At 72.7% G+C, this 56,618-nt stretch carries 56 protein-coding genes, 2 tRNA genes and 1 pseudogene (2 of these 59 running past the window's edge); 20 read left to right on the top strand and 39 right to left on the bottom strand.

What is annotated here, in order from left to right:
* From rnc to rsmD, 7 genes are all read right to left on the bottom strand, one after another.
* A protein-coding gene (gene rnc / locus O7626_RS06290; protein WP_278060156.1) for a ribonuclease III crosses the window boundary here: on the bottom strand, window positions 1-262 show its beginning. 605 nt of this gene lie to the left of the window's left edge; 262 of the gene's 867 nt are visible here — the first part of the coding sequence; the start codon lies at window positions 260-262; its stop codon lies beyond the left edge, outside the window.
* 208 nt (window positions 263-470) lie between these two features.
* Entirely contained in the window at window positions 471-1,451 is a 981-nt protein-coding gene (locus O7626_RS06285; RefSeq protein ID WP_278066073.1) for a phosphate acyltransferase PlsX, read from the bottom strand.
* A gap of 117 nt (window positions 1,452-1,568) precedes the next feature.
* Window positions 1,569-1,742, bottom strand: a complete 174-nt coding sequence (gene rpmF / locus O7626_RS06280; protein WP_089254967.1) for a 50S ribosomal protein L32 — start codon at window positions 1,740-1,742, stop codon at window positions 1,569-1,571.
* A gap of 8 nt (window positions 1,743-1,750) precedes the next feature.
* On the bottom strand, window positions 1,751-2,314 hold the full coding sequence (locus tag O7626_RS06275) for a YceD family protein (protein WP_278060151.1): 564 nt from the start codon (window positions 2,312-2,314) through the stop codon (window positions 1,751-1,753).
* Window positions 2,315-2,526: 212 nt separating this feature from the next.
* A complete protein-coding gene (locus O7626_RS06270; protein ID WP_278060149.1) occupies window positions 2,527-3,024 on the bottom strand; it encodes a hypothetical protein in 498 nt (165 codons plus the stop codon).
* A gap of 263 nt (window positions 3,025-3,287) precedes the next feature.
* On the bottom strand, window positions 3,288-3,773 hold the full coding sequence (coaD, locus tag O7626_RS06265) for a pantetheine-phosphate adenylyltransferase (RefSeq protein WP_278060147.1): 486 nt from the start codon (window positions 3,771-3,773) through the stop codon (window positions 3,288-3,290).
* Entirely contained in the window at window positions 3,770-4,351 is a 582-nt protein-coding gene (gene rsmD, locus O7626_RS06260; protein WP_278060145.1) for a 16S rRNA (guanine(966)-N(2))-methyltransferase RsmD, read from the bottom strand. The genes coaD and rsmD overlap by 4 nt, the downstream gene beginning before the upstream one ends.
* 514 nt (window positions 4,352-4,865) lie before the next feature.
* On the opposite strand from rsmD, the gene O7626_RS06255 reads away from it, so the two are divergent.
* On the top strand, window positions 4,866-6,422 hold the full coding sequence (locus tag O7626_RS06255; RefSeq protein WP_278060143.1) for a cell wall anchor protein: 1,557 nt from the start codon (window positions 4,866-4,868) through the stop codon (window positions 6,420-6,422).
* A 118-nt stretch (window positions 6,423-6,540) separates the two neighbouring features.
* Here the strand turns inward: O7626_RS06255 and recG are convergent, their stop codons facing one another.
* Both recG and O7626_RS06245 read right to left on the bottom strand, forming a co-directional pair.
* A complete protein-coding gene (gene recG, locus O7626_RS06250; RefSeq protein ID WP_278060141.1) occupies window positions 6,541-8,817 on the bottom strand; it encodes an ATP-dependent DNA helicase RecG in 2,277 nt (758 codons plus the stop codon).
* A gap of 50 nt (window positions 8,818-8,867) precedes the next feature.
* Window positions 8,868-10,502 carry a DAK2 domain-containing protein gene (locus tag O7626_RS06245; protein WP_278060139.1) on the bottom strand — a complete coding sequence of 545 codons (1,635 nt, stop codon included), beginning with the start codon at window positions 10,500-10,502 and terminating at the stop codon, window positions 8,868-8,870.
* Window positions 10,503-10,691: 189 nt separating this feature from the next.
* Here O7626_RS06245 and rpmB point away from each other — a divergent pair, with 189 nt between their 5' ends.
* On the top strand, window positions 10,692-10,883 hold the full coding sequence (rpmB, locus tag O7626_RS06240; protein ID WP_278060137.1) for a 50S ribosomal protein L28: 192 nt from the start codon (window positions 10,692-10,694) through the stop codon (window positions 10,881-10,883).
* Window positions 10,884-10,990: 107 nt separating this feature from the next.
* Here rpmB and O7626_RS06235 read toward each other — a convergent pair whose 3' ends face one another.
* The 3 genes from O7626_RS06235 to O7626_RS06225 form a co-directional block, all read right to left on the bottom strand.
* The gene (locus O7626_RS06235; protein WP_278060135.1) at window positions 10,991-11,461 is read right to left on the bottom strand and encodes a GNAT family N-acetyltransferase; all 471 of its coding nucleotides are present in this window, start codon (window positions 11,459-11,461) and stop codon (window positions 10,991-10,993) included.
* 89 nt (window positions 11,462-11,550) lie between these two features.
* On the bottom strand, window positions 11,551-12,489 hold the full coding sequence (locus O7626_RS06230) for a thiamine-phosphate kinase (RefSeq protein ID WP_278060132.1): 939 nt from the start codon (window positions 12,487-12,489) through the stop codon (window positions 11,551-11,553).
* Entirely contained in the window at window positions 12,486-12,614 is a 129-nt protein-coding gene (locus O7626_RS06225; RefSeq protein ID WP_278060130.1) for a hypothetical protein, read from the bottom strand. The genes O7626_RS06230 and O7626_RS06225 overlap by 4 nt, the downstream gene beginning before the upstream one ends.
* A 90-nt stretch (window positions 12,615-12,704) precedes the next feature.
* Here O7626_RS06225 and O7626_RS06220 point away from each other — a divergent pair, with 90 nt between their 5' ends.
* Window positions 12,705-12,938 carry an Lrp/AsnC ligand binding domain-containing protein gene (locus O7626_RS06220; protein ID WP_101370271.1) on the top strand — a complete coding sequence of 78 codons (234 nt, stop codon included), beginning with the start codon at window positions 12,705-12,707 and terminating at the stop codon, window positions 12,936-12,938.
* A complete protein-coding gene (locus tag O7626_RS06215; protein ID WP_278060124.1) occupies window positions 12,939-13,538 on the top strand; it encodes a DUF3515 family protein in 600 nt (199 codons plus the stop codon). It begins immediately after the preceding gene.
* A 76-nt stretch (window positions 13,539-13,614) separates the two neighbouring features.
* On the opposite strand, the gene O7626_RS06210 is transcribed toward O7626_RS06215, so the two are convergent.
* A complete protein-coding gene (locus O7626_RS06210; RefSeq protein ID WP_278060122.1) occupies window positions 13,615-14,709 on the bottom strand; it encodes a D-alanine--D-alanine ligase family protein in 1,095 nt (364 codons plus the stop codon).
* 337 nt (window positions 14,710-15,046) lie between these two features.
* On the opposite strand from O7626_RS06210, the gene O7626_RS06205 reads away from it, so the two are divergent.
* Window positions 15,047-16,342: an ATP-binding protein gene (locus O7626_RS06205; RefSeq protein WP_278060119.1), complete on the top strand. Its 1,296-nt coding sequence runs from the start codon at window positions 15,047-15,049 to the stop codon at window positions 16,340-16,342.
* A 62-nt stretch (window positions 16,343-16,404) separates the two neighbouring features.
* Here the strand turns inward: O7626_RS06205 and O7626_RS06200 are convergent, their stop codons facing one another.
* A complete protein-coding gene (locus tag O7626_RS06200; protein ID WP_278066072.1) occupies window positions 16,405-16,626 on the bottom strand; it encodes a hypothetical protein in 222 nt (73 codons plus the stop codon).
* 256 nt (window positions 16,627-16,882) lie between these two features.
* Here O7626_RS06200 and O7626_RS06195 point away from each other — a divergent pair, with 256 nt between their 5' ends.
* A complete protein-coding gene (locus O7626_RS06195) occupies window positions 16,883-17,728 on the top strand; it encodes a helix-turn-helix transcriptional regulator (RefSeq protein ID WP_278060118.1) in 846 nt (281 codons plus the stop codon).
* Between the two features lies 1 nt (window position 17,729).
* The gene (locus tag O7626_RS06190) at window positions 17,730-17,954 is read left to right on the top strand and encodes a DUF397 domain-containing protein (protein WP_278060116.1); all 225 of its coding nucleotides are present in this window, start codon (window positions 17,730-17,732) and stop codon (window positions 17,952-17,954) included.
* 126 nt (window positions 17,955-18,080) lie between these two features.
* On the opposite strand, the gene O7626_RS06185 is transcribed toward O7626_RS06190, so the two are convergent.
* The 6 genes from O7626_RS06185 to O7626_RS06160 form a co-directional block, all read right to left on the bottom strand.
* Window positions 18,081-18,734 (bottom strand): DUF998 domain-containing protein, encoded by a 654-nt coding sequence (locus O7626_RS06185; RefSeq protein ID WP_278060113.1) that lies wholly within the window; start codon window positions 18,732-18,734, stop codon window positions 18,081-18,083.
* Between the two features lie 118 nt (window positions 18,735-18,852).
* The gene (locus tag O7626_RS06180; protein WP_278060111.1) at window positions 18,853-19,896 is read right to left on the bottom strand and encodes an ROK family protein; all 1,044 of its coding nucleotides are present in this window, start codon (window positions 19,894-19,896) and stop codon (window positions 18,853-18,855) included.
* 45 nt (window positions 19,897-19,941) lie between these two features.
* Window positions 19,942-20,097 (bottom strand): hypothetical protein, encoded by a 156-nt coding sequence (locus tag O7626_RS06175; protein WP_278060110.1) that lies wholly within the window; start codon window positions 20,095-20,097, stop codon window positions 19,942-19,944.
* A gap of 220 nt (window positions 20,098-20,317) precedes the next feature.
* Entirely contained in the window at window positions 20,318-21,463 is a 1,146-nt protein-coding gene (locus tag O7626_RS06170; protein WP_278066071.1) for a cystathionine gamma-lyase, read from the bottom strand.
* A 47-nt stretch (window positions 21,464-21,510) separates the two neighbouring features.
* Complete coding sequence (locus O7626_RS06165; protein ID WP_278060108.1) at window positions 21,511-22,506, bottom strand: NAD(P)H-dependent glycerol-3-phosphate dehydrogenase; 996 nt, start codon at window positions 22,504-22,506, stop codon at window positions 21,511-21,513.
* Window positions 22,503-23,225: a lysophospholipid acyltransferase family protein gene (locus tag O7626_RS06160; protein ID WP_278060106.1), complete on the bottom strand. Its 723-nt coding sequence runs from the start codon at window positions 23,223-23,225 to the stop codon at window positions 22,503-22,505. The genes O7626_RS06165 and O7626_RS06160 overlap by 4 nt, the downstream gene beginning before the upstream one ends.
* Before the next feature lie 160 nt (window positions 23,226-23,385).
* Between O7626_RS06160 and cofC the strand changes: the two genes are divergently transcribed.
* The 5 genes and pseudogenes from cofC to O7626_RS06135 all read left to right on the top strand — a co-directional run bounded on the left by cofC (window position 23,386) and on the right by O7626_RS06135 (window position 29,446).
* Window positions 23,386-24,030 carry a 2-phospho-L-lactate guanylyltransferase gene (gene cofC / locus O7626_RS06155; protein WP_278060105.1) on the top strand — a complete coding sequence of 215 codons (645 nt, stop codon included), beginning with the start codon at window positions 23,386-23,388 and terminating at the stop codon, window positions 24,028-24,030.
* A gap of 70 nt (window positions 24,031-24,100) precedes the next feature.
* Window positions 24,101-24,298 (top strand): cold-shock protein, encoded by a 198-nt coding sequence (locus tag O7626_RS06150; protein WP_278060103.1) that lies wholly within the window; start codon window positions 24,101-24,103, stop codon window positions 24,296-24,298.
* A 455-nt stretch (window positions 24,299-24,753) separates the two neighbouring features.
* Window positions 24,754-26,874, top strand: a pseudogene (locus tag O7626_RS06145) (RNA degradosome polyphosphate kinase); the annotation flags it as partial.
* A 68-nt stretch (window positions 26,875-26,942) separates the two neighbouring features.
* The gene (locus tag O7626_RS06140; protein WP_278060101.1) at window positions 26,943-28,472 is read left to right on the top strand and encodes a CYTH and CHAD domain-containing protein; all 1,530 of its coding nucleotides are present in this window, start codon (window positions 26,943-26,945) and stop codon (window positions 28,470-28,472) included.
* A complete protein-coding gene (locus tag O7626_RS06135; RefSeq protein WP_278060099.1) occupies window positions 28,460-29,446 on the top strand; it encodes a bifunctional NUDIX hydrolase/histidine phosphatase family protein in 987 nt (328 codons plus the stop codon). The genes O7626_RS06140 and O7626_RS06135 overlap by 13 nt, the downstream gene beginning before the upstream one ends.
* A gap of 205 nt (window positions 29,447-29,651) precedes the next feature.
* On the opposite strand, the gene O7626_RS06130 is transcribed toward O7626_RS06135, so the two are convergent.
* The 3 genes from O7626_RS06130 to leuC form a co-directional block, all read right to left on the bottom strand.
* Window positions 29,652-30,257, bottom strand: a complete 606-nt coding sequence (locus O7626_RS06130; protein ID WP_278060097.1) for an HU family DNA-binding protein — start codon at window positions 30,255-30,257, stop codon at window positions 29,652-29,654.
* 174 nt (window positions 30,258-30,431) lie between these two features.
* The gene (gene leuD / locus O7626_RS06125; protein WP_278060095.1) at window positions 30,432-31,019 is read right to left on the bottom strand and encodes a 3-isopropylmalate dehydratase small subunit; all 588 of its coding nucleotides are present in this window, start codon (window positions 31,017-31,019) and stop codon (window positions 30,432-30,434) included.
* A gap of 15 nt (window positions 31,020-31,034) precedes the next feature.
* Window positions 31,035-32,489 carry a 3-isopropylmalate dehydratase large subunit gene (gene leuC / locus O7626_RS06120; RefSeq protein ID WP_278060093.1) on the bottom strand — a complete coding sequence of 485 codons (1,455 nt, stop codon included), beginning with the start codon at window positions 32,487-32,489 and terminating at the stop codon, window positions 31,035-31,037.
* A gap of 49 nt (window positions 32,490-32,538) precedes the next feature.
* On the opposite strand from leuC, the gene O7626_RS06115 reads away from it, so the two are divergent.
* On the top strand, window positions 32,539-33,225 hold the full coding sequence (locus O7626_RS06115) for an IclR family transcriptional regulator (protein ID WP_101370253.1): 687 nt from the start codon (window positions 32,539-32,541) through the stop codon (window positions 33,223-33,225).
* A 17-nt stretch (window positions 33,226-33,242) separates the two neighbouring features.
* Here O7626_RS06115 and O7626_RS06110 read toward each other — a convergent pair whose 3' ends face one another.
* The 4 genes from O7626_RS06110 to O7626_RS06095 all read right to left on the bottom strand — a co-directional run bounded on the left by O7626_RS06110 (window position 33,243) and on the right by O7626_RS06095 (window position 35,082).
* Window positions 33,243-33,473, bottom strand: a complete 231-nt coding sequence (locus tag O7626_RS06110; RefSeq protein WP_278060090.1) for a hypothetical protein — start codon at window positions 33,471-33,473, stop codon at window positions 33,243-33,245.
* A 473-nt stretch (window positions 33,474-33,946) separates the two neighbouring features.
* Window positions 33,947-34,019: transfer RNA gene (locus O7626_RS06105), tRNA-Glu, on the bottom strand.
* 81 nt (window positions 34,020-34,100) lie between these two features.
* A tRNA-Gln gene (locus O7626_RS06100) sits at window positions 34,101-34,175 on the bottom strand.
* Between the two features lie 103 nt (window positions 34,176-34,278).
* A complete protein-coding gene (locus tag O7626_RS06095) occupies window positions 34,279-35,082 on the bottom strand; it encodes a fumarylacetoacetate hydrolase family protein (RefSeq protein ID WP_278060088.1) in 804 nt (267 codons plus the stop codon).
* A gap of 154 nt (window positions 35,083-35,236) precedes the next feature.
* Between O7626_RS06095 and O7626_RS06090 the strand changes: the two genes are divergently transcribed.
* A complete protein-coding gene (locus tag O7626_RS06090; protein WP_278060086.1) occupies window positions 35,237-37,153 on the top strand; it encodes a hypothetical protein in 1,917 nt (638 codons plus the stop codon).
* 16 nt (window positions 37,154-37,169) lie between these two features.
* Here O7626_RS06090 and O7626_RS06085 read toward each other — a convergent pair whose 3' ends face one another.
* Together O7626_RS06085 and O7626_RS06080 are read right to left on the bottom strand one after the other, a co-directional pair.
* Window positions 37,170-38,555: an IS4 family transposase gene (locus O7626_RS06085; RefSeq protein WP_278060084.1), complete on the bottom strand. Its 1,386-nt coding sequence runs from the start codon at window positions 38,553-38,555 to the stop codon at window positions 37,170-37,172.
* A gap of 874 nt (window positions 38,556-39,429) precedes the next feature.
* A protein-coding gene (locus O7626_RS06080; protein ID WP_278066070.1) for an IS5 family transposase occupies window positions 39,430-40,229 on the bottom strand; the annotation gives its coding sequence in 2 pieces (ribosomal slippage) (window positions 39,430-39,893 and window positions 39,893-40,229; 801 coding nt in all).
* Window positions 40,230-40,362: 133 nt separating this feature from the next.
* Between O7626_RS06080 and O7626_RS06075 the strand changes: the two genes are divergently transcribed.
* The gene (locus O7626_RS06075) at window positions 40,363-41,244 is read left to right on the top strand and encodes a 3-methyladenine DNA glycosylase (RefSeq protein ID WP_278060082.1); all 882 of its coding nucleotides are present in this window, start codon (window positions 40,363-40,365) and stop codon (window positions 41,242-41,244) included.
* Window positions 41,245-41,317: 73 nt separating this feature from the next.
* Here O7626_RS06075 and O7626_RS06070 read toward each other — a convergent pair whose 3' ends face one another.
* Entirely contained in the window at window positions 41,318-42,085 is a 768-nt protein-coding gene (locus O7626_RS06070; protein ID WP_278060080.1) for an SDR family oxidoreductase, read from the bottom strand.
* Between the two features lie 78 nt (window positions 42,086-42,163).
* Window positions 42,164-42,880, bottom strand: a complete 717-nt coding sequence (locus O7626_RS06065) for a TetR/AcrR family transcriptional regulator (protein WP_278060078.1) — start codon at window positions 42,878-42,880, stop codon at window positions 42,164-42,166.
* 93 nt (window positions 42,881-42,973) lie between these two features.
* Between O7626_RS06065 and O7626_RS06060 the strand changes: the two genes are divergently transcribed.
* A complete protein-coding gene (locus O7626_RS06060; protein WP_278060076.1) occupies window positions 42,974-44,011 on the top strand; it encodes an aminotransferase class V-fold PLP-dependent enzyme in 1,038 nt (345 codons plus the stop codon).
* A 63-nt stretch (window positions 44,012-44,074) separates the two neighbouring features.
* Here O7626_RS06060 and arfB read toward each other — a convergent pair whose 3' ends face one another.
* From arfB to O7626_RS06035, 5 genes are all read right to left on the bottom strand, one after another.
* The gene (gene arfB / locus O7626_RS06055) at window positions 44,075-44,500 is read right to left on the bottom strand and encodes an alternative ribosome rescue aminoacyl-tRNA hydrolase ArfB (protein ID WP_278060074.1); all 426 of its coding nucleotides are present in this window, start codon (window positions 44,498-44,500) and stop codon (window positions 44,075-44,077) included.
* 19 nt (window positions 44,501-44,519) lie between these two features.
* Entirely contained in the window at window positions 44,520-45,392 is an 873-nt protein-coding gene (locus O7626_RS06050; RefSeq protein ID WP_278060072.1) for a trypsin-like peptidase domain-containing protein, read from the bottom strand.
* A 66-nt stretch (window positions 45,393-45,458) separates the two neighbouring features.
* The gene (locus tag O7626_RS06045; protein WP_278060070.1) at window positions 45,459-46,418 is read right to left on the bottom strand and encodes a VWA domain-containing protein; all 960 of its coding nucleotides are present in this window, start codon (window positions 46,416-46,418) and stop codon (window positions 45,459-45,461) included.
* Window positions 46,415-47,422, bottom strand: a complete 1,008-nt coding sequence (locus O7626_RS06040; protein WP_278060068.1) for a DUF58 domain-containing protein — start codon at window positions 47,420-47,422, stop codon at window positions 46,415-46,417. Before O7626_RS06040 ends, O7626_RS06045 begins: the two co-directional genes overlap by 4 nt.
* Entirely contained in the window at window positions 47,419-48,465 is a 1,047-nt protein-coding gene (locus tag O7626_RS06035) for an AAA family ATPase (RefSeq protein ID WP_278060066.1), read from the bottom strand. The genes O7626_RS06040 and O7626_RS06035 overlap by 4 nt, the downstream gene beginning before the upstream one ends.
* A gap of 168 nt (window positions 48,466-48,633) precedes the next feature.
* Here O7626_RS06035 and O7626_RS06030 point away from each other — a divergent pair, with 168 nt between their 5' ends.
* Together O7626_RS06030 and O7626_RS06025 are read left to right on the top strand one after the other, a co-directional pair.
* Entirely contained in the window at window positions 48,634-49,770 is a 1,137-nt protein-coding gene (locus O7626_RS06030; protein ID WP_278060064.1) for a hypothetical protein, read from the top strand.
* Window positions 49,771-49,935: 165 nt separating this feature from the next.
* Window positions 49,936-50,874 (top strand): endonuclease/exonuclease/phosphatase family protein, encoded by a 939-nt coding sequence (locus O7626_RS06025; protein ID WP_278066069.1) that lies wholly within the window; start codon window positions 49,936-49,938, stop codon window positions 50,872-50,874.
* Between the two features lie 103 nt (window positions 50,875-50,977).
* Here O7626_RS06025 and O7626_RS06020 read toward each other — a convergent pair whose 3' ends face one another.
* Together O7626_RS06020 and cimA are read right to left on the bottom strand one after the other, a co-directional pair.
* Window positions 50,978-51,493, bottom strand: coding sequence for a hypothetical protein (locus O7626_RS06020; RefSeq protein WP_278060062.1), 516 nt, complete (start codon window positions 51,491-51,493; stop codon window positions 50,978-50,980).
* Window positions 51,494-52,050: 557 nt separating this feature from the next.
* Window positions 52,051-53,640: a citramalate synthase gene (gene cimA / locus O7626_RS06015; protein WP_278060060.1), complete on the bottom strand. Its 1,590-nt coding sequence runs from the start codon at window positions 53,638-53,640 to the stop codon at window positions 52,051-52,053.
* Window positions 53,641-54,045: 405 nt separating this feature from the next.
* On the opposite strand from cimA, the gene O7626_RS06010 reads away from it, so the two are divergent.
* Window positions 54,046-54,519, top strand: coding sequence for a PRC-barrel domain-containing protein (locus tag O7626_RS06010; RefSeq protein WP_278060058.1), 474 nt, complete (start codon window positions 54,046-54,048; stop codon window positions 54,517-54,519).
* 186 nt (window positions 54,520-54,705) lie between these two features.
* Window positions 54,706-55,446 carry a tyrosine-protein phosphatase gene (locus tag O7626_RS06005; RefSeq protein WP_278060056.1) on the top strand — a complete coding sequence of 247 codons (741 nt, stop codon included), beginning with the start codon at window positions 54,706-54,708 and terminating at the stop codon, window positions 55,444-55,446.
* Window positions 55,447-55,529: 83 nt separating this feature from the next.
* Here the strand turns inward: O7626_RS06005 and O7626_RS06000 are convergent, their stop codons facing one another.
* Window positions 55,530-56,618 carry the 3' portion of a branched-chain amino acid aminotransferase gene (locus O7626_RS06000; protein WP_278060054.1) on the bottom strand. 9 nt of this gene lie beyond the right edge of the window, so the window shows 1,089 of its 1,098 coding nt (coding positions 10-1,098); its start codon lies off the right edge, out of view; its stop codon occupies window positions 55,530-55,532.

The raw sequence follows: 56,618 nt of genomic DNA, 5'->3' as shown, positions 1-56,618 counted from the left end.
GCATGTTCACCACGCTGGCCCGCAACTTGGCCAGCTGCCCCTCCGGCAGGTCCGGGTGGTTGTGGAACAGGGCGGTGGTGATCACCACGCCCAGCACCGAGTCGCCGAGGAACTCCAGCCGCTCGTTGGTCGGCAGGCCGCCGTTCTCGTATGCGAACGACCGGTGGGTGAGGGCCCGCTCCAGCAGGTCGGGGTCCATGGCGACGCCGAACGCCGCCTCAAGGTGCGTGATCGGCGGCCGCCGCCGCTTGTCCTTGGTCATGCCGTCTCCTCGCTTCGCCCGCCGCCACGACCCGGGCGGCTGGGCTGGCTGATTCGCTCGGCGCGCTCGCGCACGCCGTCTGGCCCGCCGTACCGGTCTCCCCCGCCCCACCGGTGCACGTGCCGCATCCGGCCCCGGGGCCGGCTGGTCCGGCCCCCCGGCCGGCTGGTCAGTTCGCTGTCGGCGGCGGATCGCCCTGCCGGCCCGTTCACGCGGTCACCTCCGTGTCGGTGGCCCGGCCGGCGGTCGCGGTGAACTCGGCGAGCAGCGCGGACACCGCCGGGATGGTCCGGCGGCGGTACAGGTGGGCGGCGAGTGCGATACCGGAGGCGACGTCGTCGTCCCGGGCCGCACCGTGGCAGACCACCACGGCACCGGCCACCCCGAGCAGGGCGGCGGCCCGGGGCGCTCCGCCGCGCTCGGGCGGGCCGCCGGCCATCGCGTACGCGCCCTCGATCCCCTTCAGCAGGACGTTCCCGGTGAACCCGTCGGTGACGACGACGTCGGCGCGGCGGCCGTTCGACACGTCGTACCCCTCGACCAGGCCGACGTAGCCGGCACCGGCCGGCATGGCCTGCCCGGCGAGCACCGGGTCGGCGGCCCGGCGGATCCGGTCCCCCTTGCCCGGCTCGGTACCGATCGAGAGCAGCCCGACCCGGGGCTCCGACACCCCGTGGGTGACCGCGGCATAGGCCGCACCGAGTACGGCGTGCCGGGCCAGGGTGGCCGGTCGGGCCTCCAGGGAGCCGCCGACGTCGAGCAGTACGACCGGGCCGTCCAGGGCGGGCACGGTGGCGACCAGCGCCGGACGGCGTACGCCGGGCCAGCGGCCGAAGCCGAGTACCGCGGCGGTGACGGTCGCACCGGTGGCGCCGGCCGAGAGCACCGCGTCGGCGGCGCCGGAGACGACCGCCGCCACCGCGGCCTGGATGGTGTTGTCGGTGCGGACGACGGCAGCGGGGTCATCGTTCGTGGCGGCCACGTCGCGGACCGGCCGCACGGCTACCCGGTCCCGATCGGCCGGGCTGAGCACGGCGATCAGCCCGTCGGCCACCTCGGCGGGGCCGACGAGCAGAAGGCGCAGGTCGGGATCGGCGCGGAGCGCCCGCAGAGCGCCGTCAACCACGACGGCGGGAGCATCGTCCCCGCCGAGGAGGTCGACGGCGATCCGCACGGTGCCCGGCTCCACGGGAACGCCGGCCGTAGTTGGTCGGTCGGCGTCGGCGGGAGCCGGTGCACCGGGCAGTCGCCAGGGCGGGTGCGCCGCCGGACCGGAGGTCGGTGGCGTCACTCGAGTTCCAGCGGGTCAGACCTCGATGACCTGGCGGCCGTTGTAGGTGCCGCAGACGCTGCAGGCCGCGTGCGGCAGCTTCGGCGACTTGCACTGCGGGCAGGCCACGGTCGCGACCGCCGTGGTCTTCCACTGCGCCCGGCGGGACCGGGTGTTGCTGCGCGACATCTTGCGCTTGGGGACGGCCACGGTTCTTCCTACTCCTCTTGACGGGTCAGTTGCGACAGGCCCGCCCAGCGCGGGTCGACCTGCTGGTGGCTGTGCTCAGCCGGCAGCTCGTCCCAGTGCACCCCACACTCGGGGCACAGTCCTGGGCAGTCCTCCCGGCACACCGGGTTGGTCGGCAGTGCGAGCACCACCGCGTCCCGCAGTGCCGGCTCCAGGTCGATCAGATCGCCCTGCATCCGGCCCACCTCGTCCTCGTCGGTCGTCTCGTCCGTGGTGCTGTGCTCGTAGGCGTACAGCTCCTGGATCGGGACGGTCAACGAGTCCGTGATCGGGCGCAGGCAACGGCCGCACTCGCCCTCGATCGGACCGGTCACGGTCCCCGAGACGAGTACGCCCTCGGACACCGACTCGAGTCTCAGGTCGAGACTCAGGTCCGCGCCCTCCGGCACGCCGATCAGCTCCACACCGAGGTCCGCCGGTGCCGCCACCGTCCGACTGACCGCACGCAGCACTCCAGATCGGCGCGGCAGGTCCCTCGTGTCGAGGACCAGCGGCGACCTGGGGTTGAGGTGGGTCGGCAGATGCTTGGGCATAGTCAGACTCCGGCCTGTGCGTGGCCGACGAAACAGGTTACCTGAGCAGCGGGCTTAGCGTCGAACCGGGGCGAGCCCGGCGGGCCCGCCGAGGCCGGTACCGACCTACCCCGACCCACCCCTGGGCGTCCCGCCCGTCGCTGAGCCGTGCCGGGTTGCGGCGCCGGCGTGCGGGGTTGCGGCGGCCGGGCCGCCGTTTGCGGACACCGCGCTCAGAACGGCAGCGGGCGCTCGTTCTCCTCCCCCACGAAGGTGCCGATCTCGCGCAGCGCGTGCATCTTGTCCCGCCCCCGCTCGATGGAGGCGAGCGCCCGGGTCAGGAACTGCTCGAAGTTGGCCAGCGCGGTGTCGACGTAGTCGTCGACCTCCTCGCGCAGCCGCTGTGCCTCGGCCCGGGCCTCCGCGATGATCCGGGCACCCTCGTGCTCGGCGGAGACGGTGATCTCGTTCACCGAGACCAGCCGGGCGTGTTCCGCCTCGCCCTCGCTGATGATCCGGTCCGCCTCGCGCTTGCCGGCGTCCATGATCTTGTCGCGCTCTTCGAGCAGCGCCGCCGCCCGGCGCAGTTCGACAGGCAGCTCGACGCGCAGTTCCTCGAGGGCGCCGATCATCTCGGCGCGGTCGACCATGGCGTTGTTGCGGGACATCGGGACGGATCGCGCCGTCTCCACAATGCCGATGATCTCGTCTATGCGATCGAGCGGGTCCACCGGTACCTCACTCCCGTCGTTGCTTCGGTCGACATACATGATGGGGTGTCGGACCGGATTACTGCTCAACCAATGATGCGGTGCGGTCCGTACCCGGCCGCTGATCGACCCGGGACCGGCGCGTCGCCGGGGGTCCGGAGCTGGACCGCGGCGCCGGCCGCCCCCGGCTCCGGCGGCCGCGTCCTGCGGCGCGGTGGCCGGGCGATGTCCCGCGGCGCGGTGGCCGCGGGTCGCCACTCGACGGGGCGGCCGGGTGGGTGCGGTCAGGAGCCGGGACGGACGAGTCGCTCGCGCAGCCGCTCGCGGACCACGTCCGGCACGTGCGGCGAGACGTCGCCGCCCCACTTCGCCACGTCCTTGACCAGGCTCGACGAGAGGAACGAGTGCAGCGGGCTGGTGGGCATGAAGAGGGTCTCGACGCCGGCCAGCCCGATGTTCATCTGGGCCATCTGCAACTCGTAGTCGAAGTCGCTGACCGCACGCAGCCCGCGCACCACGACGCCGGCCTGCTGGGCCCGGCAGAAGTCGACGAGCAGGCCCTGGAACGCCTCCACCCGGACGTTGCCGTAGGAGCCGGTCACCTCGCGGAGCATGTCGATCCGCTCGTCGACGGTGAACAGCCCGCGCTTGGACTCGTTGATCAGCACGCCGACGATCACCTCGTCGAAGAGCCGGCTCGCCCGGCCGATGATGTCGAGGTGACCGTTGGTGACCGGATCGAAGGAGCCGGGACAGACCGCACGTCTCACGATCGGCGACCGTACCAAAGAGTGGTCTCGCCGTACCGGCGGCTGCGCTGCGCAGTGATCCCCTGCACCCAGTCCACCGCCGGAGTCCGACTGGACCGCTCGATCACCAGCAGGGCGTCCGGGGCCAGCCAGCCCTGGTCGCGCAGCGCGGCCTGGACCACCGCCAGCTCCGCATCGGGTACGGCGTACGGCGGGTCGGCGAAGACCACGTCGTACGGCCCACCCTCGGGCGGGGTGCCGAGCACCTGGGCCACCCTGCCGGTGACCAGCCGGGCGGTGCCGTCGGTCGGGCCGTCCCGGCTCGGGCGCAGCGCGGCGAGGTTCTCCCGGATGGTCCGGGCGGCCCTGGCGTCGGACTCGACAAGCAGCACGTGGGCGGCTCCCCGGGACAGCGCCTCCAGCCCGACCGCCCCGGATCCGGCGTAGAGGTCGAGGAAGCGGGCACCGGCCAGTTCGGTGCTCGCCTCGATCGCGCTGAACAGCGCCTCCCGGACCCGGTCACTGGTCGGCCGGGTACGCCCACCGGGCGGCGCGGCGATCCGGCGACCACCGAGCACTCCCGCCACGATCCGGGTCATCCCGGCACCCCCGGCATGGACGTCTCCCGCATGACAGCGACGCTACGCGACCCGCCGCCCGCGCCGGTTCACCAGACGGCAACCGTGCCGGTCCACCACGTGGCAACCGCGCTGGTCCACCACCCGGCAACCGTGCCGGGTCACCACGTGGCGGCCACGAAAACCTTCGGGCGCGCGGCGACACCCTTCAGCCGGGCGGCGACAGCTGACCGATCATCGACAGCGGCTTTCCGATCATCGGCACCGGACGAACGGGCACGCCGTGCGCACCGAGGGAGATAGCTTCACTACCCCTCGTACATCAATCATCTCAAATTCACAACATCATCGTTAGAGGACCCTGAAGGGTGTTCCTGTACCACCGCAATCGCTAAGGTCGTGCGCTGTGCCGGCTGCGTCCTGCCGGCCTACGACGTCGGGGAGGCAGTTCTCGCAGGTCGAGCGCCACCCCCAACGGCGCCCCTGTTCGTCACCCCACGTCGTACCCTGACGCCCTCATCTCCCAGGAGCACGCGTGATCCGTCCTAAGCTGCCGCTCCGGCGGCCGCTCGCCATCATCGGGGCCGTGGTCATCGGCCTCGGCGCGGCACTGTCCGTGGCCGCCCCAGCGAGCGCCCATCATCCTGAGATCAAGGGCACGGTGGTGTGCCCGCCGGGGTCCAACGAAAAGGTCATCACCTGGACCATCTCGCACAGCGAGCGGGACAAGACCGCCACCATCCTCGGCATCACGAGCACCCCCGACACGGACGTGACGACCGCCGAGGGCAAGGTGCTCGCCAGGATCGGCCAGGACGGCAACGCCGACACCGCGCAGCCGGTGCTGCGGAAGAAGGGCAAGGACGGCGACTCGATCACCGTCGAGCAGAAGGTTCCCGGCACCACGACCGGCTTCGCCAAGATGCGGATGTCGATGAAGTGGAGCAAGGACGGCAAGACCGTCCTGGAGCTGACCACCAACGACAGTCAGGACGGCAAGGTCAACCTCGGCAACAAGACCTGTGGCGAGCAGCCGCCGGTCTGTGTGGACGCGGCCAAGGCCCAGTTCAAGCACACGTTCGACGGTCCTGGCGGCAAGGCCACGGTCGAGCTGGAGGGCAACCTGCCGCTCTGCGGTGAGGGATCGCAGCCCTTCACCCTGGTCTCCTACTTCGCCCCGCGCCCGCAGTTCGACGTACCGCAGTACCTCTTCGCGCAGGACACCGACGTCATCAAGGCCGGCACCACGAAGATCGATCTTCAGGTCGAGGTGCCGGACTGCAACACCCAGGTCGACCTGATCTGGGGCGACGAGTCCGAGATCATCAAGGAGATCGTCGAGGGCGGCGCGCGCTACGGCAACAAGAAGCTCGGCAGCCCGGGTGCGCCCGGCAACCGGTCCAAGGGTCCGGCCGGTTGGTACAACGGCGGCACCAAGGCCTGCCAGCAGCCCGCCGCCGACTTCGTGTCGAGCTGTGACGGCAGCGTCGCGGTCAAGCTGAGCAACGACGGAAAGACCAGCAAGTACCCGGTCGAGTTCACCATCACCGCCGGTGAGTGGGTCAAGAAGGTCAAGGTCGAGGCCGGCGCGGGTGACACCGTCGAGGTGCCGGCCGAGCACGCCGCCGAGATCGTCGTCACCGCCGACGGCTTCGAGACCAAGAAGGGCGGCTGGCAGCGTCCGGAGGACTGCGAGCTGCCGGAGGTCCTGGTCCACGCCGACTGCGAGACCTACGCCGTCGGGGTGCTGAACCCGGAGGGCAACACCCCGCTCAAGGCCGAGGTGACCTACGCGGGTGAGACCAAGACCGTGTCGGTGCCCGCGGGCAACAAGGAGCCGGTCGTCGTGACCTTCGAGGCGGGCGACGCCACCACCGCGACGATCGTCTTCCCCGAGCTCGACCTGGAGCCGCTGGAGGCGACCTTCGAGAAGCCGGCCAACTGCGGTGGCGGTGGCGGTGGCGAGGAGCCCGGCCTGCCGGTGACGGGTGCGGCCGCTGGCGGCATCGCCGCGGGCGCCCTGGCCCTGCTCGGACTCGGCGTGTTCCTGTTCATCATGGCCCGCCGCCGTCGGGTGACCTTCACCGCCTGAGCGCGAAACCGCGACCAGGCAGTTCAGCACACGACTGAGTGACAGCGAGGGCGCGTCGACCGGAAACGGTCGGCGCGCCCTCGGCGTTTCAGATCACCGGACCCGGTCGGCTTCCGGGTCAGCCCTTTTCCAGGTACTCGGCGCGTTCCTCGTCCACCAGGGCCGCCACCGAGGCGGCCAGTGCCGGATGCCGGTCCAGCTCCGGGTCCTCCTCCACCAGGGCGATCGCCTCGACCCGGGCGTCCCGGATCAGCTCCGTGTCGCGCAGCAGCGACAACAGCCGCAGGTGCGAGCGTCGCCCCGACTGGGTGGCACCGAGTACGTCGCCTTCGCGCCGCTGTTCCAGGTCGAGTTCGGCCAGCCGGAAACCGTCGGTGGTGGAGGCGACCGCGTCCAGCCGCTCCCGAGCCGGCGTACCCTCGACGGCCTCGGTGACCAGCAGGCAGAGACCGGCGGCCGAACCCCGGCCGACCCGGCCGCGCAACTGGTGCAGTTGGGAGACGCCGAACCGGTCCGCGTCGAGCACGACCATCACGGTCGCGTTCGGTACGTCGACACCGACCTCGATCACAGTGGTCGCCACCAGCACGTCCAGCTCGCCGGCCGCGAAGGTCCGCATCACCGAGTCCTTCTCGTCGGCCGGCAACCGCCCGTGCAGTACGCCGATCCGCAGGCCGTGCAGTGGACCCTCGGCGAGCAGCGGTGCCACCTCGGCCACCGCCAGCGGGGGGCGCCGACCGTCCTCGCCGACCGCGCCGACCTCCTCGGCGGTCGCCGCCTGGTCGCCGATCCGCGGGCAGACCACGTACGCCTGGTGCCCGGCGGCCACCTCCTCGCGCAGCCGTCGCCAGGCCCGGTCCAGGTACGCCGGCTTCTCCGCCGCCGGTACGACGTGCGAGGCGATCGGCGACCGGCCGCGCGGCAACTGGGAGAGGGTGGAGATCTCCAGGTCGCCGTAGACGGTCATCGCCACGGTGCGCGGGATCGGCGTCGCGGTCATCACCAGCACGTGCGGCGGCTGCTCGGCCTTGGCCCGCAGCGCGTCCCGCTGCTCGACCCCGAACCGGTGCTGCTCGTCCACCACCACCAGCCCGAGGTCGGCGAAGTCGACTCCCTCGTAGAGCAGGGCGTGGGTGCCGACGACGATGCCGGCCTCCCCGGCCGCGACGGTCTCCAGTGCCCTGCGCCGGGCCGCCGCGCCGAGCGAGCCGGTGACCAGGGCCAGCCGGGTGCCCTCCGGGTCGCCGTCCAGCTCGCCGGCCCGGCCGAGCGGGCCGAGCAGGTCGAGCATGCCCCGGTAGTGCTGTGCGGCGAGTACCTCGGTCGGGGCCAGCAGCGCCGCCTGGCCGCCCGCGTCGACCACCTGGAGCATCGCGCGCAGCGCGCAGACGGTCTTGCCGGAGCCGACCTCGCCCTGGAGCAGCCGGTGCATCGGGTGCGCGGTACCCAGGTCGGCCGCGACCTCCTCGCCGACCCGGCGCTGCCCGTCGGTCAGCTCGTACGGCAGCCGCCCGTCGAACGCGGTGAGCAGCCCGCCCTCGCGGTGCGGCCGGGGCCGGGCCGGCCAGGCCGCCGCCCGGTACTTGCGCTGCACCAGGGTCAGTTGCAGGGCGAACGCCTCGTCCCACTTCAACCGGTGCCGGGCCCGGTACAGTTCCTCCTTGCTCGCCGGCCGGTGGATCTCGCGCAGTGCGGTGGCCAGCCCGACCAGGTTGCGGGTGGCCCGCAGCGTCCCCGGCAGCGGGTCGTCCGGCGGCGCGACCGTGTCCAGGACCACCCGGACACAGCGGGCGATCACCCAGGTCGGCACCGCCGCGGCGGCCGGGTAGACCGGGATCAGCGCCCCGGCGAACTCCTCGATCTCCTCGCCCAGCTCACCGCCGCCGCCCGGCTGGCCACCGTGGCCGCTGCCACCGCTGCCGTCGCCGCCACCGCTGCCGTCACCGAGCAGGACGTACTCCGGGCCGTTGAGCTGCCGTTTGCCCCGGAACTCGGTGACCTTGCCGGCGAACATCCCCCACCGGCCGGGCCTGAGGTCCCGCTCCCGCCACACCTGGTTGCCGAAGAAGGTGAGCGTGAGTACGCCGCCGGAGCCGTCCCCGACGGTCACCTCCAGCAGGTTTCCCCGGCGCTGGCGCATCGGCCGGACCGCCGTCCGCTGCACCTGGCCGAGCACGGTGACCTGCTCGCCGACCTCCAGGGAACGGATGTCGGTGTGCTCGCCCCGCTCGTCGTAGCGGCGGGGGAAGTGGTAGAGCAGGTCGCCGGCCGTCTCCAGCCCGAGGTGGCCGGCCAGCGCCTTCGCCGTCTTCTCCCCGACCAGCTTGCGCAGCGGCGTCTCCAGCCCGACCGGCGTCGCCGCCGTCGCGGCCGAGGTCGGTTCGTTCGCTGTCATCGGCCCTCCACGAGCGCTGTCATCGGAGTCACCCGCTTTCCCCGGCGGGGTCACTCGACGCCCACCAGCAGGGGATAGAACGGCTGCCCGCCCGAGTAGTGGTGCACCTCGACGAAGGGCCAGCGGCGGGCGATGTGGGCCCGGAGCACCTCGGCCAGCTCGTCCGGGGCGTCGGCGCCGAGCAGCAGGGTGACCAGTTCGCCGCCGCCGCCGAGCATCCGGTCGAGCAGCGCGGCGCAGGTCTGCACCAGGTCGCCGCCGATCAGGTGCACCTCGCCGTCCACCAGCCCCAGCACGTCGCCCGGCTGGCAGCGGCCGGCGACGGTCAGCGCCTCCCGGCCGGCGTGGCAGACCTCGGCGTACCGGCATGCGCCGGCCGCCTCGGCCATCGCGATCACGTCGTCGGCGAACCGGCGGGCCGGGTCCCGGACGGCGAGCGCGGCCAGCGCCTGCACCGGGGAGCGGGTCGGCACCACGCTGACCGAGATCCCGAGCCGCTGCGCCTCCTCGGCCGCGATCCGGGCCACCGCCTGGGTGTTCGGGTCGTTCGGCAGCACCACCACCCGGGACGCGCCGGTGGACCGGACCGCCGCGAGCAGCTCGCCGGCCGACGGGTTGCCGTCCAGTACGGTCGCGCCCTCCGCCTCGAAGATCGCCGCCAGGCCGGGCCCGGACGCCACCACCACCGCCGCACGCTCCGGCGCTTCCGCCCCGGCCGGCTCCGCCGGGGTTGCCCCGGGGAGATGGTCCTCGAACCGGGTGACCGTGATCTGGTACGGCCGGCCGGCCAGCACACCGGCCTCGATCGCCGCACCGACGTCGTTGACGTGCACGTGCACGTTCCAGGTCGACCTGCCGGACGGGTCCGCCTCGTCCCCGACCACCACCAGCGAGTCGCCCAGCCGGGCCAGTTCGGCGCGCAGCCGGCGTACCGCCGCGAGGTCGGCGTCGAGCAGGAACTGCACCTCGTAGGCGTACTCGGACGAGCCGGTCTCCCGGGCCGCCGCCAGCGGCCGGCGCGGCGGTGCGGGAGTGGCGCCGGGCCGGTCCGGGGCGGCGCCGGTGACCACCTCGACCAGCGCGTCCAGCAGGACGCAGAGCCCGCGCCCACCGGCGTCCACCACGCCGGCCCGGGCCAGCGCCGGCAACTGCTCCGGGGTACGCGCCAACGCCTCGTCGGCGGCGGTCGCGGCGGCCCGGGTCACCGCCGCCAGATCGTCGGTGTCGGCCCGTTCGGCGGCGGTCGCCGCGGCGTCGACGACGCTGAGCACGGTCCCCTCCACCTGCTCGGCCACCGCGCCGTAGGCCGCCGTGCTGGCCACCCGCAGCGCCGCCGCGAGGGCCCGGCCCCGGACCTCGGGGGTCTCGCCGAGCGCGTCGGCCAGGCCGCGCAGGATCTGCGAGACGATCACGCCCGAGTTGCCGCGGGCCCCGAGCAGCGCGCCCCGGGCCAGCAGCCGGAGCACCCGGGCGTGCGCCGGCCGGTGGTGGCTGCCCGGATCCTCCCGCTCCATCCGGAGTGCCTGCGCGGCGGAGCTCATCGTGAGCACCAGGTTGGTGCCGGTGTCGCCGTCGGGAACCGGATAGACGTTCAGCTGGTTGATCTCGTCCTGGTGCCGCTTGAGCGCGGCCAGCCCACCCGCACACCACCGGTGCAGGGCCGCGGCGTCGAGGGTCTCCAGCACGGCGAGAAGCCTACTGGCGTACCCTGACGCCCCGCTGGCACCGCTGCCGGTCGCGCCGCCGCGCCGGCTGCCCGGCCGGGACGGGCGGAGCCGATTCGCCGGGCGGGCAGGCCATCGGGTACCCTGGCCAGGTTGCCCGGCCAGCACCCTGCCGGCGACCTGACGACGATCAATTCCCAGGAGTATCCCGTGGCTAGCGTGTGCGACATCTGTGGCAAGGGGCCGGGCTTCGGCCACAACGTGTCCCACTCGCACCGGCGGACCAACCGTCGCTGGAACCCGAACATCCAGTCGGTGCGGACCCCGGCGGGTGGCGGCACGACCCGCAAGCTCAAGGTCTGCACCTCGTGCATCAAGGCGGGCAAGGTCACCCGCGCCTGAGCCTGGTAACCGAAGCACGGCCTGGGCAACCGCAAGCACGGAAAGCCGCCGGAGCACGTCGCTCCGGCGGCTTTCGCCGTGCTCAGGGTTGACGGCTTTCGGCGTGCTCAGAGGGTACGGCCGAAGGAGAGCACTCCGGGCGCGTCGCGGTAGTAGCCGAAGTCCGGGATCCGCTGGTAGCCGCTGCTCTCGTAGAGGGCGATCGCCTCGGGCTGCCGGTCGCCGCACTCCAGGATCAGCCGGCTTCGCCCGTGCTTCCGGGCGGAGTCCTCGACCGCCGAGAGCACCCGCCGGGCGACACCGCGACCGCGAGCCTCCGCAGCGACGTACATCCGCTTGAGTTCGGCCACCTCGCCGGTGTCGCCGTGGGTGCGCCACCCCGCGCAGCCGACCGGCACCTCGGCCAGGTACGCCACCAGGAACGCCCCGGCGGGCGGGCAGAACTCGCTCGCCGCCACCGGAGTCTCGTCGCCCTCGTCGCCGCCGTACCGCCGCGCCAGGTCGGCCAGCGCGGAGACGATCAACTGCTGCGCGACCGGGGAGTCGTAGGGAACGACCCGGATGTCCAGCTCAATCACGCGGTGAAGGGTACGACCCCGCACCCGCCCCCCTTACCGACCACCCCTCGGACCCGACCGGGCGCGGGCCGGGTCCCGAACCGGGCCGGTCAGCGGAAGTGCTCCCAGCCGCCCGAGCCCTTGTACGCCCGCCCGTCCACGGTCACCCCGGCCCCGTGCACCACGTGACCGATCAGCCGGAAGCCGCCCGGCAGCGGCTGGTCCTCCGGGAACGTCGCCACCAGCGCGTGGTCGTCACCACCGCCGAGCACCCAGGCCAGCGGGTCCACCCCGAGCGCGTGTGCCGCGTCCCGCATCTGCTCCGGCACCTCGAACGCGCCGCCGAGCAGGTCGATGCCGACCCGGCTGGCCGTCGCCACGTGCCCGAGGTCGTTGAGCAGCCCGTCCGAGACGTCGATCATGGCGGTGGCACCGAACCGGGCCGCCGCCGGACCGGCCGGATACGGCACCTCCGGCCGCCGGTACGCCTCGACCAGTACCTTCGGGGTGCGGAACCCGCGGGACAGCACGGTGTAGCCGGCGGCGGCGTAGCCGAGCCGGCCGGCGAGCGCCACGACGTCGCCGGCCCGCGCCCCGCCGCGCAGCACCGGGGGCTGGCCGTTGAGGTCGCCGAGGGCGGTCACCGCGATGGTCAGGGTGGGACTGGCCGACATGTCCCCGCCGACCACGCTCGCCCCGACCCGGGCCGCCTCCGCCGCCAGACCGTCGGCCAGCTCCTCCGCCCACCGCACCTCCAGGTCGGGCGGCATGCAGAGCGCGACGAGCAGCGCGGTCGGCACCGCACCCATCGCCGCCACGTCGGCCAGGTTCGCCGCCGCCGCCCGGTGCCCGATGTCCACCGCACCCGCCCAGTCCCGGCGGAAGTGCCGCCCCTCGACGAGTACGTCGGTGGAGGCCACCACCCGGCCGTCGGGGGCGTGCACCAGCGCCGCGTCGTCGCCGGGGCCGAGCAGCGTGGCGTGTCCGGTGCCGAGCCGGGCGGTCACCCGGGCGATCAGCCCGAACTCGCCGGCCCGCGCGACGCTCACACCGACCTCCGGGCGGGCTCGGCGGCCGGGGCGGCCAGGTTCGTCTCCGGTCCGGGTCGCCGGTCTCCGGGTACCTCCGGACCCGGCACGGCACCCGCGCCGGGTCGGCCGCTTCGATCGCTCATCGTGTCTCCTCCGACCACCGATCGGGATCCGACCTGCTCCGTACGGTATTTTCACGGTCTAGCCGCTCGGCGGCGGACGGGAGGCGGGTAGTGGTCCAGGCGTACATCCTCATCCAGACCGAGGTCGGAAGGGCACGTGACGTGGCCGCGCACATCTCGGATATTCCCGGAGTCGTCCGCGTCGACGCCGTCACCGGCCCGTACGACGTGGTCGTGCTGACCGAGGCACACACCGTCGACGAGCTGGGCAAGATGATCGTCAGCAAGGTGCAGCTGGTGCCCGGCATCACCCGTACGCTCACCTGCTCCGTGGTCCGGTTGTAGGTGACCCGGAGCACCAGGTCCGACCGGCCGGACGCGCCGGACCGGACCACCCGCCAGGCGGCGCTCTGGGCGACGGTGGTCGCCCTGCCGTTGACGGCGCTCGTCGCGGTACTGGTCTTCGGCCAGCTCAATCCCGATCCGGTGCGGCCGCCCGCCCCGACGCCGACCTCGGCGGCACCGCAGCCCGGCACGCCGGTGCGGATGGCCGCGCCCGCACTGGCCGAGCGGCCGGCCACGGTCTGCCGCGCCCTGCTGTCCCGGCTGCCCGCCACCCTCCGCAGCGCCGGCCAGCGCCCGGTCAGCGCCGGTCCGGAGCAGAACGCCGCGTGGGGCGACCCGGCCGTGACCGTCGCCTGCGGGGTGGCCGTGCCGGACGTGCCGGACGTACCCGACCTGTGGGTGGTGAACAAGGTCTGCTGGCTCGCCGAGCACCGGGACGGCGGGCTGGTGTTGACCACTGTGGACCGTGAGGTGCCGGTCCGGCTCAGCGTGCCGGCCGGGCAGGAGCAGACGGTGCAGTGGGCGGCTCCGGTCTCGGAGTCCCTGGTCGCCTCGGTGCCGTCGGTGCCGGAGATACCGGGCGGCTGCGCCGAGGGCTGACGGGCACCGGCCCGCGCAGAACGCTCGGGCCGGGACCCGACGGACCACCCCCGGACGGGCGGCGGGCAGACGACTGTCAATGCAGACCGGTGCCTCGACGCAGCGCGGTCCGGATCAGCCGGTTGACCAGTTTGGGGTACTCCAGCCCGGTCGCCGCCCACATCTGCGGGAACATCGAGGTGGGCGTGAACCCGGGCATGGTGTTGATCTCGTTGAGATAGACGTCCAACTCCGGCGTGACGAAGAAGTCGACCCGGGCCAGCCCGGCGCAGTCCAGCGCGGTGAACGTACGGCAGGCGTACTCCTGCACCTGCCTGGTCACCCGGTCCGGCAGGACGGCCGGGATGTCGAAGTCGCTGGCGTCGAGGTACTTCGCCTCGAAGTCGTAGAACTCGTGCTCGGCCACCCGGATCTCGGCCAGCAGCGACGCCTCCGGGCCGCCACCCGCCTCGGCCTCCAGCACCCCGCACTCGATCTCCCGGCCGATGATCGCCGCCTCGACCAGCACCTTCGGGTCGATCTGCCGGGCCAGCGCGACCGCGTCGTCGAGATCCGCCCAGTCGGAGACCTTCGTGATCCCGACCGACGAACCCGCCCGGGACGGCTTGACGAAGACCGGCAGCCCGAGCCGTTCCTTGTCCTCCTCGGTCAGGCTGACCCCGCTGCGCAGCACCACGTACGGCCCGACCGGGATGCCCTCGGCGACCGCCAGCTTCTTGGTGAACTCCTTGTCCATGGCCGCCGCCGAGGCGAAGACGTTCGCACCGACGTACGGGATGCCGGCCATCTCCAGCAGCCCCTGGATGGTGCCGTCCTCGCCGTACGCGCCGTGCAGGGCCGGGAAGACGACGTCGACGCCGGCGAGTGCCTGGGGACCCTGTGCGGGGTCCAGCACCATCAGGCCGTCCCCGGTCGGGTCGGCCGGCAGCACCACGGTGGAGCCGGCCGCCGCGGTGATCTCCGGCAGTTGCCGGTCGGTGATGGCGAACCGGGCCGGGTCGCCGTCGGTGAGCACCCACTGGCCGGCCCGGGTGATCCCCACCGGCACGACGTCGTACTCGTCCGGGTCGAGGGCGCCGAGGATGCTGCCGGCGCTGACGCAGGAGATCGCGTGCTCCGTGCTGCGACCGCCGAAGACGATGGCCACGCGGGTCTTGCCTGGGGTGGTCACTCCGGTCACCTTTCGTTTCGCGTCACCGCTGATCGTTCGCGTCACGAGAGCTGATCGAGCGGGTCGAGGCGGTGCGCCGATTCGAGCCGGTTCGCCCCGGTCGAGCCGTCCGATCCGATCGGCCCCGCCGGCACTGCTCGTACGCTCACCGGGTGACCCTACTCTGCGTGGCCAAGTCCCGGGTCCACACCCCTTTTCACCCCCGGCAAACCTCCACCGGAGTGAGCGTGTCGAGCACAGCGGGTAACCGGTGATCTACCGGCGCCGGAGATGCCGCCGAGACCGAAGTTGCAGGTGTGTCGCCGCGGCCGCCCAGGGGGTCTAGGCTGCTCGTCTTGTGAGTTCCGATTCCGTCATCGACAGCCTGACCGCGGCGGTCAACGCGCATCCGGAGGACGTCCCGCTCCGGCTCCACCTGGCCGGGCTGCTTCTCGACTCCGGCCGTCCCGCCGAGGCGATCGCGCACGCCGGGCAGGCGCTGGCCCGGAACCCGGCCGATCCGCAGGCGCAGGCCCTGATGCAGCGGGCCCTCGGCGGTGGCGCCCCCGCCCCCGGTGCGCCCGCACCACCCGCCCCGGACACCGCCCCCGACGCGCCCGCCCCCGACGCGACGCGGCCGGCGCCGCCACGCGCCCCCGGCCGGCCCGGCGACGACCCGCTCGCCGCCTACGAGCAGGAACTCGCCGACGTGGTGCCGCCGCGCTTCTCGCCGGCCGGCGACGAGCCCGAGCCGGTGACCGGGGAAGCCGACCGGATGTTCGACGTCGAGGTCTCCACAGTGCGGCTCGGCGACGTCGGCGGGATGACCGAGGTCAAGGAGCGGCTCGAACTGGCCTTCCTCGGCCCGCTGCGCAATCCCGAGTTGCGCAGGCTCTACGGCAAGAGCCTGCGCGGCGGCCTGATGCTGTACGGCCCGCCGGGTTGCGGCAAGACGTTCCTGGCGAAGGCGATCGCCGGTGAGATGGGGGCGAAGTTCATCTCGTTGTCCATCGTGGACGTGCTGGACATGTGGATCGGCAACTCCGAACGGAACCTGCACGAGCTGTTCCAGACCGCCCGGCGGAGCGCACCGTGCGTGCTCTTCCTGGACGAGGTCGACGCGCTCGGGCACAAGCGTTCCAAGGTCACCTCCAGCGGGATGCGGACGATCGGCAACCAGCTGCTCGCCGAACTCGACGGCGTGGAGGGGAACAACGAGGGCGTCTTCGTGCTCGCCGCCACCAACACCCCGTGGGACGTCGACCCGGCACTGCGCCGGCCCGGCCGGCTCGACCGGGTGGTCCTGGTCCTCCCGCCGGACGCGCCGGCCCGTTCCTCCATCCTGGAGTACCACCTGCGGGACCGGCCGATCGCGAACATCGACGTACGCCGGATCGTCGCCGCCACCGACGACTTCTCCGGTGCCGACCTGGCCCACCTGTGTGAGTCGGCCGCCGAGTACGCGATGGCCGACTCGATCCGGCGCGGCGAGGTACGGATGATCGAGCAGCGCGACTTCGACCGGGCGCTGAAGGACGTGCGCCCCTCCACGAAGCCGTGGTTCGCCACCGCCCGCAACGTGGCGATGTTCGCCAACGAGGGCGGCATGTACGACGACCTGGTCGGTTACCTGAAGCGGCGGAAACTGCTCTGACGGCGGCCGGGGCCGGCATCGCCGCCGGGCACCCCGGCCGACCCCGCCAGCCGGTCAGCCGGTCAGCCGGTCAGGGAGCGTCGCCGGCCGATCGCGAGCACCTTGACCCGCTGCCGTCCGGCCCGCACCATGCCGAGTGCCGCGAACGCGGTGGCGATCCGGTCGGCCGCCTCCCGGCTGGTGGCACCGACGACCTGGCGGCGCCGTTCCGGCTCGATCCGCTCGTCCCGGCCCTGGTTGCCCAACGGCCGTACGTCGGTGAGCACCACGAGGAACCGGGTCACCGCGACCGCTCCGGCCAGCACGGGGTCATCTGTCACCTCCAGGTCCGCGTTGCCGGCGGGAGGGACACGGCGATCGGGTACGGGAAGGTCCGATCGCCGTGCGCCTCATTCCCCTTCGGTCACCCACAGCCACCGTCGACACGACCACCGGCGGTGAGGACGTGATGACAGATTGCCAGTTGTGAACGCGTGAATGCAACTCTCACGTAGCTTCTCTCATGCACACATTCCCGATTACATGTGACAGGATCGATGCATGGCTCCGAAGTCGTTCCGCGCCCGCCGTCTCGGCATCGCGCTGCGCCATGCCCGGGAGGCGGCCGGCCTCACCCTCGAACAGGCGGCCGACGAGATCAACAGCACCCGCAGTACGCTCTCCCGCTACGAGAACGCGCAGACGATGGTCAGCCCGGCCTCGGTACGCGCCCTGCTCACCCTCTACCGGCGGCCGGAGAGCGAGCTGGAGGAGATGGTGCGGCTCGCCAAGGAGGCCCGTAAGCCAGGCTGGTGGGTCTCGTACTCGTACATCCTGGACCGCCGGACGATCGACTTCATCGCCGTCGAGGCCGAGGCCACCGCGATCGCCAACTTCGAGCCCTCGGTCGTCCCGGGTCTGCTCCAGACCACGGAGTACATCAGGGCGATCATGCGCGGCGGCCCGCACACCCTCGGTGACGAGGAGGTGGAGCAGCGGGTGCAGATCCGGATCGGCCGGCAGGAACGGCTGAAGGAGACGAACCCGCCGATCTTCGACGCCATCGTCGACGAAGGCGCGCTACTGCGCCCGGTCGGCGGCGAGGCGGTGATGGCGGCCCAGCTGAGGAGCCTGCTCAAGATGTCCGAGCTGCCGAACGTGACCATCCAGGTCATCCCGCTGAAGGCCGGTTACCACCGGGGCACCCGTGGTTCGCTGCACATCCTCGAGTTCGCCGACCCGGAGGACCCGATCCTCGCCTCGGTGGAGACGGTCGCCGGTCAACTGATCCTCGACCGGCCGGACGACCTGCGGACCTGCTCGAAGATCATGGAACACCTGCGCGCAGTGGCGCTGAGTCCGGCGGAAAGCCGCGACACCATCTACCGCCTCCTGAAAGGACTGTGAGATGTCACCGGAGACGACCGACCTGCTCGGCAGGGCCCCCTGGCGCAAGAGCAGCCACAGTGGAGACCAGGGCGCCTGTGTCGAGTTCGCCCTGGTCGCCGGGGCCACCGACGACGCGGTGGCCGTCCGCGACTCCAAGGACACCACCGGACCGGTGCTGCTCTTCGCGCCGGCCGCCTGGACCGCATTCACCACCGCGCTGCCCACCTCCCCCACTCTCCCCTGACCTCGGGGGAGGCGGCGGTCACCGGGCTGCGTCCCCCCGGCACGGCTCGGTCCGCCCAGCTCCGGTGCCCCACGCCCCCTGTCCGCCGGTCCGGGCCGGCGGGCGGGGGGCGTGGCGGTGGCACGGTCAGCGGTTGGCACGGTCGCCGGTGACCCGGTGCAGCCGGACGACCAGGACCGCGAGCAGCGCCATCTCGACGAGTACCAGGATCCGCTCGACCAGGCCCATCATCACCCGTCCACCGGGAAAAGCGACGTAGTAGAGCGCGAGCAGGGCGAGCACGCTGGTTCCGGCCAGCACCCGCAGTGGGCGTACGGCGTCCCGCCAGCGCGCGTCGGCGGCAAGCCGCCGGACCGCCACCAGCGTCGCGATCGGCAGCGCGACGAAGGCAGCCACCGAGACGTAGCGGTGCAGGTAGCCCCGGGTACTCAGCTCGGCCGCCCCGAGCGGGTCGGTCGGGACCAGCGCCGAGCTGATCAGCCCGAGGCACCAGACCAGCAGCAGCGCCTCGGCGAGGCGTCCCACCTCGACCCGGGCGGCCCGCAACGCCAGCGGTACGGCCAGCGAGGTGACGCCGAGGACCAGGATCGCGAGGTTCATCGGCCAGCCGTTGTTCGACACCGCGTAGTCGCTGATCGTGAGCGACAGCGGACTCATCCCGGGGTCGGGGGCGAGGTGTGCCGCGACGCCCAGAGTCGCCGTCGCGACGATGCCGAGGGCGGCGACCAGGGTCAGCGGTCGGGCGGCGGTCCACGGCTGGGTCAGGGATCTGGCCATCATGTGACCAGCGTCGTCGCGCCGGCGTAGTGGCGAATCCGGCGTGATCCCGGAGCGATCCCGGGGTTCTGCGACCCTGAGCCGGTCAGGGTGGGGTCTCCCCTACCGCCGGCTCTCCCGGTTACCCCACCGTCGGAGCGGCGGCTCCGTCCAGCAGCTTCAGCGCGGCGATGGCGGCGCCCCGGGCCCCGGCCATGTCGAGATCCGGTACCAGCGCGAACCGGGCCCGTTCGGCCTGCTCGGTGCGGAGCGTGGTGTGCTCCCGTACGGTGGCCAGGAACCAGTTCCGGAAGTCCGGCGTCGCCTCCACCACGCCACCCCCGACGAAGTACCCGTCCGGGTCGGTGAAGTTGGCGACGATGGTGAAGAGCCGGCCCAGCGCCATCGCCTGCTGCTCGAAGATCCGCAGCGCCATCGGGTCGCCGTCCACCCCGTACGACCGGACCTGCCTGGCGGCGCCGACCGGGTCGAGTTCGGCGAGCGGGTGCCCGGCGTACCGGCCCAGCCAGTACGGCAGCAGGTTGCGCCGGATGCCGGTCAGCGAGGCGACGCTCTCCACGTCCCCGACGAACCCGCAGTTGCAGACCGGCACCGGCTGGCCCTCGGCGAGCAGGCCGAACATCGGGATGTGCACGTGGCCGAGTTCGCCGGCCATCCCGGCGGTGCCGGTCACCACCCGCCCGTCGACGACCACGCCACCGCCGAGCCCGGTCCCGACGATCGCGGAGACCGAGGAACGCCGTGCCGCCTCGGCAGCGAAGTACGAGTGGTGGGCGTAGAGCGCGGCCGCGTTGCCGTCGTTGTGGTAGACCACCGGAACGCCGAGCCGGCGTTCCAGGGCGCCCCGGATGTCGAATCCGCGCCAGCCCGGCTGGGAGAAGTTCGTCGAGCCCTTCGACGAGATGACCCCGGTCGCACTGGCCGGCCCCGGGGTGTCCAACCCGACCGCCCGGACCTGCTCCCGCCCGGTGCCGGTACGCGCCAGTACCTGCTCCATCGCCGCCGCGAGCGCCTCGACCGCCGCGTCCGGCCCCTCCAGCACCCGGCACGGGGTCTCGACCAACTGGTCGACCAGGAACCGCCCGGTCGCGTCCAGCACGGTGGCGTTGTTGCTGTTACCGCCGTTGTCGAGCCCGACCACGACCGGTACTTCCGAGTTCGCCATGGTGTGCCTCCCCGGTGCGCGCCCGACCGATCTCCATACCCTGCCCTACCCGGCGTAGTCCCGCACCCCCCTGGCCGCCTGCCGGATCCCGGAGCGGGCCACCTCGACGGCGGACGGCGGTACCCCGATCTGGAGACTGTCGAGCTGCCCCGCCTGTGCGCCCAGCCAGCCACGGTGCCCCGCCTGCACCCAGCCAGCCACGGTGCCCCGCCTGTGCACCCAGCTCGACAGTCTCCCCGGCGGATAGTCCCCGGCCGGGCGCGAAGCGTCCCGATCCCAGCGCCCGGCCCTCGACCCTCGACCCTCGGCGCTCGACCCACGGTCCCCGGGCCACGCCTCCGGGCCCCGGGCCACGCGCCACGCCACGGGCCACGGATTCTCGGCCGCCGCGCCCGGCAGGACAGCGGCGAGTCGGGACGCGTCAGGCCGGGCCGGCCGCGTCCAGCGCGGTGGTCAGGTCGGCGACCAGGTCGGCGGCGTCTTCTACCCCGCAGGAGAGCCGGACGAATCCGGGCGACACGTCGTCGCCCCACTGGGCCCGCCGGTCGGCGCTGGTGTGCAGGCCGCCGAAGGAGGTCGCCGCGAAGACCAGCCGGCTCGCGGTCAGGAACCGCGCCACCCGGCCGGCGTCGCCGAGGTCGAACGCGACGATCCCGGGCACCCGGCGGAGCTGCCGGCTGGCGACCGGGTACGCGGGGTCGTCGGCCAGCCCCGGCCAGCGTACGCCGGAGACGTCGGAGCGGGCCCGCAGTGTCGCCGCCACCGCCGCCGCGTTGGCGCTCTGCCGGGCCAGCCGCAGGTCCAGGGTGGCCAGTGAGCGGTGCGCCAGCCACGCGTCGAAGGCGCCCGGAATGGCGCCGGTGGTGGTCCGCCAACCCCGGATCGTGTCCAGCAGGCGCGCGTCCCGGCCGGCAACATAGCCGAGCAGCAGGTCCGAGTGCCCGGTCAGCGCCTTGGTGCCGGAGGCGACCACCAGGTCCGCGCCGAGGTCCAGCGGTCGCTGGCCGAGTGGCGTGGCGGTGGTGTTGTCGACCGCGAGCAGCGTGCCGGCGGCGTGTGCCCGGCCGGCGAGCTCGGCGATGTCGCAGACGTCCAGACCCGGGTTGGCCGGCGTCTCGACCAGTACCAGGCGCACTCCGTCGAAGGACGGGTACGGGCCGGCGGTCGGCACGAACTCGACCCGTACGCCGATGCCGCGCAGCGTCTCGGCGGCGAACGCCCGCACCGGGAAGTATCCGTCGGTGGGAAGCAGCACCGTGTCGCCGGGCCGGAGCACCGCCAGGAGCAGCGCGGTGATCGCCGCCTGCCCGCTGGCGAAGGCGAGGCACTCTTCTCCACCTTCCAGCTCGGCGATTGCCGTCTCCAGCCCGCGCCGGGTCGGATTGTCCGGCCGGCCGTACCCGTTCGGGGCCGCGTCCGGGCCGCCCGCCGGGTCCAGGTGGTAGGGGGCGGCGAAGACCGGACCGGGCAGGAACGGCTCCCCCGGTACCGGTTCCGGCAGGCCGGCGTGCACGCACCGGGTGCCGTCGCCGTAGTCCGCCCGGTCGTCGGGCCGGCCGGCTCGCACCCCGTCCGCCGGCTCGGGGGTACCGCCCGGCCGCGGCCGGGCGCCGCTCACTCCGGCCTCGGCTTGCGGCTCATCAGGGCCGCCATCGCGGCGTGCGGGTCGGCGCCCTCGTGGCAGACCCGCTCGACCTGCTCGGTGATCGGCATCTCCACGCCGTGCGCCCGGGCCAGGTCCCGGATCGCCAGGCAGCTCTTCACCCCCTCGGCGGTCTGCCGGGTCGCCGCCTGCGCCTCCTCCAGGGTCGCCCCCCGGCCCAGCTGCTCGCCGAAGGTGCGGTTCCGGGCCAGTGGCGACGAGCAGCTGGCCACCAGGTCGCCGAGGCCGGCCAGCCCGGCGAAGGTGAGCGGGTCGGCGCCGAGCGCCACCCCGAGCCGGGCGGTCTCGGCCAGCCCCCGGGTGATCAGGGTCGCCCGGGTGTTGTCGCCCAGCCCCATCGCGGTGGTGATGCCGTACGCCAGCGCGATCACGTTCTTGACCGCACCGCCCAGCTCGCAGCCGATCACGTCGTCGTTGGTGTACGGCCGGAAGTACGGCGTGTTCACCGACGCCTGCACCAGGGTCGCCCGGTCGGTGTCGGTGCAGGCGACCACGGTCGCGGCGGGCTGCTCGGCGGCGATCTCGGGGGCGAGGTTGGGGCCGGAGACCACCACGACCCGGTCCGCCGCCACCCCGGCGGTCTCCACGATCACCTCGCTCATCCGCTTGGTGGTGCCCAGCTCGATCCCCTTCATCAGGGAGACCAGCGTGGAGTCGGGCTCCAGCTGCCCGGCCCACTCGGCCAGGTTGCCGCGCAGGGTCTGCGAGGGCACCGCCAGCACCACCAGGTCGGCACCGGTGATCGCCTCGGCGGGCTCGGCGGTGGCGCGTACCGCCGCCGGCAGGCGCAGCCGGGGCAGGTAGTCGGGGTTGCTGCCGGTGCTGCGGATCGCCTCTACCACCTCCGGTCGACGGGCCCAGATCCGCACGTCGCGGCCGGCGTCGGCGAGCACCTTGGCGAAGGCGGTACCCCAGGAGCCGGCACCGAGCACGGCGACATGGCTCATGCCCGCTCTCCGGTCCGCCGGTTTTGTTGGGCCGACCAGAGCGGCGGTGGTGTCCCGCCCCGGACCTCGGCGAGCATGTCGCGCAGCCGCAGCATGATGGCGTCGGTCATCTCGTCGAGTACGGTCTTGGTCGGCACCGCGCCGCTCCAGCGGGCCAGGTCCACCGGCGGTCCGGCGACCACCGTCACCGGCGTACGCGGACGCAGGCTGACCTTCTTGTCGCGCGGGTCGAAGATCCGCTGCGGCCCCCACATCACCACCGGCACCACCGGAGCGCCGGTGGCCAGGGCCAGCCGGGCCGCGCCGGTCTTGCCCCGCATCGGCCACAGCTCCGGCTCCCGGGTGGTGGTCCCCTCCGGGTAGATCACGACCGCCGCACCGGACCTGACCGCCCGCTCCAGCGTCTCCAGCGACCTGGCCGCGTCGACGGTGCCGCGCTCCACCGGGATCTGCCGGCACTTCAACAGGATCCGGCCGATCACCGGCACCTTGAAGACACTCGCCTTGCCCAGGAAGCTGGGCCAGCGGCCGGCGTCGTAGATGAAGTGCGCCGAGACCAGCGGGTCGAAGTGGGACAGGTGGTTCGGCACGATGATGATCCCGCCGGAGGGCGGGAGATGCTCCATGCCACGCCATTCGCGCCGGGTCCAGACGGTCAGCACCGGCTTGACCACCATGACGGCGAACCGCCCCCAGAACCCCAGCCTGCGCCGTCCCACTCTGCCTCCTCGTCGCCGCAACCCCTGGCGCGGCCCGGCCGGGTGCCGCCGCCCGCAGCGAAATCATGCCTGTTCGCCCCGGGTACGGCCAGCCAGGGGTGCGCACCGGGCGGGGTACGCCACCGGACGGGCGACCGCCGCGAGCTGGCAGGATTGTTCCGTGGCGGAGCGGAACTGGACCGTGGTGGTGCCGGTCAAGCGGCTCTGGTCGGCGAAGAGCCGGCTGCGCGGAGCGCTGGACGGCGTACCGCACGAGCTGCTGGCACTGGCGCTGGCCGAGGACACCGTCGAGGCGGTGCTCGGCTGCCCGGCCGTCGGACAGGTGCTGGTGGTGACCGCCGATCCGGAGGCCGGGCGTACCCTGGGCCGGCTCGGTGCCCGGATCGTGCCCGAACCGCCGGCCGCCGGGCTCAACCCCGCGTTCACCCGGGGCGCGGCAGCCGCCTCCGGCGGCCCGGTCGCGGCACTCACCGCCGACCTGCCCGCGCTGCGTCCGGCCGAACTGGCCGAGGCACTGCACGCCGCGAACGGGCCCGCCGGGGTACGCCGGTTCGTCGCGGACGCGCCCGGCACCGGCACCGTACTGCTCACCGCCACCGCCGGAGCGGCCCTGGACCCACGGTTCGGCCCGTACTCGGCGGCGGCGCACACGGCCTCCGGCGCCGGCCCGCTGACCGGCGCCTGGCCGACGCTGCGCCGCGACGTCGACACCCCGGCCGACCTGCGGGCCGCCGCCGCACTCGGGCTCGGCCGGCACACCGCAGCGCTGACCCGGCGGTCGGCGCCGGCCGGCGCCGAGCGCTGACCCACGCCCGCGCGGACCGCAGACCGCCGACCCGAGCGCCGGGCCGCACCCGCCGGTGTACGGTGCTGGCATGCAGGGCACGGTGGCCGACTACGACCCGCAGACCCGGACCGGCACGCTGCTGCTCGACGACGGCACCCGGGTCAGCTTCCCGGCGACCGCGTTCGACGCCTCCGGACTGCGCCTGCTCCGGCTGGGTCAGCGGGTCCGGCTGGAGCACGACGCGGCCGGCACGCTGGTCCGGATCACGCTGCCGACCTTCCCCTGACCCGCTGGGCCGAGTTCATTTTCCGTTAACCCGCGGCGGGGAATGATGATGTCGTGAGCACACCGCCGTCCCGCCGCACGACCCCACAACCGGGGACCGACTCCACCCGTACCCCGAGGACCAGCCGCACGCCCCGGGCCGGCCGGGCCGGCGGCGAACGCCCGACGGCATCCGGCCGGGCCGCCCGGTCGAAGGGGCGGCCGGAAGGGCACACCGACCGCGAGCCGGCCGCCGAACCGGACGGCACCGTCGAACCGGACACCGGCGCCGAACCGGACCGTTCGGCGGCCGTGGACCAGGCCGCGGACTCGGCCCGCGCCGAGACCGGCGGGCCGGACCGCAGCCCGGCGACCGGCCTGGCCGACAACCCGGAGCGGGGCCGGCGCGGCGGGGCGGCGACCGGGCCGGGCAGTCCCGTGCCGGAGAGCGGGCTGGCCGCCCGCCCGGCGACGACCGAGCCGGCCGCCGAACCGGTGGCGGAGCCGGCCGAACCGCTGCCGTCGGGGCGGTTCCTCAACCGGGAGCTGTCCTGGCTGGATTTCAACGCCCGGGTGCTGACCCTGGCCGAGGACCCGGACACCCCGCTGCTGGAGCGGGCCAAGTTTCTCGCCATCTTCGCCAACAACCTGGACGAGTTCTACATGGTCCGGGTCGCCGGCCTGAAGCGGAGGTTGCAGGCCGGGCTGCCGGTCCGGGGCGGCGACCAGATGCCGCTGACCACCCAGCTCGAACTCGTCTCCGAGCTGGCCGCCGACCTGGTCGCCCGGCACGCGGCCTGCTTCGTCGACGAGGTGATGCCGAAGCTGGCCACCGAGAACATCGCGCTGCTGCACTGGGCCGACCTGCCCACCCCGGAACGGCAGCGGCTGCGGACGTACTTCCGGGAGCAGATCTTCCCGGTACTCACCCCGCTCGCCGTCGACCCGGCACACCCGTTCCCGTACATCTCCAGCCGGTCGCTGAACCTGGCGGTGGTGGTCCGCGACTCCGACGGTGGCTCGGAACTCTTCGCCCGGGTCAAGGTGCCGAACAACGTGCCCCGGTTCGTCCGGGTGGAACGGGACGCGCCCGGCTACCGCTACCTGCCGGTGGAGGACCTGATCGCGGCCCACCTCGACCAGCTCTTCTCCGGGATGCAGGTGGTGGAGTGCCACCTGTTCCGGGTCACCCGCAACGCCGAGGTGGAGGTCGACGAGGACCGGGACGAGGACCTGCTGCAAGCCCTGGAACGGGAACTCGCCCGCCGCCGGTTCGGCCCGCCGGTACGCCTGGAGGTGGCCGCCTCCGTCTCCGACCACGTGCTCGAACTGCTGGTCCGGGAACTCGACATGGACAGCCAGGACGTGCTGCGGGTGCCGGGGCTGCTCGACCTGACCGCGCTCTGGCAGGTCTACAACGAGTCCAACCGGCCCGAGCTGAAGGACCCGCCGTTCGTGCCGGCCACCCATCCCCGGCTGGCCGAGGGCGAGGTGCCGCGCAGCGTCTTCGCCACCCTGCGCGACGGCGACATCCTGGTGCACCACCCCTACCACTCGTTCTCGACAAGCGTGCAGCGCTTCGTCGAGCAGGCCGCCGCCGACCCGAACGTGCTGGCCATCAAGCAGACCCTCTACCGAACCAGCGGGGACTCCCCGATCGTGGACGCGCTCATCGACGCGGCCGCCGCCGGCAAGCAGGTGGTGGTGCTGGTGGAGATCAAGGCGCGGTTCGACGAGGTGGCCAACATCGGCTGGGCCCGGGTGCTGGAGCGGGCCGGCTGCCACGTCGTCTACGGCCTGGTCGGGCTGAAGACGCACTGCAAGACCGCGCTCGTGGTCCGGCAGGAGGGCAACCAGATCCGCCGGTACTGCCACATCGGCACCGGCAACTACCACCCGAAGACGGCCCGGCTCTACGAGGACTTCGGGATGCTCACCGCCGACCCGGAGATCGGGGCCGACCTGACCGACCTGTTCAACGTGCTGACCGGGTACAGCCGGCAGACGTCGTACCGGCGGCTGCTGGTGGCGCCGCAGGGCGTCCGGCGCGGCCTGATCGAGCGGATCGACGGCGAGATCGACCGGGCCCGGAAAGGGCTGCCGGCACTTGTCCAGTTCAAGGTCAACGCCCTGGTCGACGAGGCGATCGTGGACGCGCTCTACCGGGCCTCCCGGGCCGGGGTGCACGTGGACCTGCTGATCCGGGGAATGTGCACGCTGCGGCCGGGTGTCCCGGGACTGTCGGAGAACATCCGGGTCCGGTCGATCCTCGGCCGCTTCCTCGAACACTCCCGGGTGTTCCGGTTCGGCACCGGGCTCGCCGCCGACGCCCCGGACGGCGGTGTCGAGTTCTGGATCGGCTCGGCCGACCTGATGCACCGCAACCTGGACCGCCGGGTGGAGGCCCTGGTGCAGGTGACCGACCCGACCGCGCGGGCCGAGCTGGACATGCTGCTGACCACCGCGATGAGCCCGGGGGTCGAGGCGTTCGAGTTGACCGGGGACGGCCGCTGGATCAGGCGCACGGGCAGCCCGGACGCGCCGCTGGTGAACCTCCAGGAGGCGCTGCTGCGCCGGGTCGCCGGTGGTGCCGGGTGATGCGACGGGGCGTGGTCACGCGGCGGCGGCCGGTCGGCCGTACCGACATTCCGGACTAGGCTTGCCCGATGTTGGAGGAGGAGCGGAAGTACGACGTCGAACCCGGTTTCGCCCTGCCCGACCTCGCCACGGTCGTGCCGGACGGGGTACGGGTGGTGCGGATGCCGCCGGTGACGCTCACCGCCAGCTATCTCGACACCGCCGACCTGCGGCTGGCCCGTGCCGGGGTGTCGCTGCGACACCGCAAGGGTGACGAGCTGCCCTGGACTGTCAAACTTCCCGCCGACAGCCCCGGCGTCCGGCACGAGGTCTCCCGCCAGGGCCGGCCGAAGAGTCCGCCAACCGAGCTGGTGGGGCTGGTCACCGCGTACTCCCGGGGCGCCGAGCTGCGGCCGGCCGTGCTGGTCCGCACCGTGCGCCAGGCGTACGAGCTGCGCGACGGCGCCGACCGGGTACTCGCCGAGATCGCCGACGACGCGGTGCAGGTACGCGACGGCAAGCAGGTCCGGTCGACGTTCCGGGAGATCGAGGTGGAACGCAAGGAGGGCGGGCCGGAGCTGCTCGACGTGCTGGAGTCGGCGCTGACCGCAGCCGGCGCCCGGGCCGGGAACTTCGTCCCGAAGCACGTCCGGGCGCTCGGTCCGGCGGCCGAGGCCGCACCCGACCTGGTGCCGGCCGGTGAGCTGCCGGCGCGGCCCAGTGCCGGCGACGTGGTCGCCGCGGCGGTCCGCCGCGGCGTCGGCCGGCTGCTCGGGCACGATCCGCTGGTCCGGTTGCGGGCGCCGGTCGGCGACGACGACACCGCGGTGCACCAGATGCGGGTCGGCTGCCGGCGGCTCCGCAGCGACCTGCGCACGTTCGGGCCGCTGGTCCGCAAGGCGTGGGCGAAGCCGCTGCGGGACGAGCTGAAGTGGCTGGCCGGAATACTGGGCCTCGCCCGGGACGCGGAGGTGCTGCGGGCCCGGCTGTCCCGGACGGCCGCCGCCGACCCGCTCGGCCCGCTGGACGCCGCGGCGGTACGCCGGATCGACGCGGTGCTGGCGGCCCGGCACGAGGCGGCACTGGCCGCCGTCGACGAGGCGCTCGGCTCGCAGCGGTACCGCGACCTGGTCGAGGCGCTCGTCGACGCCACCCGGGCACCGCAGTTGACCGACCGGGCCGACGCGCCGGCCGACAAGGTGCTGCCCCGGCTGGTGGCCCGGCCGTGGCACCGGCTGACCGACGGCGACGACGAGGTCGACGGCGCCGCCGACCTGGACCCGGCCGCCCCGGACGAGCGCTGGCACGCGGTACGCATCAACGGCAAGCGGGCCCGGTACGCCGTCGACGCCGTCGCCGGGGTCCTCGGCGGCGACGCGGCGAAGCTGGCCAAGGCGCTGGCGAAGGTGCAGGACCTGCTCGGCGAGCACCAGGACGCGGCGGTGGCCGCGCAGACCTGGCTCGCCATCGCCGAGCAGGAGCCGGGCGACCACGCCGTCGCGGTCACCGCCGGCCGGTTGGCGGAGCGGGAGCGGGCAGCCGTCCGCACCGCCCGGTCGGCCTTCCCGGCCGCGTGGCGCCGGGCGAGCGGGAAACGCCGGACGGCATGGCTGCGGTGACCCCGGTCCGGGCGGCCGGCGGGGTGGTCTGGCGCCACTCGCCCGCCGGTGTGCGGGTCTGCCTGGTGCACCGTCCCCGCTACGACGACTGGTCGCTGCCGAAGGGCAAGCTGGATCCCGGGGAACATCCGCTGACCGCCGCGGTGCGCGAGGTGGCCGAGGAGGCCGACGTGCTCGGGGTGCCACAGGTGCGGCTGCGCCCGGTGCACTACCTGATGCGCGACGGTGCGCCGAAGACCGTCGAGTTCTGGTCGATGCGGGCCGCCGGCAGCGGCGGTTTCCAGCCGGGGACCGAGGTGGACGACGTACGCTGGCTGCCGCTGGCCGAAGCCGTCCGGCTGGTCAGCTATCCGCACGACGTCGCAGTGCTGGAGGACTTCGCCGCCCTGCCGCAGGTGAGCGCGGAGTTGGGCCTGGTCCGGCACGCCTCGGCCGGCAAGCGGGGCACCTGGTCCGGGCCGGACACCGCCCGACCGCTCGACGACGCCGGGGTGGCGCAGTCTCGGGAGTTGGCCGGACTGTTGGCGCCGCTCCGCCCGGTACGCCTGCACTCGGCGGCAGCCCGGCGCTGTGTGCAGACGTTGCAGCCGCTGGCCGAGCTGCTCGACCGGCCGATCGAGGTGGATTCCGCGCACGACGAGCCGAAGCCGGGGCAGGACGAGGAGGAGAACGCCCTGGCCGCCGCCGCGGCGCTGCTCGAACTTGCCCGGTACGGCGAACCCGCGGCGGTCTGTAGCCAGGGAAAGGTGATCCCGCAGGCGTTGCTCCGGTTGGCCGCCGCGTCGACCGCCTGGCCCGGTGCGGCTGCGGCGGACGAGTCCGTCGGTGCGGTCGGCCCGGAGCGGCTGCCGGGCTCGGTGCAGGAGTTCCGGACCGCGAAGGGCACCGGCTGGCTGCTCGCCTTCGGCGGGGACCGACTGGTCGCCGCCAGCCGGCTCGACGCCGCCGACCGCTGCGCCGTCCCCGCGTCCTGACCGGCCCGGACGCGGGCTCTGCCGGGCCGACCACTGCACGGGTACACCCAAGCCGGCCCGGGGCTTTCGGGCCGTCCTGGAGCCGCTGAGCGGCGTTAACGCCCCCGTCGTCGGCCGGGGAGGCCCCTGTCGGGCCGGGATTCCCGGTACGGACAACGTGAAGGGCGCCCCCGGACGGACCGGAGGCGCCCTGGCGGTAGCCGGATCAGCGCTTGGCAGCCTTCTTGGCCGGCGCCTTCTTGGCCGTGCTGGCCTTCTTGGCCGCCGTGCTCTTGGTTGCCGTGCTCTTGGTCGCCGTCTTCTTGGCCGCCGTGCTCTTCTTGGCCGCCGTGGTCTTCTTGGCCGTGGTCGTCTTCTTGGCCGTGGTGGCCTTGGTGCCGCCGGTCTTCTTCGCCGGAGCCGTCTTCTTCGCCGCCGCCTTGGTGGCGGTCGTCTTGGCGGGCGCCGCCTTCTTGGTCGTCGTCTTCTTGGCGGTGGTCGACTTGGCCGTCGACGCCGTCGCGGTCTTCTTCGCCGCCACGGTGTTCTTCGGGGCCTTGCCGCTGGCCACCATCTCCTTGAACCCGGCGCCCGGCCGGAAGGCCGGAACCGATGTCTTCTTCACCTTCACCGATTCGCCGGTCCGAGGGTTGCGGGCTGTTCGAGCACCGCGCACGCGCTTTTCGAACACCCCGAACCCGGTGATGGCCACCCGGTCTCCCTTGGTGACCGCCGCCTGGACCTCCGCGAGGACCGCGTCGAGCGCCGACGTCGCCGTCTTCCGGTCTCCCAGACGAGCGGCGAGAGCCTCGATGAGCTCGGCCTTGTTCACGACTTCCCTCCCAATGTGCAACTGGACTCAACGCGAGCCATTCTGCGCGCACGGTATGCCCTGTGCCACCGGGACACAAACATCTGCTCGAAAAAACCCATTGTGTCGCAACGGATTCGCCCCCGCCGGGTGTACCGGCGGGGGCGAAAACGACTGTGCGGTCGGCGGTTCGGCCTATGCCACCACGGGCCGGAAGGAGGATCGCCGGGCCTCGTACGCCGCGATGTCCGCCTCGTGCCGGAGGGTGAGTCCAATGTCGTCCAAACCCTCGATCAGCCGCCACCGGCTGAAGTCGTCCATCGGGAAGGACCAGGTGTCCTCCCCGGCCCGGACCTCCCGGGCGGTCAGGTCGACCGTGATCCGGGCCGTCGGGTCGGACTCGACCAACTCCCACAATGCCTCGACAGCCTTCAATTCAAGCTCGACCGGCAGGAGCCCTTCCTTGAGCGCGTTCCCCCGGAAGATGTCCCCGAAGCGGGGGGCGATGACGGACTTGAACCCCCAGTCGCGCAACGCCCACACCGCGTGCTCGCGGGAGGAGCCGGTGCCGAACTCGGGGCCGGCGACGAGAATCGATGCCCCGGAATATGAGGAATCGTTGAGAACGAATGCCGGATCTTCCCGCCAGGCGCTGAAGAGGCCGTCGGCAAAGCCGGTCCGGGTCACCCGCTTGAGGTACACGGCGGGGATGATCTGATCGGTATCCACGTTGGACCGGCGCAGCGGGACCGCCGTACCGGTGTGCACGGTGAACTTGTCCATCTCAGGTCAGCCCCTTCACAGGTCGGCCGGCGCGGCCAGTCGGCCCACCACGGCGGTGGCGGCGGCGACCGGTGGCGAGACCAGGTGGGTACGCCCGCCCCGGCCCTGCCGGCCCTCGAAGTTACGGTTGGAGGTCGAGGCCGAGCGCTGGCCCGGCTTGAGGGTGTCCGGGTTCATGCCCAGGCACATCGAGCAGCCGGCGAACCGCCACTCGGCGCCGGCCGCGGTGAAGACCTTGTCCAGCCCCTCCTGCTCGGCCGCCTCGCGGACCGCCGCCGAGCCCGGTACGACGAGCATGCGTACCCCGTCGGCGACCTGGTGCCCGCGCAGCACGTCGGCGGCGGCCCGGAGGTCCTCCAGCCGGCCGTTGGTGCAGGAGCCGACGAAGACCACGTCCACCGGTACGTCCCGCAGCCGGGTCCCCGGCTTGAGGTCCATGTACTCCAGCGCGCGCCGGGCGGCGGTCTGCTCGGCGTCGGTGACGAACTCCTCCGGGTCCGGAACGGCGGCGTCCAGCGCGGTGCCCTGACCGGGGTTGGTGCCCCAGGTGACGAACGGGCTGATCCGGCCGGCGTCCAGCACCACCTCGCTGTCGAAGGTCGCACCCTCGTCGGTGGGGAGGGTCCGCCAGTATTCGACGGCGGCGTCCCAGTCGGCGCCCTGCGGGGCGTTCGGCCGCCCCTTCAGGTAGGCGAAGGTGGTCTCGTCCGGTGCGATCATCCCGGCCTTGGCGCCCCACTCGATCGACATGTTGGCGATGGTCATCCGGCCTTCCATGGAGAGCCGGCTGATCGCCTCGCCCCGGTACTCCACGATGTGACCGCGCCCGCCGCCGGTGCCGACCTGGGCGATCAGCGCCAGCACCAGGTCCTTGGCGGTGACCCCCGGCCCCAGCTCGCCGGTCACGGTCACCGCCATGGTCTTCGGGCGGTTCTGCGGCAGGGTCTGGGTGGCGAGGACGTGCTCGACCTCGCTGGTGCCGATCCCGAAGGCCAGCGCGCCGAACGCGCCGTGGGTGGCGGTGTGTGAGTCGCCGCACACGATGGTCAGGCCCGGCTGGGTGAGCCCGAGCTGCGGCCCGATCACGTGCACGATGCCCTGGTTGTCGTCGCCGAGCGGATGCAGCCGGAGGCCGAACTCGGCGCAGTTGCGGCGCAGCGTCTCGATCTGGGTCCGCGAGGTCGGGTCGGCGATGGTAAGCAGGTCACCGCGCCGGGACCGGAACGACGGGTCGTCGTAGCCGGTCGGGGTGTTGTGGTCCTCGGTCGCGAGCGTGAGATCGGGCCGGCGGACCCGGCGATCCGCCAGCCGCAGCCCGTCGAAGGCCTGCGGGCTGGTCACCTCGTGCAGCAGGTGCAGGTCGATATAGAGCAGATCCGGCTCACCGTCAGCGGATCGCACCACGTGAGCATCCCAGACCTTCTCGGCCAGGGTCCTGGGCGAGGACGGCTCCGGAGTGACTCCCACCATCTGGACATCCTAAATTCTGGGAGGTAGGTTTCGGCTTGTGGGACACAGTATGAGCGGTGTCGGCGTTCTCGACAAGGCGGTGGTCATCCTGGCCGCCTGCGTCGACGGCGCCAGCCTGGCCGAACTCGTCGATCGCACCAAGCTGCCCCGGGCCACCGCACACCGGTTGGCCCAGGCCCTGGAGATCCATCGAATGCTGGTCCGGGACACCCAGGGACGCTGGCGCCCCGGGCCACGCCTGGGCGAGCTGGCGAACGCCGCGCCCGACGTGCTGCTGACCGCGGCCGAGCCACTGCTCTCGGCGCTCCGGGACGCCACCGGCGAGAGTGCCCAACTCTATCTGCGCCGGGCCGACGAGCGGATCTGCGTGGCCGCCGCCGAGCGGGCCAGCGGGCTGCGCGACACGGTGCCGGTCGGCTCGGTGCTGCCGATGACCGCCGGTTCCGCCGCGCAGATCCTGCTGGCCTGGGAACCGCCGGAGGCGGTCATGCCACTGCTGCCCCGCTGCAAGTTCACCGGCCGCACCCTGGCCGAGGTACGCCGCCGGGGTTGGGCGCAGAGCGTCGCCGAGCGGGAGGCCGGGGTGGCGAGCGTCTCCTCGCCGATCCGGGACCGGACCGGTCGGGTGATCGCCGCGATCAGCATCTCCGGGCCGATCGAGCGGCTCGGCCGGCGCCCCGGCGACCGGCACGCGATGGCGGTGGTCCGGGCCGGTCAGCGGCTGAGCGGCCTGTAGACCACTGCGTCGGACCGCTACGCACCCACCGCCGCCGCACCGCCCACCGCCCGCCGCCAGACCGCCCGCCGCCGCACCGCCCGCCGCCAGACCGCCCGCCGCCGCACCGCCCGCCGCCAGACCGCCCGCCGCCGCACCGCCCGCCGCCAGACCGCCCGCCGCCGAATTGTCGACCGCCGACTCGCCGCCGGGACGGCCGGACACCTCTCGGTCCGCAGACTGTCGAGCTGCCCCGCCGGTGCGCCCACTCTCCGCACCGGTCCGGGGACGACGTGCGAAGCCGTCCAGGACGACGTGCGGAGCGTTAGGGACCGACCCACGGAGCGTCCGGGGACGACGGCAGGAGCGACGGGGACGACGCCTGGACTTTTCGGGACGGACGTCGGGCTGGCCGGCGCAATGCCGGAATTGTCGCGCCCTGTTTGTGCACCCAGCTCTACAGTCTGCGCGTCGAACTATCCCTGCCGGGCCGGACAAGGCCGGTCCGTGTGCGGGCAACCCCAGGCCAACGGCCAGCCGGCCGGCAAGTCCGGCAAGTCCGGCTTTCGCCGGACGTGGTCAGCGGTTTCGGGTGCCTGCTCCCACGTGGTGTGCGATGCTCGACATCGGGAACCGACCTCGGCGCGCCCGAGCCGGCCGCGAAGGCTCCGGTATGAGAACGGGCTCCGGCATGAGCACAGGGAATGGCCCGTGTCACCGGAGTGACACGGGCCGTCGATCGTAGCCCCGACCGGATTCGAACCGGCGCTACCGCCTTGAGAGGGCGGCGTCCTAGGCCGCTAGACGACGGGGCCAGGACTTTCCGTTGTTGACCTTGCGATCAACGCTGCTGAACTCTATCAGAGACCAGCTACCGGTGCCCTTTCGGGCTTCGGTGGCTGGGGTACCAGGACTCGAACCTAGACTAACTGAACCAGAATCAGTCGGGCTGCCAATTACCCCATACCCCATCGGTGCTTGCCGCACCGAAAGCGAACTTTACCGGACCCGGCAGTGGAGACCAAATCGGGTCGGTGCCGGGCGGCGGACGCACCGCCACCCGGCCCTCGTGGCTCAGTCGAGCGCCACCACCGGGTTCGACAGCTCGCCGATGCCGCCGACGCGGACCGTGACGGTATCCCCGTCGACGATCGGACTAACCCCCGCCGGGGTGCCGGTCAGCACCACGTCACCGGGCAGCAGCGTCATCACGTGCGAGATATAGGACACCAGGGTCGGAACGTCGAAGACCATGTCCTTGGTCCGGCCCAGCTGGCGTACCTCCATCTCGTCGGCGCCGCGACCCACCTCGCAGCGGACCTCGACGTCGCCGACGTCGAGGCCGGTGGAGATCCACGGTCCGAGCGGGCAGAACGAGTCGAAGCCCTTGGCCCGGGTCCACTGGCCGTCCGAGCGCTGCAGGTCCCGCGCGGTCACGTCGTTGGCGCAGGTGTAGCCGAAAACCGCACGGGCGGCGGCGGCACGGTCGGCCCGGCGGGCACCGGGCGGTCCTATCACCACGGCCAGCTCGGCCTCGTGCTCGACCTGCTTGGACTGGGCCGGCAGCCGGATCGCGTCCCGGGGGCCGATCACCGAGGTCGACGGCTTGAGGAAGAGCAGCGGCTCGGCCGGTACGTCGTTGCCGAGTTCGGTGGCGTGCTCGACGTAGTTGCGTCCGACACACACCACCTTGCTGGGCAGGATCGGCGAGAGCAGCCGGACGTCCGCCAGCGCCCAGCGCGCGGTGGTGAACCGGATCTCGCCGAACGGGTGGCCCTCGATCTCGGCCACCGTCAGGCCCTCGGGACCGGCCTCCGGGTCACCCTCGACCACGCCGAACGACATTCCCTTTGCATGAGCGAAACGAGCGATACGCACCCGGCCAATCTATCCCCACGGCGAGCGGGCACCGCTGCCGCGTACGGCGGGTCGGCACCCTACCCGAGCGGCCGGGCCGCCGACGGAGCTTCGATCCTTCCCGGCCGGCCGGCCACCCGTCCGGCTTAGCGTCTGGGCGGGAGGAGACTTCGTGATGCCTGCATCGATCCGACTACGTGCGGTGGGGGCGGTGATCGCGGGTTGCCTGCTGACCGGTACGGCGCCCGGCGCCCCGGCCCAGGCGGCCGAGACCCCCGCCCAGCCCAGGGCCGCCATCCAGCCGGCCGCCGCCCCGGTCCGGCCGACCGCCCCGCTGATCACCCTGGCGATGGCTACGTCCGGCGATCCGGCGCCCCGCTACGACATCCGGGTACGCAACGGCACCGACGGCATGGTGAAGACGACCGTCCGGCAGGAGCTGCCGGCGGGCGCCACCCCGGCGATGATCAGCCAGGGCGGCCTGGCCAGCGTGCCCGGCACCACGCCCGGACAGCTCGGCACCGAGGTGGTCTGGCAGGTCCAGCTCGGCGCCCGCAGCAGCGCACTGCTGCACACCACCCTGGTGCCCCCGGCGCGCGGGATCGACGTCACCGCTCCAGCCTGTGCCTTCGTCGCGGGCGGCAACATGCCGTACGACTGCGCGACCGCGACCTGGAACCGGGCCCGGGCGGCCGCCGGCCCGGACGACCCGGCCCAGGCGCAGGCGGCCGCCTCGCCGCCCTGGTGGCGCCGGGGCGGCCTGCCGGCCACCGCGATCGCCGCGCTGGTGCTGCTCGTCGCGGCCGGTGGTGCGCTCTGGTGGCGGCGGCTGCGCCGACGGCGGGCCGCCGGCCAGGTCAACGCCACACCCGTGGACCGGGTCGACCGCCGGGCCGCGAAACGGGAGGCGAAACGGGAGGCGAAGCGCCTGGCGGCGGAGCGGCGGGCCGCCGAGCAACAGGCGGCCGGGGCGGCCCGGCGGGTCCGCAGGTCGGGCAGCCCGATCGCCCGGGCCAGGGCACGGGTACGCCGGGACCACAAGATCCCGGTGCCGGAGAGCGTACGGCGGGTCACCGGCCACCCGCGGATCGGCGGCGCGGCCGAGCAGTCCGCCCCGGCACCCGGCACCGGTGCTCCGCTGGGCGCCACCCGTGCCGGTGCCCACCTGGAGCAGCGCCGACCGGCCGACGACGCGGTACTCGACGACGGCCGGCTGCTCCGGGACGGCGGACTGGCCAGGGCCGACGAAACAGCCGGGGCCGACGGGACGGCCAGGGCCGACGGGACGGCCGGGGCAGCTGAAACGGCCGGGGTCGACGGGACGGCCGAGGCTGCCGGGACGATCGGGCCGGAGGGCCACGAGCCGGGCACCCTGGTCGGCATCGCCGGTGGAGCCCGCTACGTGGGCCGGGCGCCGGTACCGCCGCGCGCGCCCGTGCCGGACGGCGACGAGGAGCCGGCCGAGGAGGCCGTACCCGAGCCGCCTGAACCGACCGCCGAGGACCTCGCCCCGGTCGTCGGCCGGGCCCGCCCCGCCCCGCACCCGGCGGCCACCTACCGGCCGCCCCGCAGGCGTCCCCGGCCACCGGCCTGGGCGGCGGTCGGCTTCGCCGCCCTGCTTGCGGTGGCCCTGGCCGGTCTCACCGCCTGGACCGGGTCGAGCCAGGTCAGCGCGATCAACGGCGACCGGCAACCGTCCAGCGGGGCGTGGATCGGCCAGACCGTGGCCGGACCGCTCGGTACGGGGCTGCGGGAGAGCGCCTTCGAGTTCACCGTGTACCGGCTGGTCTGCCCACCGGCTCCCGGTGGCTGCCAGGCGATCCTCGGGGTACGCAACCTGACCGACAGGAGCCAGCAGTGGCACGGCACGCTGCAACGGGCGTACCTGCCCAGCGGGGACTGGGTCGGCGCCGACGTACCGGCCACGCAGGTCGCCAACGCCGGCAAGGACCCGTTCGCCGAGCCCGTGGCGGCCGGCCAGCGCATGATCACGCCACTGGTGTTCGCCTCGACGGGTGCGGCCGAGCCGACCCGGATCGAGCTGCGCAGCGCTGTCTTCTCCGCCGGGGTCAGCGTCGACGTGCCGCACTAGGGCCAATGCCGGGTAGTTAAGGGTCTGGGCTGGTCGTCAAGGCGGGCCCGGCGAGGATGGTGAGGCTGATGGTGGCCTGGTAGGTGCGCCGGTCGATGTTCGGGCCGCGGGCGTTGTACTTGGAGATCGCTCGTTTGACGGTGCGGGCGTTGACGCGGAGCCGGCGTTCGGGCAGGAGGTCGTCGAGGACGAGGCGGCCGATCTTGCCGACCAGGTCGATGATGGTGTCGGCGATGACACCGGCGGCGTTGATGACCTGGTCACGGGCGGTGTTGAGGGCGGTGGTGAAGCTGGCCCGGTCCGGGTCTGTGCCCGGCTCGCTGTTGGTGGCATCAGTCATCGCGGTGCGTAGGATCTGGTAGGTGACCAACAGTGCGTGGATCTCCTGATCGACGCCGGTCGGGGTCCGTGCCCGCAGCACCCGGCCGCCGAGGATGCTCGACTTGATCTCCAGGTAGGCGGTCTCGATTTCCCACCGCTCGTGATACAGCCGCAGGATCGCCGTGGCCGGGTAGGTGTCCGTGTCGAGCAGGGTGGTGATCAGCCGGTAGACACCGGTGACCGTGCCGGCCTTGGTCTTGATGCTGATCTCGGCGTCGATGACCCGTACCCGCTGGCCACCGAACACCGACCGGTAAGAGCCATCCCGGCAGCGATGGAGCACGGGCAGTTTAGGGCCGCCGCGGCCGGTCTTGGCCCGGACCAGCAGATGCGCCTGACGGCCGGTCACGAGGTTGAGCAGATGCCCGGCGGTGAAGTTGCGGTCGGCCAGCAACAGCGTGTCCGCCGGTAGCCGAGCGAGCAGGTCCTTGGCGTAGGTGGTCTCACCGGAGGTGATCGGCCCGAACACCGCGTCCATCACCGACCGGGTGCCACAGGCCATGATCGTGACCAGCCGCAGCATCGGATAGCTCGACCCGCCGGTACGGCCTCCACGCTGTTTGCTGTATCGGGTCAGGTTCGCCGCGCTGTCAGCCACGAACAACGTGGTGCCGTCGATCGCGCAGACCAGCAGCCCCCGCCAGCGCACCGGCCCGGCCATGCTGGCCGCCGGCCCGCGAAGCAGGTCGAACAACGCCCGTAACGGTTGCGGGCCGACCCGCTGGCGGGCCTTGGTCAACGCGGCCTCGCTCGGCTGCGCAACCGGCAACCCCTCAAGACCGGCGACCAGACGCTGCCACACCTGCCGGTACCCCGACTCGGCGAACAAACAGCCCGCGAGCAGCAGATACACCACCACCCGCGACGGCAGATCCCGCACCCGCCGCTGAAGACAGCGGGTCTGAGCCAGCGCAGCATCGACCATCTCGAACGGCACCTGCTGAGTCAGCTCACCCAGATGACCCGGCGCGAACCGGCCTGCCGCGACCCGCACCACACGTCTAATGACAGACTGAACCAACAGCGGGACTCCCGGCGGTAAGGCATGTCTTGGCGGACGTACCTCAGGAACCCTTCGATGTCGTCCGTGTCAACAGTGGTGCCGACATGGAACGAGGTCGGCACGCCCGCTCCCAGCTCCGGCAACAGAGCGAGGTAGCGAGTTGCGAGTTCCGGTGACGACCATGTCGGCGGATGCTCGATCGTCAGCACGAGGTCATCCGGTCTGGTCATGGTGCGAGACCGCCTCCGGCGCGGATACGCCTCATGACGCCTACCTCGTCGATGTAGAGCAGGTGGATCCCGTTCTTCCGCCTGTCTATGAGTGGAGAAACCACGTCCGAACGCTGCATCTGGCGGAGCGGGGTCTGCGCCTCCGTTAGCCCGCTGAACACGTAGACCACCCCGTTCCATCCGGCCGGCTGGCCGCTCGTGCTGACTGGCCCCCGGGCGCGCTGAATGACAGAGCATAGTCCTCGGCCTGGTCGATCTTGAACGCCCCCGGACCCGCCTTGTGCTCGACGGCGAAGGTTCCCGCTGGCAGTCCCAGACTCAGGTCCGTGCCGAAGTTGACATCGTCGGGGCTGGCGCCGCTTCGACATCAACGAAGACTCGAAAGGTACATCCAGCACGTACCGCTCCCCAGCTGGCGTACGGCCGATCCGCAGGTAGGCACTGAAGAGCTCGCCCTCGGACTTGCTGTCCGGCTGAAGGTCGAGCAAGTCGTCGAGGCCGCCCGGCGTGCCCGCCGTAGTTGGATCGCCGCGAGGTCATCGGCGGCAACCTGTCGGAGGGCACGTCGGAACTCGTCGTAGACACCTTCCGTCAACGGCCCTTGGTGGGCGGTGACGGGGCCGAGGATCTCTGCGTAGCCACGGCCATGCTTCTTAGAACTCCTAACTCTTTGAGTGTTGGAGGCGGCGCCAGCAGATGATGGCGCAGGCGAGGGTGAGGAAGGCTTCGTGGATGTCGTCGCGCATTTCCCAGCGGATGCGTAGGCGGCGGAACCAGTGAAGCAGCGCGATGGTCTGCTCGACGACCCAGCGGCGGGTGCCGAGTGCTGAGCCGTGTGAGGTACCGCGCCTGGCGATGACCGGGGTGATGCCCCTGGCACGTAGTTCCCGGCGGTACTTGTCGAAGTCGTAGCCACGGTCGCCGTACAGCGTGTCGGGTCGTTGTCGGGGGCGACCGCGGATGCCCTTCAGCGGTGGGATCGCCTCGACCAGGGGTACCAGTTGGGTGACGTCGTGCCGGTTGCCGCCGGTCAGACTCGCGGCGAGGGGGATGCCGCCCGCGTCGGTGATGACGTGGTGTTTCGAGCCTGGCTTGCGGCGGTCGACCGGGCTCGGTCCGGTTTTGGGCCGCCCTTGAGCGCCCGTATATGAGAGCCGTCGATCACCGCCCGCGACATGTCGAGTTGGCCGGCGGCCCGTAGTTTGGCCAGGAGGACCTCGTGCAGGCGTTGCCAGACGCCGGCGTCGTTCCAGTCCCGTAGCCTGCGCCAGCAGGTCATTCCCGACCCGAACCCCAACTCCCTGGGCAGGAACTCCCACGAGATCGCGGTGTAGAGCACGAACAGGATGCCGCAGAGCACGGTGCGGTCATTGAGGGGCTTACGGCCGGGATACCGGGCCCGCCGTGGCGGACGACGCGGCAGCAACGGCTCGATCTCGGCCCACAACTCGTCCGAGACGATCCACGGCGGCTGCTCACCCCTCCTCACATCCAGACAGAACGATCCCCACACCCACCGGATACGCCCAACCTCATTCTGTTAGGAGTTCTAAGTACCCGGCATTGGCACTAGGGCGGCGCCGTACCCTGGAGCGGTGACCGCCGCCCTCGCCCGTACCGTCGTGCTCGACGCGGCGCTGTGGCGGCGACGGCGGGCGGCCCACGAGCGGCGGGTGGACGAGTGGCTGGCGCCGCACCTCGCCCGGCGCGGCACCGGCATCCGGCACCCGGTGGAGGACTTCCTCTTCACCTACTACTCGCACCGGCCGGCGCAGTTGCGCCGCTGGCATCCGGGGGCCGGTGTGCTGCTCCGGGGTGCCGATCCGGCCGAGTTCGGCCGCGACTACCGGGCCGGGAACGGCGGCCTCACCCTCGACACCGAGGCGGTACGTCGGCGCCGGGGCGACTCGGTCGACTGGATCCGCACCCTGCTGAGCCGTACCGCGCGGCGACCCGGCCAGTTCGGCTGCTTCGGGATGCACGAGTGGGCGATGGTCTACCGGCAGACCCGGACGGAGGTGCGGCACGACGCCTGGCCGCTGCGGCTGGATCCCGAGCAGACCGCCCGGGTGGTGGAGGAGAACAGGATCCGGTGCAGCCACTTCGACGCGTACCGGTTCTTCACCCCGCCGGCCCGGCCGCTGAACCTGCTCGCCCCGAGCCGCGAGACCCAGCACGACAACGAGCAGCCGGGCTGCCTGCACGCCAACATGGATCTCTACAAGTGGGCGTACAAGCTCTCCCCGCTGGTGCCGAGTGAACTGGTCGCCGACGCGTTCGCGCTGGCCCGGGAGATCCGCGCCCTGGACATGCGGGCCAGCCCGTACGACCTGGCCGCGCTCGGCTACCCGCCGGTCCGGGTGGAGACCCCGGCGGGCCGGGCCGAGTACGCCGCCGCCCAGCGCGGTCTTGCCGAGCGGGCCGCGCCGCTGCGGGCCCGGCTGATCGCCGCGCTGGCCGCCGCCGTACCCGGCTGACGATCCGCGTCGGCAGCCAGCCGGTCGGCAGGTCGGCCAGCCGTCGGTCGAAGTGGTCGGAGTGGTCGGAGTATCAGACGATTCCGCCGTTGGCGCGCAGCACCTGGCCGTTGACCCAGCGTCCGGCCGGGCTGACCAGGAAGGCCACCACCTCGGCGATGTCGTCGGGAGTGCCGAGCCGCTCCAGCGGGACCTGCGCGGCGAGCTTGGCGACCCGCTGCTCGTCGTTGGCGCGCAGGAACAGGTCGGTGGCGGTCGGTCCGGGCGCGACGGCGTTGACTGTGACGTCCCGGCCGCGCATCTCCCGGGCCAGCACCATCGTCATCGCCTCGACCGCGCCCTTGCTGGCCGCGTAGGCGCTGTAGTTCGGGAAGGCGAGGCCGACGACCGAGGAGGAGAAGTTGACGAGTGCGCCGCCGGGTCGGAGCCGGCGTACCGCCTGCTGGTCGACGACGAAGGTGCCCCGGATGTTGGTCCGGTGCAGGTCGTCCAGGTCGGCCAGGTCGAGCTCGGCCAGTGGCGCCAGCGGCATCCGGCCGGCGGCGTGCACGACCGCGTCGACGCCGCCGAAGGTCCGCTCGGCGGTGTCGAAGAGTACGCCGACGGCCTGCTCGTCGGCCACGTCGGCGCGTACCGCGATCGCCCGGCCGCCGGCCGTTTCGACCTCGGCGACCGCGGCCTCGGCCTCGGTCTGGTTGCCGGCGTAGCCGACCAGCACGGCGAAGCCGTCGGCGGCGAGCCGGGTGACCACCCGGCGGCCGATGCCGCGCGAGCCGCCGGTGACCACCGCGGTACGGCCGGTCGGGGTGGCGGGGAGGTCCGGAGTGTTCGGGGTGGACACAGTCGATCTCCTTGCTGTTCTTGGCGTTCCTGCGCCTGTCCTGGTTGGTCGGTTCGAGCCGGGGCGGCCTCGGTCGGTTCAGGCGGTGCCGGGTCGGTCGGCGAGCCGGGTCAGCCACTCCAGCAGCAGGCCGGTTTCGGCCGGTGAGAGTGGACTGTCCGGCGCCGCCCGCAGCAGCGCGCCGAGATTCGCGGCGACCACCGCGATCCCGCCGCCCGGCCCGGCGGCCGGTTCCGGGCCGGCGGCCGGCTCCGGAGTGACGATGGCGCCGACGATCGCCTCGCGGACCCGGGTCGCCACCTGGGTGACGTCGGGGTAGAGGCTGGGCCGGGTGATCAGCAGCAGGGCGACACCGGCGTTCGCCGGCATCACCATCTGGGCCGCTAGCTGTGGACTGATCCGGAGTCGTCCGGCGGCGGCGCAGCGTTCGAGTACACCGAGCAGCAGGTGGTGCGCCTCGGCGGCGGCGGCCGGCGGGGTGGAGAGGCCGGGCGAGTACATCAGGCGGTAGAAGTTCGGGTTCTCCAGCGCGAAGGCGACGTGGTTGTCCCAGCCGTCCCGGAGGTCGCGGACCGGGTCGTCGGAGGGGACGGCCGCCCGCTTGCCGGCCAGGTACTGCTCGAAGCCGAAGTCGACCACCGCGGCCAGCAGGCCCTCCTTGTCCCCGAACTGCCGGTAGAGCACGGGTGCGCCCACCCCGGCCGCCTCGCAGACCGCCCGGGTGGAGACGTCCGCCTCCGGGGAGCGGGCCAGCAACGCCGCCGCAGCGTGCAGTATCCGTGTTCTCGTATCCACGTAAGCGACGATACAACCGGTTCCATGAGCAGTGCTACCGCCGAGCTGTAATCATCGTTACAGACCGGTGGACGGCAGGACTACGCTTGTCGAGTGGATCTCGACCAGGCGCGGCAGTTGTGGAAACCGGAGCCGGGCTGGCTGAACACCGCCAGCTACGGCCTGCCGCCGGAGCCGGCCTGGGAAGCGCTCCAGGCCGCCCTCGCCGACTGGCGCACCGGGCGTACCTCCTGGGAGGGCTGGGACGCGTCGACCACCCGGTCCCGGGCCGCCTTCGCCCGGCTGGTCGGAGTACCCGTCGAGGACGTGACAGTCGGAGCGACCGTCTCCCAGCTGCTCGCCCCGGTCGGCGCCGCACTTCCGGCCGGCGCCACCGTGCTGGTGCCGGAGGTGGAGTTCACCTCCAACCTCTTCCCCTGGCTGGTGCACACCGACCGTGGCGTCCGGGTCCGGACCGTGCCGCTCGACCGGCTCGCCGAGTCGGTCGACGCCGACACCGACCTGGTCGCCTTCAGCCTGGTGCAGTCGGCGGACGGCACCGTCGCCCGGTACGACGAGATCCTGGCCGCCGCCGAGGCGCACGACGCACTGACCGTGGTCGACGCCACCCAGGGCTGCGGCTGGCTGCCGTTCCAGGCGGGCCGGGCCGACGTGGTGGCGGTCGGGGCGTACAAGTGGCTGATGGCACCGCGCGGCGCGGCCTTCGGTTTCCTCAGCCCCCGGGTCCGGGACCGGTTCACCCCGCTGGCCGCCAACTGGTACGCCGGCTCCGACCCGCACGCCTCCTACTACGGACCGCCGCTGCGGCTGGCCGACGACGCCCGCCGATTCGACCTCTCGCCGGCCTGGTTCTGCTTCGTGGGCGCTGCCCCGGCCCTGGAACTCCTGGTCGAGGTGGGCCTGCCGGCGGTCCGGGAACACAACGTCGGGCTGGCCAACCGGTTCCTGGCCGGCCTCGGCCAGCCGCACCGGGACAGCGCGATCGTCACCGTCGACGTCCCCGGTGCGGCGGAGAAGCTGGCCGCGGCCGGGGTCCGGGCGGCGGTCCGGGCCGGTCGGGTACGCGCCTCGTTCCACCTCTACTCGACCGGGCACGACGTCGACCTGGCCCTCACCGCCCTGACCTCCTGAGTCTGAGCGGCCCACCACGACACCGGCCGGAGCACGGACACCGGGAGGCCGGCCGGGCGGACGTCAGTCCGCGTCGTCGCGGCGGCGCGACTGCTTGAGCTGGCCGCGGCGCTTCTTCTCGGCGAGCCGGCGCTCCTTGGCACCGCGACTCGGCTTCGTCGCCCGTCTCGGCGGCGGTGGCGGCGCGACCGCGTCGGCCAGCAGCGCGGCGAGCCGGGCCTGCGCGGCCTCCCGGTTGCGCAACTGGGCGCGGTGCTCCGACGCCGACACCGTCAGCACGCCGTCGACGAGCCGGCCGGCCAACCGGTCCAGCGCCCGCACCCGCAGCCGCTCCGGCAACGCCGTCGAGTTCGCCACGTCGAAGGAGAGTTCGGCCCGGGAGTCGGTGGTGTTCACGCCCTGCCCACCCGGACCGCTGGACCGGGAGAACCGCCAGGTCAGTTCCGCCTCCGGGATGACGAGGCCGGGCCGGATGGTCAGGGGTGCCATGGCGTCAACCGTACGGCCCTCAGCCGCCCTTGCCGATGATGGTGTCCGCGGTCTGCTGCACCTGCTCGATCGGGATGGCGAACCCGATCCCGATCGAGCCGCTGCCGTCGATGGTGGCGATCGCGGTGTTCACCCCGACCACCTCGCCCCGGGCGTTGACCAGTGGGCCGCCGGAGTTGCCCGGGTTGATGGAGGCGTCGGTCTGCACCGCGCTGTGCCGGTTGTCGCCCAGCTTCACCTGCCGGTCCAGCGCGCTGACGATGCCGGCGGTCACCGTGCCGGCCAGCCCCAGCGGGGAACCGACCGCGAGCACCGGTTCGCCGACCCGGGTGGCGCCCGGCCTGGCCAGCGGCAGCGCCGTCAGTCCGACCGACGGCGGCACCCGGAGTACCGCGATGTCGCTGCTGGAGTCCCGGCCGACCAGCCGGGCCGGGAACTGCCGGCCGTCCGAGGTCTCCACCATCACCGCCGCGTCCGGCTCCCCGCCGCCGCCCCGGGCCACGATGTGGTCGTTGGTGACGACGTGCTGCATGTCGTCGATGGCGAACCCGGAGCCGCTGGCCGACCTGCCGTCGCCGGCCACCGTCACCGAGACGACGCCGGGCACCACTCGGGCGGCGGCGGCCACCAGGTCGGCCGGTACGGCGGCCTGCGCCGCCCTGCCCCGCTCTCCCGGGGGCGCCTGGCTGGCCACCCAGCCGCCGGCCAGGCCGCCGGAGCCGACCGAGAGCGCGACCACCGCGAGTGCGGCGAGCAGCGCCCGGCGCCGCCGGGCATCCCGGTCGACCACCCCCGCGTCGGGTACTCCGGGAAGCCGGCGCCCGTCCGGTTCGAGTTGCGGTGAGATGAACCATGGGCCGCGGGGTTCGCCGAGCCCGGTCTGCGTTGCCATAGCTCACTCCTCGTCAGTCCACTCGTCGGATCGGGGCATGGCCGGCCACGCCGCAGGCGGTCCGGCCTACGGCAGCCGGGAGAACCAGGCCATCGAGCCGCCCGCCGCCGCCAGCGCCAGCAGCAGCCCGATGCCGATGAACCGGGCGGAGATGTCCTGCTTCTCGGTGCGGTAGCCGACCGAGGTGCCGATGTCCTCGTAGACGGCGCGCAGTTCGGCGCTGGTGCCGGCCTCGTGGTAGCCGCCCTTGGTCTGCTCGGCGACCGCCCGCAGGGTCTGGCCGTCCACCGGCACCCGGATCGGCCGCCCGCCCCGGGCCACGTAACCGGAGGCGGTGCCGAACGAGATCGTGTGCACGGGTACGCCGACCTGCACCGCCTCGTCGGCGGCGGCCATCGGATCGCGGCCGGACGTGTTCGCCCCGTCGGAGAGCAGCACGATCCGGGCCGGCGGCGGGTTCTTCGCGGCCTGCGAGTCGAAGGTCCGGATCGCCTCCAGCGAGGTGCCGATCGCCTCTCCGATGGCGGTGCCCTGCACCCCGGTACTGCCTTCGGCGAGCCGCCTGATCCCGGTGTGCAGCGCCGACCGGTCGGTGCCGGGCGGCACGAGTACCGCCGCGCTGCCGGCGAAGGCGACCAGCCCGACGTTGAACTCGTCCGGCAGCGTCTCGGCGAAGCGGTGCGCCGCCGACTTCGCCGCCGCCAGCCGGTCCGGTTCGACGTCGGTGGCGAGCATCGAGGTGGAGACGTCCACCGCGAGCATCACGGTGGCCCGTTCCCGGGGCACCCGGACCTCCGCCTCGGGTCTGGCGAAGCCGACGACGAGCAGCGCCAGCATCGCCAGGAAGAGTCCGGCCGGCAGGTGCCGGCGCCAGGACGGCCGGTCCGGTGCGACCCGGTCCAGCAGCCGCAGGTTGGTGAACCGGACCGCGTACCGGCTGCGGCGGCGTTGCAGCAGCAGATACCAGATGCCGAGCCCGACCACGCCGAGCAGCAACAGCAGCCGCTCCGGAGACTGCCAGCTCATACCGCGCCTCCCCGTACCGCTGCCGTCGGTGGGCGGCCCGCGCCGGCCAGCCGGCGCTGGCTGTGTACGTGCCGGACGACGTCCGCGACCCAGTCCCGGTCGGTACGCAGCGGCAGGTGCGCGGCACCCGAGCGGCGCAGCGCCTGCCGGACCAGTTCGCGCTGGCCGGCGGCTGCGGCGGCGTACCGCTCGCGGAGCCGCCGGTCCGCCGTGCTGACCTCGCGCCGCCGGCCCGTCTCCGGATCCACCAGCGTGATCAGCCCGACGTCCGGCAACTCCAGTTCGCGCGGGTCGACCACCTCGACCGCGAGCACCTGGTGGCGTACGCCGAGCCGGCGGACGGCCGGCTCCCAGTCCGGCGTACCGCCCTCGGTGTCCGGCAGCCCGTCGAGGAAGTCGGAGACCAGCACCGCCAGGCCCCGCCCCCGGGCGGCCCGGTGCAGTGTGGTCACCGCGTCGGCGAGCGACGGGGCCGGGCCGGAGGTGTCCCGCCGGGGTGCGGCGAGCAGCAGGTTGAGCAGGCCCAGCAGGTGTGTGCGGCCGGTCCGGGCCGGCAGCCGGCGGATTCCGGTGCCGTCGAGCAGGTGCGCACCGAGCCGGTTGCCGGTGCCGGCGGTGAGGAAGCCGACCGCCGCCGTCGCCGCCACCGCGAGTTCCCGCTTGTCCAGCTCGGCGGTGCCGAAGTCCATGCTGGGGGTGGAGTCGACGAGCAGCCAGGTGGTCAGTTCCCGGTCGGCGTCCACCTCGCGGACGTGCGGCAGGGTGGTCCGGGCGGTGACCGCCCAGTCCATCCGGCGTACCTCGTCCTCGCCGGGCCGGTATTCGCGGGCGCCGGTGAACTCGCTGCCGGGCCCCGGAAGCAGGCCGAGGTGCTGGCCGTGCAGCAGCCCGTCGAGCCGGCGGGTGACCAGCAGTTCAAGCCGGCGCAGCCGGTGCTCGGGGGCGAGCTGCCCCAGGGTCGGCTCGGTGAACCGGCCCGGTCCGGGCCCGCCGGGCCGGCTCACGCGACCGCCAGGTTGCGGCGCGCTTCCTCGCGGCTCGGCGCGATCCGGGGCGGCGGGACCGCCTCGACCAGCCGGCGTACCACGGCCTCGGCGGGCACGCCGTCGGCGACCGCGTCGAAGGAGAGCACCAGCCGGTGCGCGATCACGTCGGAGGCGAGGTCGCGTACGTCGTCCGGAAGTACGTAGTCGCGGCCCCGCAGCAGCGCCTGGGCCCGGGCGGCGGCGACCAGCCCGAGGGTGGCCCGGGGACTCGCCCCGTACGCGAGCAGTGGCGCCACCTCCGGCACCCCGAACCGGGCCGGGTCCCGGGTGGCCAGGATCAGCCGCACCACGTACTCGGCCAGGGCGTGGTGCACGAAGACCCGGGAGGCGCGGTCCTGGAGCGCGCGCAGCCGCTGCGGGTCGAGTACCGGCCGCGGGGTGGGCCGCTCCGCGCTCATCCGGTAGAGGATGGCCAGTTCGTCGGCGTCGCTCGGGTAGTCGACCAGGATCTTGAGCAGGAAGCGGTCGCGTTGTGCCTCGGGGAGTTGGTAGACCCCCTCGGACTCGATCGGGTTCTGGGTGGCCAGCACCAGGAACGGCTCCGGTACCGGATAACTGCGCCCGCCGATCGAGACCTGCCGCTCGGCCATCGCCTCCAGCAGTGCCGACTGCACCTTCGCCGGTGCCCGGTTGATCTCGTCGGCGAGTACCAGGTTCGCCATCACCGGGCCCAGTTCCACGTCGAAGCTCTCCGCCGAGGCCCGGTAGATCCGGGTGCCGACGATGTCCGAGGGCACCAGGTCCGGGGTGAACTGGATCCGGGAGAAGCGTCCGCCGACCGTCACTGCCAGGGTCTGCGCGGCCAGTGTCTTGGCCACTCCGGGTACGCCCTCCAGCAGGCAGTGCCCGTCGGCGAGCAGGGCGGTGAAGAGCCGTTCCACAAGCCTGTCCTGCCCGACGATCACCCGCTTGACCTCGAAGAGGGCCTGTTCCAGCTCGGCACCGGCGTCCGTTCCGGCCGGACTGGGGCGGGTGGCCACCGTGTCTGACATGTCCGTCACGGTGCGGGCTTCCCGAGGTCGCCAGCGGCAAACCCCCGGCCATCCGGGCGTCGGAACAAGTTCCGGCACAGGCACCACTCGTGGCACCAAATACCTCCGTCGTACCAATAAAATCATCGGTACACAAAGCCGTCAGGCGCGCCGGGACGGGACGAACGGGGAGGCACTGTGATGCTGCGACGGTGCGGGGCGATGCTGCTGGCGGCGGCCGCGGTGCTGGCGTTCGCGGCACCCGCGGCGGCGGCCCCCGACCCGGTGCCGCCGCCGAGCTACGCGGGTTTCCGGCTGGTCAAGGCGATCCCCGGGGAGCCCGGTACGCCGCGGATCACCCTGCCGGTCGGCTACGAACTCGTTGCCGGCGCCGCGACCCAGGTGGCCAGCCGGGCCGAGTTCTACTCCTTCGTCCGGGGGCCGCGCAGCGAGGCGGTCACGGTCACCGTGGACTGGCCGGGCACCTGGGTCGGTTCGGTGGTCGCCAGCGACACCCGGCCGGCGATCCGCCGGCACGCCGGTGCGCCGTACCGGATCAGTTTCACCCTGCCGGTGACCTGGTCCTCGGTGAACGCGAACCAGGCGACGGTGCAGGTCTGGAGCATGCTCAGCCCGGACACGTCGAGCGGGCTGCACTGGCGGATCGAGCACAACGACCCGGACCGGGTGGCCGGGCCGTGGACCGGGGTCGACTGGCCGGCGGCACAGGCCGGCGCGGTGATCAACTACATGATCGCCAGCGAGGCGGTGCTCCGGGACTCCGGGCTGGTCGCCGAGGCCCGGCGCAAGGGCCACTTCTTCTCGCTGATGGGCTTCGAGACCAACAACGTGCTGCACCCGGACAACCCGCCGCACTGGCATCTCGCCTACTATCCCGGCCTCACCTACTCGGCACCCCGGGCGCACGTGCCGCACTTCTGGGTCGACGCGCAGGGCCGGACCTTCTACAACGGGATGGACATCCAGGGCCAGGGCCGCTCCCGCTTCTACGCCGGCGACCCGGCACAGATCCACGACCCGGAGAACAACCTGGTGGTCACCCTCACCATCCGGGCCGACGGCGGCCTGGACGTCGACCCGCCGGCCGGGCCGCGCTACTCGATCACCGCCCCGGACGGGAACTTCGCGCACCAGGTCGACGTGTCCCGGGACGGCGTGCCGTGGCGCTCGGTGGTCAGCCGGGACCACGTGAAGATCGGCGTACTGGTCAGCCAGGTGAAGGAGCACCAGTCGGCCGGGCCGCACCGGACCACCGTCTACCAGTACGACGCGCTGACCGGGGTGCTCAACAACACCTGGCCGACCCCGAACTAGCCGCACCTCCGGCACGCGTTCTTCACCGGCCGCGCACATCGGACCGTTACCGTCCCCGGCGTGGACCTCGATCTCGCCCCGGGACAGTCGCCGCCCGACCCGGCCGACCGGACCGAGCCGCCCGGACCGGGCAGGACGCGCCGACGGACACCGGGTCGACGGGTACTGACCGGACTCTGCTGGCTGTCGCTGCTGCCCGTACTCGGCCTGCTGGCGGCACGACTGGCCGGGTTGGAGTACGGGCCGCTGGTGCAGTTGCTGGCCTTCACCCCGTACCTGCTGCCCGGCACGCTGCTTCCGCTCGGCCTGGCGCTCGCCGCCCGGCGCTGGTGGACGGTGTCCGCCGCGGCCGTCGCGGCGCTCGTCCTGGTCGTCCTGGTCGCCCCCCGCGCGCTGCCGGACCGGCAGCCGGCCGCCAACGGCACTCCGCTGCGGGTGCTGACCGCCAACCTGCTGGCCGGGGCGGGCGAGCCGGCGACGCTCGTCGCGCTGGTCCGGGACGAACGCGTCGACGTGCTCGCCGCCCAGGAGTTCACCCCGGAGGCGGAGGCTGCGCTGGACCGGCTCGGCCTGGCCGAGCTGCTGCCGCACCGGCAGGTCAACCCCGAGGTCGGCACGACCGGCTCGGCACTGTACTCCCGGCATCCGCTCCGGGACGCCGGCATCCGGCGCAACGGCGGCGGATTCTCCCAGGCGTACGCGACGGTCCAGCCGCCGGGCGGGCCGGCGGCGCTGGTGGAGTCGGTGCACCCGATGGCGCCCGCCGCGCTGGACTGGCTGGCGGACTGGCGGGCGGACCTGCGCGCCCAGCCGCCGGCCACGATGGACGGTCCACTGCGGATTCTGGCCGGGGACTTCAACGCCACCGCGGACCACGCCCCACTGCGCGACCTGCTCGACACCGGGTACGCCGACGCCGCCGACCGGGTCGGGGCCGGGCTGGTCGGCACCTGGGGTCCGTACGACGGCGACCCGATCCCGCCGGTGACCATCGACCACGTCCTGGTGGACCGGCGGATCGCCGTCGTCCGGGTGGCGGTACTGCGGCTGCCCGGCTCCGACCACCGCCCGGTACTCGCCGAACTGACCCTGCCGGCCAGTTGACCCTGCCGGCCAGCTGACCGGGCGTGGCCGGTGCCCCGATCGGACGCCGCCGGCCTCCGTGCCCGTTCGCACGGGACACGGAGGCCGGCGGACACCGGGGGGATCAGGGCAGGAACACTGCCAGGTGGAAGCTCCGGTTGGCCGGCTGGTTGGACGCGTTCCAGGTCTGCACGAACACGCCCTGGGCCAGGTTGGTCCGGCCGACCACGGAGATCAGGCCCGACGGCGAGGTGCCGATGCTGCCGGTCAACCCGATCGTGGCCACGAACGCCCCGGCGTTCACCGGCACGTTGAAGACCACCTCGTAGACGCCGAGACCCAGTGAGGTCGCCGTAACCGCCTGGCTGCCACGGATCAGCCCGCCGTTGGCGCTCACCACGGCGAAGAGCTGCGCGCTCGACGCCTGCACGGCCGCGTCACCCTTGAGCAGCGCGGCCTTGGCCAGGTCGATGGATGCCTGGGACACCGGCGGCTGCTGGACCACCTTGCCGGCGACCCGGACCGCGTCGGGGTCGGTGCGGTGGCCCGGCCCGGCGACGGCGATGCCGCCACCGGCGAGGGTCAACGCGAGCACTCCGACGGCTAGCAGGATCGTCTTACGTCCGAAGATTCTGGCCATGACGTCATCTCTTTCTTTTACCCAGGTTGGTGATGGTCTCTGGCGACTGTGGAGATGGCCGAGCTGTCGACCTGCTTTTCCGGGTACGTTTCCGCCCGTTCCCACGTACGCTTCCGCCCGCGTCCACTTACGACCGAAACAGGATGCCCGACAATTTCTGCCAACGTTCCCGAAGACGGATAACCGGACAGGTGGAGGCTGCGTCAAGTCGTTGACGCACGATTGTGTCGCTCGTTGAACGCCCGATCGACGCCGACCGGAGCCCCGCGCTCACCAGCAGATATTACTTAGAGTGGCCACTCAACAACCACGAGCGAACATAGCATTCAGCAAAGCAGCAGGTCAATAGGGGTGTCATCCGACCGGGCCGTCCACAGTGGCCTGAACTTCGACCCGTGGGCCGGTGCGCGAATTCAGAACACAAACCACTCTCAGATTTCACGTTCCACTCCCGCCTTTCGGCGCCGCACCGGCCCGAAGGCACCCGGAAATGCGACGGCCCCGCGCGGTCGTAACCGCGGCGGGGCCGTACGTCGGGGTTCGTCGGACGTCGGGGCTCAGACCTCGGCCGGAGTACGCGCCATCCCGTACGTCAACGCGTCAACGAGCGCGTGCCAACTCGCCTCCACCACGTTCGGGTGTACGCCGACAGTGGTCCAGTCCCGGCCGGCACTGTCGGCCGTCTCCACGAGTACCCGGGTGACCGCACCGGTGCCGTGGCTGCCCTCCAGGATCCGTACCTTGTAGTCGGCCAGCTCGAACCCACGCAGCTCCGGATAGTGCCGCAGCAGCGCGATCCGCAGCGCCTCGTCCAGGGCGTTGATCGGCCCGTTCCCCTCGGCGGTGGCGATCACCCGCTCGCCGCGTACCCGGAGCTTCACCGTCGCCTCCGAGACGACCGCGCCGTCCTCGCGGTGTTCGACCAGCACCCGGTACGACTCCAGTGCGAACGGCCGGGGCGCGGTCATCCCGGGCAGCTCGGCGCGGACCAGCAGTTCGAACGAGGCGTCGGCAGCCTCGAACGACCAGCCGCCGGCCTCCAGCTCCTTCACCCGCTTGGTGACCCGGGCGGCGGTGTCGGGATGGCCGGCCAGGTCCAGACCCAGCTCGCGGCTCTTCAGCTCGATGCTGGCCCGGCCGGCCATCTCCGTCACCAGGATCCGCATGTCGTTCCCCACCACGGCGGGGTCCACATGGTTGTAGAGCAGCGGATCCACTTTGATCGCACTCGCGTGCAGCCCCGCCTTGTGGGCGAAGGCGGCGGCCCCGACGTAGGCCTGGTGGGTGTCGGGGGCGATGTTGGCGATCTCGGCGATGGCGTGCGAGACGCGCACCATCTGTTCCAGGCACCCGTCCGGTAGGACCGGTAGCCCGAGCTTGAGTTGCAGGTTGCCGACCACGGCGAAGAGGTCGGCGTTGCCGGGCCGCTCGCCGTAGCCGTTGGCGGTGCCCTGGAAGTGGCGTACCCCGGCCTCGACGGCGGCGATGGTGTTCGCCACCGCGCAGCCGGTGTCGTTCTGGGTGTGGATGCCGAGCCGGGCCGGCGAGATGCCGAGCCGCTCGGTCAGCTCGCGGATCGCGGCGGTCACCTGGGAGGGCAGCATCCCGCCGTTGGTGTCGCACATCACCACGACCTCGGCCCCGGCCTCCAGCGCCGTCTCCACCACCGAGGCGGTGTAGGCCGGGTCGTACCGGAAGCCGTCGAAGAAGTGCTCGCAGTCCAGGAAGGCCCGCCGTCCCTGGGCGACGAGGTGCGCCACGCTGTCCCGGACCATCGCCAGGTTCTCGGCCGCGCTGGTCCGCAGCGCCCGCTCGACGTGCCGGATGTCGGACTTCGCGACCAGGCAGACCGCCGGGGTCTCCGCGTCCAGCAGGGCGCGCAGCTGGGGGTCGGCGTCGACGGCGACGCCGGCCTTGCGGGTGGCACCGAAGGCGACCAGGACGGCGTGCTTCAGGTCCAGCTCGGTGCGGGCCCGCCGGAAGAACTCGGTGTCCTTCGGCATCGCCCCCGGCCAACCGCCCTCGATGAAGCCGACGCCGAACTCGTCGAGCAGCCGGGCCACGGCCAGCTTGTCGACGACCGAGTAGCTGATCCCCTCCCGCTGCGCGCCGTCGCGCAGCGTCGTGTCGAACACCTGGTACGTCATCTGATCTCCTTCACCAAGGGCGCGGCCCCTGCTCCGGTGTGTGCCTCCTGGCCCGACAAACAAAATGACCCCCCGCGAATGCGGGAGGTCTGCGCGCTCGGCGGGAAGGATGCCGGCGCGCTAGCTGCCAATAATGAGTGCGGAGCAGGTCACGGAACGTATGGTGCCACGGTCGCGAGGATGTGGGAGGGAAAATCCACATCGCGGGATCCGGCCGGCCCGACCAGCGGCTTCGGGACCCGGTTGGGCAGCCGGCCGGTCGCCGCCGCGACGGTGGCTGGGACCGTGGCGGGGGATCCAACACGCTGCCGCCGGAAAAAAGCGGTGTAGGAATCCATCACCCCGGGTAGATGTGTCTCCGACAGCGGAGAACGTCGAGACAGTCGAGAAGAGGAGTGATAGCCAGTGGACAGGCTCGATCCTCAGACGACCCCGCAGCAGACGCCGGATCCTCTGATCCACGGCGGTGGTGGAGCGTTCGCGGGCGGCACGCCCGGGGGCGACTTCGACCCGTGGCGTTACCGGGACGAGGCCGGGGTGACCGGCGCCGACCTGGTGGGCTACAAGGTGGAGGCGACCGACGGCGGCATTGGCAAGATCGACAGTGCCAGCCACGAGGTGAACGCCAGCTACCTGGTGGTGGACACCGGTCCGTGGATCTTCGGCAAGAAGGTCATGTTGCCGGCCGGCGTGGTGAACCACGTCGACCACGACGACCGGAAGGTGTACGTCGACCGGAGCAAGGACCAGATCAAGGCCGCACCGGAGTTCGACGGCGCCGCACACGAGGACCCGGCCTACCGGGACAAGCTCGGTGGCTACTACGGCGGGACGTACGGCCCCTCGGGCTGGGGCATTCCGCCGGGCCGCGCCATGTGACGCGCGACCCGCAGTCGTCTGGCCGGTGGGGCTTCCGTCCCGCCGGCCAGCGGCGTCTTCCGCCGCTGGCCGGTCCGCTCGGCGCAAGGCCCTGACAGATGTCTTCGTCGAGGAGGCACCGGTCAGAGTCCGGGACGCCGGAAACCCACGGGTGCGCGCTGTCGGGTGGGCACTACGGTGGAGGACGTGGACGGATCTTCGGCGCGTACGGCGGCGGTCTTCGAAACCCTCTTCAACTTCCGGGACGTCGGCGGTGTGGCCGGACTCGACGGCCGACTCGTCCGCCGGGAGCGGCTCTACCGCTCGGACTCCCCGCACCGGATCGACGGCGTCGACCGGCAGGCGTTCCAGGCGCTCGGCATCCGCACCGTGGTCGACCTGCGCCGGCCCTCCGAGGTGCGCCAGCACGGCCGGGTGCCCGCCTACGACGGCCTGGTCTACCAGCACATCCATCCCGAGCACGCGCTCTGGGAGGCGGCCGGTTGGTCCGAGGAGGTCGGGCTCGGCCGCTGGCTGGCCGACCGGTACCACGACCTCGCCAGCACCGGCTCGGCCGGCCTGGCGGCGGCGGTCGAGGTGATCGCCGACGCCGAGGCCGCCCCGGTGCTGGTGCACTGCGTGGCCGGAAAGGACCGCACCGGCGTGGTCTGCGCGCTGGTGCTCTCGGTGCTCGGCGTCGCCGACGAGGACATCGCCGAGGACTACGCCCGGAGCACCGCCGCCTCGGCCCGGTTCAGCGAGTGGCTGGCCAGCGCCATGCCCGGCGAGCCGCCGCTGCCGGCCCCGTTCCTCGCCTCACCGGCCGAGGCGATGACGCTCTTCCTGGCCGAGCTGCGCGACCGGCACGGGTCGGTACCGGACTACCTGGTCGGCGCCGGCCTTCCCCCGGACCGGATCGACGCCCTGCGCACCCACCTGCTGCACTGAGCTGAGCGGCTCCGGGATCCTCCGACGCGGGGCGTCCCGCGCTCGTCCCGGAGCCGCCGAGGCGCACCCGTCCCCGATCCGGTTCAGCCGATCCGGTGGATCCAGCCGTTGCTGTCGCCGGCCCGGCCGCGCTGGATGTCGACAAGCTTCTGCCGCAGCCCCATGGTGACCTCGCCAGGGCTGCCGTCGGCGATCGCGAACTCCCCGTCCGGGTGGCGCACCTGGCCGATCGGGGTGATCACCGCGGCGGTGCCGCAGGCGAAGACCTCGCGCAGCCGCCCGCTGGCCGCGTCGGCCCGCCACTCGTCGAAGGCCACCGGCCGCTCCAGCACCGTACCGCCGGACTGCCGGACCAGGGTGATCAGCGAGTCGCGGGTGATGCCGCGCAGGATGGTGCCGCCGAGCGGCGGGGTGACCAGGGTGCCGTCGTCGTAGACGAAGAAGATGTTCATGCCGCCGAGCTCGTCGACGTACCGGCGCTGCACGGCGTCGAGGAAGACCACCTGCTCGCAGCCGTGCCCGCTCGCCTCGGCCTGGGCCACCAGGGAGGAGGCGTAGTTGCCGCCGAACTTCGCCTCGCCGGTGCCACCGGGCGCGGCCCGGGTGTAGGTGGGCGAGACCCAGACGTTCACCGGCTGCACCCCCCGGGCGAAGTACGAGCCGACCGGCGAGGCGATCACCAGGAAGAGGTACTCGTTGGCCGGGCGCACCCCGAGGAAGACCTCGTTGGCGAACATGAACGGCCGCAGGTAGAGGCTGCCCTCCTCCGACGTCGGCAGCCACTCCCGGTCGATCTGGACCAGGTGCCGCAACGAGTCCAGGAACACCGCCTCGGGCAGCTCCGGCATGGCCATCCGGCGGGCCGATTCGTTGAACCGGGCCGCGTTGGCGTCCGGCCGGAACATCGTGACCGAGCCGTCCGCCGCCGAGTACGCCTTGAGCCCCTCGAAGATCTCCTGGGCGTAGTGCAGCACCGCGCTCGCCGGGTCCATCGGGATCGGCGCCCTGGCCTCCACCCGGGCGTCGTACCAGCCCTTGGTCTCGGCGTACCGGATCGTGACCATGTGGTCGGTGAAGACCCGACCGAATCCCGGGTTGGCCATCAGCGCCGCGCGCTCGGCGGCGGCTACCGGCTGAGGATTCGGACGGATCTCGAAGTCGAGCTTGTCACC

It is taken from the genome of Micromonospora sp. WMMD1102, assembly GCF_029626265.1.
In the GTDB taxonomy this organism is placed as follows: Bacteria; Actinomycetota; Actinomycetes; order Mycobacteriales; family Micromonosporaceae; genus Plantactinospora.
Note: the sequence above shows the minus strand (reverse complement) of the source record. Positions and strands in the feature narration are given on the sequence as shown.

Coding starts and splice junctions, on each gene's coding strand:
- recG (WP_278060141.1), bottom strand. CDS start 8,817: ATGACAGCGAACGAACCGACCTCGGCCGCGACGGCGGCGACGCCGGTC.
- O7626_RS06195 (WP_278060118.1), top strand. CDS start 16,883: ATGGCTCCGAAGTCGTTCCGCGCCCGCCGTCTCGGCATCGCGCTGCGC.
- O7626_RS06180 (WP_278060111.1), bottom strand. CDS start 19,896: ATGGCGAACTCGGAAGTACCGGTCGTGGTCGGGCTCGACAACGGCGGT.
- O7626_RS06020 (WP_278060062.1), bottom strand. CDS start 51,493: ATGGCCAGAATCTTCGGACGTAAGACGATCCTGCTAGCCGTCGGAGTG.
- O7626_RS06165 (WP_278060108.1), bottom strand. CDS start 22,506: ATGAGCCATGTCGCCGTGCTCGGTGCCGGCTCCTGGGGTACCGCCTTC.
- O7626_RS06050 (WP_278060072.1), bottom strand. CDS start 45,392: ATGGCAACGCAGACCGGGCTCGGCGAACCCCGCGGCCCATGGTTCATC.
- cimA (WP_278060060.1), bottom strand. CDS start 53,640: ATGACGTACCAGGTGTTCGACACGACGCTGCGCGACGGCGCGCAGCGG.
- O7626_RS06190 (WP_278060116.1), top strand. CDS start 17,730: ATGTCACCGGAGACGACCGACCTGCTCGGCAGGGCCCCCTGGCGCAAG.
- rsmD (WP_278060145.1), bottom strand. CDS start 4,351: ATGACCCGGATCGTGGCGGGAGTGCTCGGTGGTCGCCGGATCGCCGCG.
- O7626_RS06045 (WP_278060070.1), bottom strand. CDS start 46,418: ATGAGCTGGCAGTCTCCGGAGCGGCTGCTGTTGCTGCTCGGCGTGGTC.
- arfB (WP_278060074.1), bottom strand. CDS start 44,500: ATGGCACCCCTGACCATCCGGCCCGGCCTCGTCATCCCGGAGGCGGAA.
- O7626_RS06140 (WP_278060101.1), top strand. CDS start 26,943: ATGTTGGAGGAGGAGCGGAAGTACGACGTCGAACCCGGTTTCGCCCTG.
- O7626_RS06090 (WP_278060086.1), top strand. CDS start 35,237: ATGCCTGCATCGATCCGACTACGTGCGGTGGGGGCGGTGATCGCGGGT.
- O7626_RS06275 (WP_278060151.1), bottom strand. CDS start 2,314: ATGCCCAAGCATCTGCCGACCCACCTCAACCCCAGGTCGCCGCTGGTC.
- O7626_RS06150 (WP_278060103.1), top strand. CDS start 24,101: ATGCAGGGCACGGTGGCCGACTACGACCCGCAGACCCGGACCGGCACG.
- leuC (WP_278060093.1), bottom strand. CDS start 32,489: ATGGTGGGAGTCACTCCGGAGCCGTCCTCGCCCAGGACCCTGGCCGAG.
- O7626_RS06185 (WP_278060113.1), bottom strand. CDS start 18,734: ATGATGGCCAGATCCCTGACCCAGCCGTGGACCGCCGCCCGACCGCTG.
- O7626_RS06225 (WP_278060130.1), bottom strand. CDS start 12,614: ATGAGCGATCGAAGCGGCCGACCCGGCGCGGGTGCCGTGCCGGGTCCG.
- O7626_RS06115 (WP_101370253.1), top strand. CDS start 32,539: ATGAGCGGTGTCGGCGTTCTCGACAAGGCGGTGGTCATCCTGGCCGCC.
- O7626_RS06135 (WP_278060099.1), top strand. CDS start 28,460: ATGGCTGCGGTGACCCCGGTCCGGGCGGCCGGCGGGGTGGTCTGGCGC.
- leuD (WP_278060095.1), bottom strand. CDS start 31,019: ATGGACAAGTTCACCGTGCACACCGGTACGGCGGTCCCGCTGCGCCGG.